Annotated in this window: 47 protein-coding genes and 1 pseudogene (1 of these 48 only partly in view); 18 read left to right on the top strand and 30 right to left on the bottom strand. The window is 66.8% G+C overall.

Features of this window, described 5'->3' with window-relative positions:
- Positions 1 to 67 precede the first annotated feature (67 nt).
- From B4M43_RS13335 to B4M43_RS13415, 17 genes are all read right to left on the bottom strand, one after another.
- Complete coding sequence (locus B4M43_RS13335; RefSeq protein ID WP_296267813.1) at positions 68 to 1,219, bottom strand: acyl-CoA dehydrogenase family protein; 1,152 nt, start codon at positions 1,217 to 1,219, stop codon at positions 68 to 70.
- Between the two features lie 13 nt (positions 1,220 to 1,232).
- Positions 1,233 to 2,303 carry an enoyl-CoA hydratase/isomerase family protein gene (locus B4M43_RS13340; protein ID WP_296267815.1) on the bottom strand — a complete coding sequence of 357 codons (1,071 nt, stop codon included), beginning with the start codon at positions 2,301 to 2,303 and terminating at the stop codon, positions 1,233 to 1,235.
- 202 nt (positions 2,304 to 2,505) lie between these two features.
- Positions 2,506 to 3,636 carry a GNAT family N-acetyltransferase gene (locus B4M43_RS13345; RefSeq protein ID WP_296267817.1) on the bottom strand — a complete coding sequence of 377 codons (1,131 nt, stop codon included), beginning with the start codon at positions 3,634 to 3,636 and terminating at the stop codon, positions 2,506 to 2,508.
- A gap of 3 nt (positions 3,637 to 3,639) precedes the next feature.
- Positions 3,640 to 4,326 carry an N-acetyltransferase gene (locus tag B4M43_RS13350; RefSeq protein WP_349681647.1) on the bottom strand — a complete coding sequence of 229 codons (687 nt, stop codon included), beginning with the start codon at positions 4,324 to 4,326 and terminating at the stop codon, positions 3,640 to 3,642.
- Positions 4,327 to 4,354: 28 nt separating this feature from the next.
- Complete coding sequence (locus B4M43_RS13355) at positions 4,355 to 6,286, bottom strand: hypothetical protein (RefSeq protein WP_296267818.1); 1,932 nt, start codon at positions 6,284 to 6,286, stop codon at positions 4,355 to 4,357.
- Positions 6,283 to 7,587 carry a lipopolysaccharide biosynthesis protein gene (locus B4M43_RS13360; protein ID WP_296267820.1) on the bottom strand — a complete coding sequence of 435 codons (1,305 nt, stop codon included), beginning with the start codon at positions 7,585 to 7,587 and terminating at the stop codon, positions 6,283 to 6,285. The genes B4M43_RS13355 and B4M43_RS13360 overlap by 4 nt, the downstream gene beginning before the upstream one ends.
- The gene (locus B4M43_RS13365; RefSeq protein WP_296267823.1) at positions 7,584 to 8,594 is read right to left on the bottom strand and encodes a polysaccharide deacetylase family protein; all 1,011 of its coding nucleotides are present in this window, start codon (positions 8,592 to 8,594) and stop codon (positions 7,584 to 7,586) included. The genes B4M43_RS13360 and B4M43_RS13365 overlap by 4 nt, the downstream gene beginning before the upstream one ends.
- A 9-nt stretch (positions 8,595 to 8,603) precedes the next feature.
- The gene (locus B4M43_RS13370; protein WP_296267825.1) at positions 8,604 to 9,740 is read right to left on the bottom strand and encodes a glycosyltransferase; all 1,137 of its coding nucleotides are present in this window, start codon (positions 9,738 to 9,740) and stop codon (positions 8,604 to 8,606) included.
- Positions 9,733 to 10,698 carry a glycosyltransferase family 2 protein gene (locus B4M43_RS13375; RefSeq protein WP_296267827.1) on the bottom strand — a complete coding sequence of 322 codons (966 nt, stop codon included), beginning with the start codon at positions 10,696 to 10,698 and terminating at the stop codon, positions 9,733 to 9,735. The genes B4M43_RS13370 and B4M43_RS13375 overlap by 8 nt, the downstream gene beginning before the upstream one ends.
- On the bottom strand, positions 10,695 to 12,062 hold the full coding sequence (locus tag B4M43_RS13380; protein WP_296267829.1) for an O-antigen ligase family protein: 1,368 nt from the start codon (positions 12,060 to 12,062) through the stop codon (positions 10,695 to 10,697). The genes B4M43_RS13375 and B4M43_RS13380 overlap by 4 nt, the downstream gene beginning before the upstream one ends.
- Positions 12,059 to 13,147, bottom strand: coding sequence for a glycosyltransferase family 4 protein (locus B4M43_RS13385; protein WP_296267831.1), 1,089 nt, complete (start codon positions 13,145 to 13,147; stop codon positions 12,059 to 12,061). The genes B4M43_RS13380 and B4M43_RS13385 overlap by 4 nt, the downstream gene beginning before the upstream one ends.
- On the bottom strand, positions 13,144 to 14,742 hold the full coding sequence (locus B4M43_RS13390) for a GumC family protein (protein ID WP_296267833.1): 1,599 nt from the start codon (positions 14,740 to 14,742) through the stop codon (positions 13,144 to 13,146). The genes B4M43_RS13385 and B4M43_RS13390 overlap by 4 nt, the downstream gene beginning before the upstream one ends.
- An 18-nt stretch (positions 14,743 to 14,760) precedes the next feature.
- Entirely contained in the window at positions 14,761 to 15,777 is a 1,017-nt protein-coding gene (locus B4M43_RS13395; RefSeq protein WP_296267835.1) for a polysaccharide biosynthesis/export family protein, read from the bottom strand.
- 21 nt (positions 15,778 to 15,798) lie between these two features.
- Positions 15,799 to 16,446, bottom strand: coding sequence for a CpsD/CapB family tyrosine-protein kinase (locus tag B4M43_RS13400; protein ID WP_296267837.1), 648 nt, complete (start codon positions 16,444 to 16,446; stop codon positions 15,799 to 15,801).
- Between the two features lies 1 nt (position 16,447).
- Entirely contained in the window at positions 16,448 to 17,194 is a 747-nt protein-coding gene (locus tag B4M43_RS13405) for a sugar transferase (protein WP_296267839.1), read from the bottom strand.
- Positions 17,191 to 18,285 (bottom strand): NAD-dependent epimerase, encoded by a 1,095-nt coding sequence (locus B4M43_RS13410; protein WP_296267841.1) that lies wholly within the window; start codon positions 18,283 to 18,285, stop codon positions 17,191 to 17,193. Before B4M43_RS13410 ends, B4M43_RS13405 begins: the two co-directional genes overlap by 4 nt.
- Complete coding sequence (locus B4M43_RS13415; RefSeq protein WP_296267843.1) at positions 18,282 to 19,634, bottom strand: UDP-glucose dehydrogenase family protein; 1,353 nt, start codon at positions 19,632 to 19,634, stop codon at positions 18,282 to 18,284. The genes B4M43_RS13410 and B4M43_RS13415 overlap by 4 nt, the downstream gene beginning before the upstream one ends.
- A gap of 381 nt (positions 19,635 to 20,015) precedes the next feature.
- Between B4M43_RS13415 and B4M43_RS13420 the strand changes: the two genes are divergently transcribed.
- The gene (locus tag B4M43_RS13420) at positions 20,016 to 21,698 is read left to right on the top strand and encodes a sulfatase-like hydrolase/transferase (RefSeq protein ID WP_296267845.1); all 1,683 of its coding nucleotides are present in this window, start codon (positions 20,016 to 20,018) and stop codon (positions 21,696 to 21,698) included.
- A gap of 56 nt (positions 21,699 to 21,754) precedes the next feature.
- On the opposite strand, the gene B4M43_RS13425 is transcribed toward B4M43_RS13420, so the two are convergent.
- Positions 21,755 to 22,513, bottom strand: coding sequence for a PIG-L deacetylase family protein (locus B4M43_RS13425; RefSeq protein ID WP_296267847.1), 759 nt, complete (start codon positions 22,511 to 22,513; stop codon positions 21,755 to 21,757).
- Between the two features lie 227 nt (positions 22,514 to 22,740).
- Between B4M43_RS13425 and B4M43_RS13430 the strand changes: the two genes are divergently transcribed.
- The gene (locus B4M43_RS13430; protein WP_296267849.1) at positions 22,741 to 23,820 is read left to right on the top strand and encodes a metal-dependent hydrolase; all 1,080 of its coding nucleotides are present in this window, start codon (positions 22,741 to 22,743) and stop codon (positions 23,818 to 23,820) included.
- 195 nt (positions 23,821 to 24,015) lie between these two features.
- On the opposite strand, the gene B4M43_RS13435 is transcribed toward B4M43_RS13430, so the two are convergent.
- From B4M43_RS13435 to B4M43_RS13450, 4 genes are all read right to left on the bottom strand, one after another.
- Positions 24,016 to 24,990: an endonuclease gene (locus B4M43_RS13435; protein WP_296267851.1), complete on the bottom strand. Its 975-nt coding sequence runs from the start codon at positions 24,988 to 24,990 to the stop codon at positions 24,016 to 24,018.
- Positions 24,991 to 25,097: 107 nt separating this feature from the next.
- Complete coding sequence (locus B4M43_RS13440; protein WP_296267854.1) at positions 25,098 to 26,228, bottom strand: HlyD family secretion protein; 1,131 nt, start codon at positions 26,226 to 26,228, stop codon at positions 25,098 to 25,100.
- Positions 26,225 to 27,874, bottom strand: a complete 1,650-nt coding sequence (locus tag B4M43_RS13445) for an MFS transporter (RefSeq protein WP_296267855.1) — start codon at positions 27,872 to 27,874, stop codon at positions 26,225 to 26,227. The genes B4M43_RS13440 and B4M43_RS13445 overlap by 4 nt, the downstream gene beginning before the upstream one ends.
- Before the next feature lie 285 nt (positions 27,875 to 28,159).
- Complete coding sequence (locus B4M43_RS13450) at positions 28,160 to 28,426, bottom strand: hypothetical protein (RefSeq protein ID WP_296267857.1); 267 nt, start codon at positions 28,424 to 28,426, stop codon at positions 28,160 to 28,162.
- A gap of 330 nt (positions 28,427 to 28,756) precedes the next feature.
- Between B4M43_RS13450 and B4M43_RS13455 the strand changes: the two genes are divergently transcribed.
- The 6 genes from B4M43_RS13455 (at position 28,757) to B4M43_RS13480 (ending at position 39,717) form a co-directional block, all read left to right on the top strand.
- Complete coding sequence (locus tag B4M43_RS13455) at positions 28,757 to 30,082, top strand: sigma-54-dependent transcriptional regulator (RefSeq protein WP_296267858.1); 1,326 nt, start codon at positions 28,757 to 28,759, stop codon at positions 30,080 to 30,082.
- Positions 30,083 to 30,155: 73 nt separating this feature from the next.
- Complete coding sequence (hisN, locus tag B4M43_RS13460) at positions 30,156 to 30,947, top strand: histidinol-phosphatase (RefSeq protein WP_296267860.1); 792 nt, start codon at positions 30,156 to 30,158, stop codon at positions 30,945 to 30,947.
- Positions 30,948 to 31,165: 218 nt separating this feature from the next.
- A complete protein-coding gene (locus B4M43_RS13465; protein WP_296267862.1) occupies positions 31,166 to 31,894 on the top strand; it encodes a hypothetical protein in 729 nt (242 codons plus the stop codon).
- A gap of 89 nt (positions 31,895 to 31,983) precedes the next feature.
- Positions 31,984 to 34,347: a DNA polymerase II gene (locus B4M43_RS13470; RefSeq protein WP_296267864.1), complete on the top strand. Its 2,364-nt coding sequence runs from the start codon at positions 31,984 to 31,986 to the stop codon at positions 34,345 to 34,347.
- Between the two features lie 72 nt (positions 34,348 to 34,419).
- On the top strand, positions 34,420 to 38,949 hold the full coding sequence (locus B4M43_RS13475) for an NEL-type E3 ubiquitin ligase domain-containing protein (RefSeq protein WP_296267866.1): 4,530 nt from the start codon (positions 34,420 to 34,422) through the stop codon (positions 38,947 to 38,949).
- A 207-nt stretch (positions 38,950 to 39,156) separates the two neighbouring features.
- Positions 39,157 to 39,717: a DUF4174 domain-containing protein gene (locus tag B4M43_RS13480; protein ID WP_296267867.1), complete on the top strand. Its 561-nt coding sequence runs from the start codon at positions 39,157 to 39,159 to the stop codon at positions 39,715 to 39,717.
- Between the two features lie 76 nt (positions 39,718 to 39,793).
- Here B4M43_RS13480 and B4M43_RS13485 read toward each other — a convergent pair whose 3' ends face one another.
- The 4 genes from B4M43_RS13485 to B4M43_RS13500 form a co-directional block, all read right to left on the bottom strand.
- Entirely contained in the window at positions 39,794 to 40,810 is a 1,017-nt protein-coding gene (locus B4M43_RS13485; protein WP_296267870.1) for an ABC transporter permease, read from the bottom strand.
- Entirely contained in the window at positions 40,810 to 41,871 is a 1,062-nt protein-coding gene (locus tag B4M43_RS13490; RefSeq protein ID WP_296267871.1) for a microcin C ABC transporter permease YejB, read from the bottom strand. The genes B4M43_RS13485 and B4M43_RS13490 overlap by 1 nt, the downstream gene beginning before the upstream one ends.
- Positions 41,868 to 43,679 carry an extracellular solute-binding protein gene (locus B4M43_RS13495; protein WP_296268399.1) on the bottom strand — a complete coding sequence of 604 codons (1,812 nt, stop codon included), beginning with the start codon at positions 43,677 to 43,679 and terminating at the stop codon, positions 41,868 to 41,870. The genes B4M43_RS13490 and B4M43_RS13495 overlap by 4 nt, the downstream gene beginning before the upstream one ends.
- 70 nt (positions 43,680 to 43,749) lie before the next feature.
- The gene (locus tag B4M43_RS13500; RefSeq protein WP_296267873.1) at positions 43,750 to 44,031 is read right to left on the bottom strand and encodes a peptidylprolyl isomerase; all 282 of its coding nucleotides are present in this window, start codon (positions 44,029 to 44,031) and stop codon (positions 43,750 to 43,752) included.
- A gap of 160 nt (positions 44,032 to 44,191) precedes the next feature.
- Here B4M43_RS13500 and B4M43_RS13505 point away from each other — a divergent pair, with 160 nt between their 5' ends.
- Positions 44,192 to 44,842, top strand: coding sequence for a hypothetical protein (locus B4M43_RS13505; protein ID WP_296267875.1), 651 nt, complete (start codon positions 44,192 to 44,194; stop codon positions 44,840 to 44,842).
- A 6-nt stretch (positions 44,843 to 44,848) separates the two neighbouring features.
- Here the strand turns inward: B4M43_RS13505 and B4M43_RS13510 are convergent, their stop codons facing one another.
- The gene (locus tag B4M43_RS13510; protein WP_296267876.1) at positions 44,849 to 45,934 is read right to left on the bottom strand and encodes a 3-deoxy-7-phosphoheptulonate synthase; all 1,086 of its coding nucleotides are present in this window, start codon (positions 45,932 to 45,934) and stop codon (positions 44,849 to 44,851) included.
- Between the two features lie 938 nt (positions 45,935 to 46,872).
- On the opposite strand from B4M43_RS13510, the gene B4M43_RS13515 reads away from it, so the two are divergent.
- Together B4M43_RS13515 and B4M43_RS13520 are read left to right on the top strand one after the other, a co-directional pair.
- Positions 46,873 to 47,436: a hypothetical protein gene (locus B4M43_RS13515; protein ID WP_296267878.1), complete on the top strand. Its 564-nt coding sequence runs from the start codon at positions 46,873 to 46,875 to the stop codon at positions 47,434 to 47,436.
- Entirely contained in the window at positions 47,433 to 48,041 is a 609-nt protein-coding gene (locus B4M43_RS13520) for a hypothetical protein (RefSeq protein WP_296267879.1), read from the top strand. Before B4M43_RS13515 ends, B4M43_RS13520 begins: the two co-directional genes overlap by 4 nt.
- A 16-nt stretch (positions 48,042 to 48,057) precedes the next feature.
- Here B4M43_RS13520 and B4M43_RS13525 read toward each other — a convergent pair whose 3' ends face one another.
- The 3 genes from B4M43_RS13525 to B4M43_RS13535 form a co-directional block, all read right to left on the bottom strand.
- Entirely contained in the window at positions 48,058 to 48,762 is a 705-nt protein-coding gene (locus B4M43_RS13525) for an anti-sigma factor (RefSeq protein WP_296267881.1), read from the bottom strand.
- Positions 48,759 to 49,307 (bottom strand): sigma-70 family RNA polymerase sigma factor, encoded by a 549-nt coding sequence (locus B4M43_RS13530; RefSeq protein ID WP_296267883.1) that lies wholly within the window; start codon positions 49,305 to 49,307, stop codon positions 48,759 to 48,761. Before B4M43_RS13530 ends, B4M43_RS13525 begins: the two co-directional genes overlap by 4 nt.
- 146 nt (positions 49,308 to 49,453) lie before the next feature.
- Positions 49,454 to 49,987, bottom strand: coding sequence for a DUF3455 domain-containing protein (locus B4M43_RS13535; RefSeq protein WP_296267884.1), 534 nt, complete (start codon positions 49,985 to 49,987; stop codon positions 49,454 to 49,456).
- Between the two features lie 213 nt (positions 49,988 to 50,200).
- Between B4M43_RS13535 and B4M43_RS13540 the strand changes: the two genes are divergently transcribed.
- From B4M43_RS13540 to B4M43_RS21155, 7 genes and pseudogenes are all read left to right on the top strand, one after another.
- Positions 50,201 to 51,454, top strand: coding sequence for an arsenic transporter (locus B4M43_RS13540; RefSeq protein WP_296267886.1), 1,254 nt, complete (start codon positions 50,201 to 50,203; stop codon positions 51,452 to 51,454).
- Between the two features lie 303 nt (positions 51,455 to 51,757).
- Positions 51,758 to 53,068: an MmgE/PrpD family protein gene (locus B4M43_RS13545; RefSeq protein ID WP_296267887.1), complete on the top strand. Its 1,311-nt coding sequence runs from the start codon at positions 51,758 to 51,760 to the stop codon at positions 53,066 to 53,068.
- 10 nt (positions 53,069 to 53,078) lie between these two features.
- A complete protein-coding gene (locus B4M43_RS13550) occupies positions 53,079 to 54,428 on the top strand; it encodes an LLM class flavin-dependent oxidoreductase (RefSeq protein ID WP_296267889.1) in 1,350 nt (449 codons plus the stop codon).
- 3 nt (positions 54,429 to 54,431) lie between these two features.
- Positions 54,432 to 55,334, top strand: a complete 903-nt coding sequence (locus tag B4M43_RS13555; protein ID WP_296267890.1) for an ABC transporter substrate-binding protein — start codon at positions 54,432 to 54,434, stop codon at positions 55,332 to 55,334.
- Entirely contained in the window at positions 55,331 to 56,233 is a 903-nt protein-coding gene (locus B4M43_RS13560; protein WP_296267892.1) for an amino acid ABC transporter permease, read from the top strand. Before B4M43_RS13555 ends, B4M43_RS13560 begins: the two co-directional genes overlap by 4 nt.
- Complete coding sequence (locus tag B4M43_RS13565; protein ID WP_296267893.1) at positions 56,230 to 56,991, top strand: amino acid ABC transporter ATP-binding protein; 762 nt, start codon at positions 56,230 to 56,232, stop codon at positions 56,989 to 56,991. The genes B4M43_RS13560 and B4M43_RS13565 overlap by 4 nt, the downstream gene beginning before the upstream one ends.
- Before the next feature lie 131 nt (positions 56,992 to 57,122).
- Positions 57,123 to 57,542, top strand: a pseudogene (locus B4M43_RS21155) (MCP four helix bundle domain-containing protein); its annotated part runs 351 nt beyond the window's last position; the annotation flags it as partial.

Below are 57,542 nucleotides of genomic sequence, written 5' to 3' on the forward strand. Positions count from 1 at the left end.
GGGCGTTCTTCTATGGGGTTCGCTTAGGGCGGCCGGGCCCCTCGCTCAGCCAGTCCATGCCGACGCGTCACAGCGCGTAATGCTTCAACTCCCGCGCAATCAGCAGCCGCTGGATCTCGCTCGACCCTTCATAAATCTGCGTGATGCGCGCATCGCGGTAATAGCGCTCGACCGGGTAGTCCTCCAGATAGCCATAGCCGCCATGCACCTGGATCGCCATCGAGCACACGCGCTCGGCCATTTCCGAAGCGAACAGCTTGGCTTGCGAGGCCTCGGACAAACAAGGCCTGCCGGCGCTGCGCAGGCGTGCGGCGTGGAGGATCAACAGGCGCGCGGCGTTGACCTGCACCTGCATGTCGGCCAGCAGGTTGGCGATGCTCTGGTGCTCGGCGATCGGCTTGCCGAACTGCACCCGCTCGCGGGCGTAGCCCAGCGCCGCCTCGAACGCCGCCCTGGCGATGCCCAGGGCCTGGGCGGCGATGCCGATGCGCCCGCCTTCGAGGTTGGAAAGGGCGATGGCCAGGCCTTTGCCGCGCTCGCCGAGCAGGTTCGCGGCCGGGATGCGGCAGTCGTTCAGGCTGACTGCGCAGGTGTCGCTGGCGCGGATGCCCATCTTGTGTTCGCTGCGCTCGACATGGAAGCCGGGCGTGTCTGTAGGTACCAGAAAGGCCGACAGGCCTTTCTTGCCCAGCGCCGGGTCGGTCACGGCAAAGACGATGGCCAGGCCCGCCCGACGCCCGTTGCTGACGAACTGTTTGGCGCCGTTGAGCACCCACTCGTCACCCACGCGCTCGGCCCGGGTGCGCAGGTTATGCGCTTCGGAGCCAGCCTGGGGCTCGGTCAGGCAGAAGCAGCCGATGACCTCGCCGCTCGCCAGGCGCGCCAGCCAGGTGGCTTGCTGCTCGGCGTTGCCATGGGCCAGCAGCGGGCCGCAGCCCACCGAGTTGTGGATGCTCATCAGGGCGCCGGTGGCGCCGTCGGCCACGGAGATTTCCTCCACCGCCAGGGCGTAGGCGACGTAGTCGGTGTAGCTGCCGCCTTGGGTGTCGGGCACCACCATGCCGAGCAGGCCCAGCTCGCCCATCTGGCGCACCACGCCGTCGTCGATCCAGGCGGCCTTTTCCCAGGCCTGGGCATGCGGGGCGATCTCGTTGCGGGCGAAATCGCGCGCCATGTCGCGGATCATCACCTGCTCTTCGTTCAGTTCGATGTCGTGCATGCGGAGCTCCGGGTCAAAGGCCTTCGAAGAATCGCGCCACCTGGGCGTCGGATACGGCTGCGGGGGTTGGCGGCTTCCAGCGCGGTTGTTTGTCCTTGTCGATCAGCAAAGCACGCACGCCCTCGATGATGTCGCCGTGCTCGAACCACTGCCGGTCGACGTGCAGCTCCTGGGCGAAGCACTGCTCCAGGGTCAGTTCGCGGCCGCGGCGCACTAGTTCCAAGGTCACCGCCATGGCCAGGGGCGAGCGGGTTTCCAGCAGATCGGCGGTGGCCAGCGCCCAGGCATGGCTGTCACCGAGGTTCACGGCGCGCAGTTGTTCGATGAACGCCGGCACATTGGCCTGCGCGAAGTAGTGGTCGATCGCCGGCCGCAGGGCCGCCAGCGGTGCCTCTTCCAGACGCTGCTGGCCGAGTTTGGCGAGTAGCCCTTGCAGGTCCTTGAGTGGGTAGCTGCCGAATTGCACACGGTCCAGGCCGGCGTCCAGCTCGGCCAGGGCGGCGCTGGGCAGGTACCAGTCGGCCAGCCCGCAGTACAGGGCGTCGGCCGCCTGGATCTGGTTGCCGGTGACGCCCAGGTACACGCCCAACTGGCCGGGCAGGCGCGAAAGGAAATAGCTGCCGCCCACATCGGGGAAGTAACCGATGCCCACTTCGGGCATGCCCAAACGGCTGCGTTCGGTGACGACGCGCAGGTCGCAGGCCTGCGCCAGGCCCATGCCGCCACCGAGGGTGAAGCCGTCCATCAGCACCATCAAGGGCTTGGGATAGCGGTGCAGGCACAGGTCGAGCGCATATTCCTCTTCGAAGAACACCTTGTGCAAGGTGCTGCCGGCCTTATAGCTGTCGTACAGCGAGCGGATGTCGCCGCCGGCGCAGAAGCCCTTGGGGCCTTCGCCACGCAGCACCACGGCCAGTACCTGATTGTCATGGCGCCAGGCGTCGAGCTGGCGCTGCAGGCTGCGCACCATTTCCAGGGTCAGCGCGTTGAGACCTTCGGGGCGGTTCAGGGTGAGGTGGCCGATGCGGTTGCGGACGCTCGCCAGCACCTGGGTGGCGGGTGGGGTTGGGGCCTGTGCGGTCATCGCGATCTCCTTGCGGGGTTGTCGTTGTCCAGGAAGCGCTGCGCTACGCGGGGTCGGCCGATGCTGGCATGGGCAAAAGGCCCGGACAATCGGCAAATCTGCAGCGCAGTGCTGCATTTTTGCCTTGGCTAGGCTCTTCCTGCGAGTGCGTGCGCGTCGTGCTTGTGACAGCGACGGCGGGTAGATGACCTATTGATTTACCCTAAGGCCCTGTACGGATCGGTAGAGTCGTGGGCGCAAGCCTGCGCTCACGGATCCGCAGCTTGAGCCACTGCCAACCGCGCACGGCGACGCCCAATGCAACCCCGCTCGGCCGCCAGCTGAAACAGCTCAAGCGCCAGTGCTCGATGAACCCGGTCTGCCGCTCATGCAGTTGATGGCTGGAATTGTCCAGGCTCACTCGCGAAGCATCGATCCACGCCCAGCCTTCGTCCAACCCCCAGTGGATCAGCGCTTCGAGCAACACCCGGCCACTGCCCAGGTCGCGGTGCTCGGGCAGGAAGGCCAGGTTGTAGTCATAGAAGCGCCCGCCTTCGAGCAAGCCTAGGCGATAGCTGATGCAGCGTCCGTCCAGTTCCAACAGCACCGCACAGACCTGGCCCTGCTCGGCCAGCGCGGTGAAGGCCTGGTACATCCACTGCCGGCGCTGTGCGCCGGAAAAGATGCCCACCGAGTCGTCGCCTTTCCAACTGGCATCTTCCACCGCACTGACCGCGTCGAGCAGCACGCCGATGTTCGCTGCATCGGCCAGCACGCGGCGCTCCACTGCGCCGCAGGCAGCGATGCGCTTGCGCGCCCGGCGCAGTTTGTAGCGCGGGTCGCCGCTGACTTCCTGGCGGTCGGCGGCGCTGATGCGGTGCACCGGCACGCGGCAGCTCAGGCGCCGTTCGAAGGCCGAGCTGTGACGGGTCCAACAGGTCAGCCAGGGCTCGTCGGCGGTCGCCGAGGACACTTCGCTCAGTTGCAGCAGCGCGTGCGGCAGGCGCCGACGAATGCAGCGCAGCACCTGGCCGGCGGCTTGCACCGGCAACTCGATCAGCAGCGCGATGCGGTCGCTCAGCGGGTAGCCCAGGTGGCGTACCACCGCCACGCGCAGCAGGCCGAACGCCTCGCGGCTGCGTACCAGCGGCAGGCACAGGCGTAGCTCGCCCTCCGCGTAGCCCAGCAGCACCGCCAGTTCCTGGCCCGGACCCAGCGCTTGGGCGGCGGCGCGCAGCCAGCCCAGGTGGTTGAACGGGGTGCTGCCGGCCACGCGCTGGCGCAGCGCCTCGTATTGGATGGCAGGAAAATTCGCCTCGCTCAGCGAGTGGTACCAGCGCAGTTCCACGGTCATGGCTCAGGCCGCCTTCGCCGGCGGCGTGACCACGGCCTTGCGCAACCCGTCCAGGCGCGAGCCTTGATAACGGCTCTGCCGGTAAAACTTGTAGCCGAACAGGTGGTACACGTGTTGGATGCGCCCTTGCTCGTGGTAGCCCATGCGCAAGTGCAGGCGCAACGCCGGGACATTGTGCAGCGCGCACACGTCGACCACTTTCACGCAGCCCTGGGCGCGCATCACCTGCCACAGGCACAGCTGCGCCTCGGTGGAAATCGGCGTGCCCCAGTAACGGCGTATCGACTCGCCGCCGAACTGGAAGAACTCGCCAGGTCCTACCGGGAACCAGCAGCCGAAGTGGTGGCGGTCGTGGTAGTCGCGGGTGCTGCCCCAGACGAAGGCGCAGGCGTCGCCGTCCTCGTCCAGCCACATCAGCCCCACATGGCCCTCGGCGGCCAGTTCGCGCATGGTCTGCACGCGGTCGCCGAAGTGCCGGGCGAAGGCCGGTGCGTTGTGCACCGTGATGCGCTGCATGTGCAAGGCCGGCGCAGCCTTGGTGCTGTGCGGGGGCACGGGCGTCACCAGGTCGCGTTCCATCCACAGCAGTTGCTCGTGGCGATAGACGAAGCGCCGCACGATGCCATTGACGGCGCCGCGCAGGCCTTTGCGCCGGACGTACTGCTCAAGGGTGCTCAATGCAGAGATCATGGTGCCTCCAGGGCGGGGTGGGGTCGGGTCAGCGACGATTGATCCAGGTCAGCGCGAACAGCGTGCGCCCGGCGAGGGCGAGCCGCGCTTGCCCGTCCGTGCAGATGAAAGGCGCGTCGCGCGGCTGCTGGTTGGGGCCGAACAGCTGCAAGGTGGCGCCGTGGCAAGCCTTGCCCAGGCCGTCGACGCGCAGGTGCTGAGTACGGCCGGCCTTGTTGACGCCGAACAGGCTGCGCCGATCGCCGTCGGCCATGGCCAGGGCGTCCACTTCGAAGCCGTCGTTGTCCAACGCCAGCACGTGCGGCAACCAGTGCCGCTGCATGAATTGGTGCGCCAGGGCCACGGGCTTTGCAGTGAAGCGGCCACGGCCTTCGTCGACTGCGACCATGCCCTTGGGCCAGGCAGCCTCGTCGCCCAGGTGGAACCAGTTGAGCATGTCCAGCAGGCCGTCGGCCGAGGCGTTGATGGCCACCGACGCCCACCACAGGCCGGCGAAATCGGTGTTCTGCTCATAGGGACTGAGGTTCGAGCCGCTGGAAATGTTGGTCTGGTCGAGCAGCAGGGCCTTGCGCGGCCGGCCTTGGGCGTCCAGACCGACCAGCTCGGCAGCCTGACGCACGTGGGTGCGGTAGATCCGCGTGGCCAGCAGATCGCGCACCATCCACTGGTGCCAGGCCAGCGCGTCGATCTGCTCGCCATGACTGGCCAGCAGACGGCGCGCCCAGTCCAGGCCGATGCGCGCGGCGCTGTCGTCGTGCAGCGGGCCGTTGACCAGGTTGGAGCTGGCCGGCATGGCGATGCGCACCCCGGCCTCGCGCGCACCGGGATAGCGCCGTACTTGTGCGGCCAGGGTTTCGAAGTCACGGGCGTAGCGGGCGTAGTCGGGGTAGTTGAGGTTCGGTTCGTCGGCGAAGGCCACATAGTGCAGCGCTTTGCCGCCCAGTTCGACGCTGGTGGCGAGCCAGGCGTCGAGCCCCTCGCGAGTGTCGCGATCCGGATCGAGTACGGCGCGCCGCCCGCTGCCGGCCAGCAGGGTGATGTCTTGGGCGATGGGGTAGCGGTCCAGGTAAAAACGGCGCATCGGGCGCTCGTAGCCGGGCTGGCGGCGCAGCACGTCGACGAAGCTGTACCAACCGGTCGCCTGCGGTTGCACGACGTCGATGGCGGGATAGCTGGCCTCGGGCGGCAACTGGTAGGGCACGTTCACGCCCAGACTCGCGCTGCGCCCGAGTACCTTGCGGCCCACGCGCAACGCCACCTGGCCGTCGGCCAGGGCCAGCGGGCCGAGGTGGTCGGCGCGCTGGGCGAACAGGTTGGCGCTGCCGTCCAGCCAGAACGCCGCCTTGCCGCGGCCGATCAGGCGTAAGCGGTAAGTGCGCGCTTGCTTGGCCACGGGCAGGGCCAGGCGGTCGAATTGCCAGTAGGCGCGGTAGGGTTTGAGCGGCAGTTCCTGACCCTGCCCGTCGTCCAGCCGTTCGACGCGCAAGGCCCGTACCCCGCCGTGGAACTTGCCGGCCAGGCTTGCGTGTTCGCCGGCCTCGACGCGGAAATACAGCACGGTGTTGGCGGGGGCCTGCACGCTGAAGTGCACCTTGGCCGGCGCGAACTGGGCGCGGGTGCTCGCATTGAGCGTGACGCGATAGCGCCGGAAGCTGTAGCCCGGTACTTCCAACTGATAGGCGTGCTCGCTGGCGGCCAGCGGCCAGCGCTGCTCGCCGGAGGTTTGCGTGCGCTCGATGTGGCGCTCGCCTTGCAGGTGTCCGTGGCCGTCGAGCAGGTAGAGGTATTCCTCGGCGGCATCGGCCTGCCAAGCCGGGCGCCAGTCGATGTCCAGGGTGTCGTTGCCAGACGGTTGCAGGTACAGGCTGCCGTCGCGCAGGTCGCTCCAGGTCAGCGGCTCGGCCTGGCCTGGCCCGGCCAGGATGAGGACGGCCAAGGCCAACAATGCGCGCGGGCTCATGCCGGGCTCCGTTGCAGCATCCGCCGCAAGGGCGCGAAGTCGCTGGGCAGCACGATCAGCGTGCGCCACGGCGAGACGCCGCTGAGCCGGCAATACAGCGCCAGCATCATCACCGCCACGGCCAGATAAGCCACCGACGAGGCCAACGCCGCGCCGAGAATCCCCAGAGCCGGAATCAGCAGCAGGTTCAACGCCAGATTCAGCGCAGCGCCGATGCCCATGATCCACGACACCGCCCCTGGGCGGTTCTTGCCCAGCAGGTCGAGGCGCAGGATGCTCACATGGCTGACGCCGAGCAGCCCCGGCAGCAGGCCGAGCAGCGCAGGGTAGGCCGGCTGGTAGGCGCTGCCGAACAAGGTGACGATCAACCATTCGCCGACCAGCGCCATGCCCAGGCAGGCCAGCAGCATGCTGGTGCAGGTCAGGCGCAGGGCCAGCGGGGTCAGCCGGCCCATCTCGGTTTCCTGGCGCAGCAGGCGTTTCATCAGCGGTGTGGTGACCGCTTCGGGGACGATGAACAGCAGTTCGGCCGCCGCAGTGGCCATGGCGTACAGCCCCAGCGGGGCGCTGCCGAGCAATGCGCCGATCAACAGGAAGTCGCCGCGCTGCATGGTCTGGCGAAACAGCACGTCGGGATGGCTCTTGGCACTGTAGGCCAGCAGCTCGCGTTGGCCGCTGCGGTCCCAGCGCAGGCCGATGGGATGGGCACGCCCCAGCCAATACAGGCCAAGCGCGACGAACAGGCCCAAACCACCGAGCCAACTGAGCACCGCCGCTTCCAGAGCGGCGTCGCGCCACCACCACAGCAAACCGCCGAACAGCAGCAACGGCATCAGCGATTCGAGCAGGCGCAGGGCGTTGTAGGTGCCGGTGGCGCCGGAAGCGTTGTGCAGGGTCAACAGGGCGGTCTTGAGCACCGACAGCGGTACCGCCAGCAGCAACAGCCAAACCAGCAGCCCGAGTTGCTCGGTGGCTTCCAGTCGGTCGCCCAGCGCTTGCGCCAGGACGATGCAGAGCAAGGTCAGCAAGGTCGCCAGCAAGCAGCCGAACAGCAGCGCCTGGGTCAGCAGCAGGCCCATGCTGCGTTGCTTGGCCGCTTGGTAGCCCAGGGCGGTGTTCAGGCCGCCGCAGCCGAGCGCGGCGATCAGGTCGGGCAGGGTGTTGAGCAGGGCGAACAGGCCACGCTCGCTGGGGCCGAGGATGCGTGCCAGGAGAATGTTGCGCGCCAGGCGCAGCACCAGCATGGCAAGGTTGGTGCCCAGGCTCAGCACCAAGTGGCGTAGATAACCCTTGCCCTTCATCGACGCGCTCCCAGGCACATGCGCCACGCCAGCAGCGAGGGGTGGCGTGCGCTGCGTTGGCTGACGCCGATGCGCGGCAGCGCTAAAGGGTCGTCCTTGGCCTGGTGGATCGCCTGGCGGGTGCTTAGGGCGAACGCATAGTCGTGCGCTGCCAGGCGCTGACGCACCCGTGCGTCGTGGTCGCCGTTGGGGTAGCAGTACACCGGCAGCGGATGCGCGCAGCCTTGTCGCAGCGCCGCACGGCTGCGCGCCAGTTCCGCGTCGAGGCTGGCATCGTCCAACTCGGGTAGCAACGCATGGCTGGCGCCATGGGGGCCGAAGCTGACCAGCCCCGACGCCTCCAGCTGGCGCACCTGCGGCCAGTCCAGTGCCTGCGGCAGCGATTCGGCCGGGCAGGTGTCGGTGAGCTGGTGCAGTACCGGGGACGGCAGCGCCTTGAGGCTTTGCAGATAATCCGCCACGGCCTGGCTGCGCAGCGCCTGCGTAGGCGCGGCGAATACCGCCGCGGGGACCGGGCAGCCTTGCTCGCCCAAGCGCTTGCGCAAGGCCATGCAGGGTGCCTGACCGTGGCTGCCCCACAGCGTTTCGCCCAGGCTCTCCCACCAGAAGCGCTGGCGGCTGCCGATGTAGTCGGTGGACAGGAAAATGCTCGCCGGCACCCGATGCTGATTCAACAGTGGAAAGGCATGCAGGGCATTGTCGCGCCAGCCGTCGTCGAAGGTCAGCGCGACCCGCGGGCGCTGTCCGGCCGGCGGCGGTTGCACAGGGTCGAGCAGGCTCATCAGCGGCACGCAGTCGAAGTGCTGGCGCAGCCAGCGCAACAGCCGGTCGAAGGCCTGCGGCCCGAGGCACAGCTCGTTGCGGTGCGGCAGCTCGGCGCTGGCGTCGTCGGCCAGCACCCGGTGCAGCATCAGGATCACCCCGCCGCCACGCAGTTGCAGGCGGCCCGCCGGGGAGTTCAGGTACAGCCAACCGCTGGCGCGTTTGAGGTGGGTCTTGATCGGCATGGCGAGTCCTCAGCGGGTCTGGTCGGGCGCCCATTGGGCGTAGCTGCGTCCACGCAGGAAGTGCCACAGGCCCAGGCTCATGCCCGCCGCCGTAACCAGCACGAAGGCGGCCAGGCGGAAAGGTCTGGGCAGGCGCTGGCCTCGGTCGAGCAGCCCAGCCAGGGCTACGGCGTAGGCCAGCACCTGGGCGAGCAGCGCCAGGCGGTAGAAGCTGCCGGCGTCGAGCAGCAGCAGGTTGCTCAGCAGCAACGGCAGCAACAGCACCGGCGCCAGGCGCCGGATCAGCTTGTGGCTGATCAGGGCGACGGCGTACAGGCCGTGTCGGAAAGGGTCGAGCAGTCGGCGGCGGGCCTTGAGGCTGATCAGCCCGCCGACGGTGACGCGCTGACGGCGGCTGAACTGGCGTCCGGCGCCTTCGGTGCCGTAGTCGACGGCGCGCGCTTGGTCCACATAGGCCACCTGCATGCCTGCCACCGGCGCGCAGGTGCTGATGAAGAAATCGTCGTTGACCCGCGCTGGGATCGGTTGGTACAGCGCGCGTCGCAGGGCCTGCAAGGCGCCATCGGCCGACACGCAGCAGCCGGCGCGCTGTTCGAGACGGCGCAGCCAGGCTTCCTGGCGGCGGTACAACGCCTCGCCGTAGCTCAGGCCCTTGCCGCTCAGCGGGATGACCATGTTGCCGCCCGTGGCGCCCACCTGCGGGTCGGCGAAGGGCGCCAGGAGCGCGGCGAAGGTGCCGTCGAGCCACTGCACGTCGGCGTCGGTGAACACCAGCACCTCGCCGTGGCAGTGCGCCACCGCCGTGTTGAGGGTGTCGTTCTTGCCTTGCCGAGGCAGGTCGAGCACCAGGATGCGCGGGTCGTCGAGGCTGCTGGCCAAGGCCACCGTGCCGTCGCTGCAGCCGTCGCTGGCCACCACCACTTGCAGGCTGGCGAGCTCCACGCGCTGCGCCAGCAGGTTGCGCAGCTTGGCTTTTATGTGCCGCGCCTCGTTGTGCGCGGCGATCACCACGCTGACGTGCAGGGGGATAGGCGCCGGCAGCACTGGGCGTCGGCAGAACGGCCCGACCAGCACCAGCAATAAGGGATAGCCCAGCCAGGCGAAGGCGGGCAAGGCCAGGCAGGTCCAGAAGATCGCTTCAGCCACGGGCGGGCCTCCTTGGGTAGCGGTTGCACAGGCTCAGCAGCACGGCGCTGGCGGCCACGCGCAGGCGCAGCCAGTGCAGGCCGCACAATTGCAGGGTGAACAGCAGGTCGCGCTGGCGCAGGCTCTGGCGGATGCCGAGCGCTGCAGCCGGTAGCGCGCCGACGGCCAGCAGCGCCAGGGTCAGCGCTGGGTGGCCGGCCAGCAACGCCAGCAGCGCCGCGAGGTCGCAGGCACCGGCAGCCAGCGCCAGCAGCGGAAAGCGCCACAGGCGCAGGCTCGGCGCATGCTGGCGCAGCAACTGCAAATGCCCGCCCTGGCGCCATAGCTCTTTGCCTAGCCATTCGCCCCAGCGGCCCTCGAAGCCCCAGTGCAGCACGGCCGGCGCACGCACGCTGGTCAAGCGCGCGCCGGCCTGGGTCAGGCGCCAGGTGAAGTCCTTGTCTTCGCCGGTGCTCAAGCGTTCGTCGAAACCGCCGACCCGCTCGAACCAGCAGCGCGGCATCAACAGGTTCTGCGTGGTCAGCCAGTGCACCCGCGCGTGCGCCGCGCCGCTGCGCCAGGTGCGGCGCTGCCAGGCCTGGGCATACCAGGGGGCCGTCGACGGCGTGTCGCAGGCCAGGGCGAAGACGTCGCCGCGCTGCTCGTGGTGCAGGTTCAAGAGCTGTACCAGCCAGTGCGCCGGCACTTCCACGTCGGCGTCGAGAAACGCCAGCCACTCGCCCTGGCTGTTGGCCGCGCCGTGGTTGCGCAGCGCGCCGATGCTCAGACCCGGCAGCGCCAGCACCCGGGCGCCCAAGGCGTGGGCCAGGGCCGGGCCTTGGTCGCGCGAGCCGTTGTCGACCACGACCAGCTCACAGGCCAGCCCCGCCTGGTTGGCCGCCTCGCGGGCGGCGGCCAGGGTGCGGGCGATATGCCGCGCCTCGTCGAACATGGGAATGACGATGCTGATACGGTTCATGCGCTGCGCTCCTTGCAGGCGTGTTCGGCTTCGCTGCGCAGCACGCTGGACAGCGCCAGCATGATCCACAGGTATTTATGGTTCGGCGCACTGAGAAACAGCAGGAACAGCCCGAGGGCGAGCATGCTCATGCTCAGGTGGGTCAGCAGGTCGGCGCGTTGCCGCTGCCCGGCCTCCAGCCATAGCCGACGGGCCCGCCACAGGTTGTGCCAGGCCAGGACGATCATGGCGCAGAACAGCAGCCCGGCCGGGATGCCGGTTTCGCTGAACAGCTCCAGGTAGGTGTTGTGCGCCTGGCGGTAGAGGTTGCTCGCCTTGGCGTTGGGCGCGAAGCCGTTGGCGAAGCCCGTGGTGGCGTAGTGCAGGGGAAAGGTGCCGGGCCCGGCGCCGAGCAGCGGGTCGCTGCGGATCATCTCGCCACCGACCACGATGTACGAGGCGCGGCGGCCCAGGGATTCGTCGCGGTTGCCGCTGGCGCCTGCGCCGAGCAGCACCAGCGACTCGATGCGCTGCACGTAGCTGGCCGGCAGCAACGCCGCCGCCGCGGGCAGCAGCAGGGCCAGCCCCAGCACGACGAAGCCCAGATGGCGCGGGCGGATGTGCGCCAGCCAGGCGCGGTAGTGCACCAGGGCGATCGCCAGGCTGCTCAGCAGCACCACCAGCCCCGAGCGCGAGTCGGTCTTGGTCATGCCGGCCAACAGCAGCGCCAGGCAGCCCAGCCACAGCAGCCGTTGCAGCCAGCCGCGGCTGTGCAGCAGGGCCCACAACGCCAGCGGCACGGCCACGGCGATCAGCAGGGCGAACACGTTGGCGTCGTCCAGCAGGCCACGGGCGCGGCCCTGTTCCTGGAACCTGGCCGAGAGCACCGCCATCGCGCAGGTGACCGCCACGCTGAGGCTGACCACCTTGCACAACATGCCCAGGTGGAGGTCGCGGCCGACCAGCAGGGTGATGGCGAACAATACGAAGCCTACCGCCATGGTGCGCAGGTGGCCGAGCGACAGGCCGACATTGTCGCTCAGCAGCAGGCTCAGCAGGTAGAACCCGAGAAACGGCAGCAGCAGGCGCCATTGGTTGCTGCGCAGGCGTTCGGCCGGCAGCTGGCCGAGCAGCAGCTGCACCACCAGCACCAGCGCCAGGGACGCGCCGATCAGCTTGGCGCCGGTCAACTCGCTGTCCTTGAACAGCCCTTCGAACGGCACGAGGGCGACGATCGCCAGCAGGCCCCAGGCCGGTTTGCGGTACAGCGCCAAGAGGCCTGCCAGGCCCAGCACCGTGCCCGGCGCCAGGTACGGCCAGGGGCTGGCCAGCAGGCCCAAGCTGAGCAGCGCCAACAGGCCGATCAGCGACAGCGGCAGGATCATGGGCAGGCCTCCAGGGATGCGTGCCGGTACACCCGCGCCCAATGCTGGGCCAGGCTCGGCAAATGGTGGTGCTGGCGCTGGCGTTGCCAGGCGCGGGCGCTCAGTTCGGCGGCCTGGGCCGGGTCCAGCAGCAGGGCTTCGAGGTGCTCGACCAGTTGCGCCACCGCCAGCGGCGGGGCCAACAGGCCACTCACGCCATGCTCGATCACATCGGGTATGCCGCCCACGGCGAAGGCCACCACCGGCACCCGTTGCTGCATCGCTTCGAGCAGGACCATCGGCGTGCCCTCGGTCCGCGAGCTGATCACCAGCGCGTCCAGACGGCCCATCCAGGGCGCCATGTCGGCCTGAAAGCCGACCAGGCGGATGCGTGCGCCCAAACCCGAGGCGTCGATGCGCGCCTGCAAGGTCGCCCGCTGCGGGCCGTCGCCGATCATCACTGCGCACAACTTGGGCCGGCGCCGGCACAGCGGGATCAGGGCGTCGAGAAACAGGTCGGGGCCTTTCTCCAGGCTCAGGCGGCCGACGTAGCCCACCTGCCAGCCCGCGCCGCTGCGCGCCCGCACGGCGCTAACTGTGGCTTCGGGCAGCCCGTTGGGAATGACCGCCAACTTGCCCGCCGCCACGCCGGCCGCTTGCAGCAGGCGGGCGATGCTGCCCGCCACGCAGACCACCTGGCCGACCGCAGCCGTACGGCACAGCCGCATGGACAGCCAGGTGTACAGCCGCTGTTTGCGGCTGCTCGGGGTGAACCCGTGCTGGGTACTGACCAGCGCCAGGCGCCACAGCATCGCCGCCAGCCAGGCCGTCAGCAGGCCGCGGAAATTGTGGCTGTTGAGCAGCGGCCGCTGCCCGCGAAGCTGGCCGACGAACGCCAATGCCGCGAGCAACCTCGGACGGTTGGCGCAGGCCACGCCGGCAGCGCGGAAGCGCGCGAGCAGCGGTTCCGGCGCCCCGAGGAACAGCACCTGGTGCCGCCCCGGCGTGTTCAGGCAGTGGTCCAGCAGCATGCGCTCGGCGCCATAGAAGCCGCCGCTGCCCAACAGGTGCAGCACCGGGCGTGCGGGAGCGCCGGTGCCGTTCAATTGCGCACCCAATGGGCCAGGCGCGGCAACGACCAGCGCCGATGCGGGTTGCCCAATACCGGGGCGTGGTCGTTGAGCACCAGCAGCACCGGCAGGTCGAGTTGCTGGGTGATCTGCGCCGGGTGCTTGAAGCGGCGGTCGAAGAACTCGCGCAGGTACACCAGCGCCACGGCCAGCAGCAGCCCGGTCAGCAGGCCGAACGGAATGATCAGGCCCGGCCGCGGGAAGGCCGGCTCGGTCGGTTCGTACGGTGCGCTGAGGATGCGCGCGTTGGACTGCTCGGCACTGAGCTGGCGTTCGCCGCGGGCTTCCTCGAAGCGCTGGGTGTAGGTGAAGAAGGCCTTGTGCAGCGCGTCGATCTCGGTGTCGAGCTGGCGCGACTGGCTCTGGGTCTGCTGCAACTGATGCACCCGCGCTTTGTAGTCGGCGATGCGCTGGGTCTTCTGCTCGATCACCCCCTGCACTACGGCCAGGTCCTTTTCCCGCTCCTGGATGCGGTTGGCCACCACCTTGAGGAACTGCTGGCGCGACTTGGCGATCTGCTCGCGTTGCACCAGCATCTGCTCGCTGCCGGGCTGGAACACCGACAGGTCGTTGTTGTAGGCCAGCAACTGGTTGCTCAACTGCTGGCCCAGCTGGCGCACCTCGCGGTCCTCGAAGGCCACGTTTTCATTGTCGTTGGTGGTGGTGAAGGTGAAGGGGAAGGCGTAGTCGCGCACGTTGGCGTTGCGCGCGGCGGCCAGGCTGGTCTTGAGGTAGGCCAGCCACTGGCTGCCCTGCAACAGGCGGTCGCGGTACTGGTTGAGCGCCTGCTCCTCGGTGTTGATGGCATTCAAGCGGAAGGTGATCTCTTCGCGCGGGTCGGACGAGCCGATGCCCTGCAGCATCGCCAGACGCCTCTGCTCCAGGTCGCTGATGCGCGTTTGGTAGTGCAGCTTCTTCTGCTCGTAGAAGGTTTCCGGCAGCTCGTTCGATTGCAGGTCCTGGCGGTTGCGCAGGTAGTTGTCGAGCAGGCGCTGGACCAGCAGGGTGCCCAGTTGCGGGTCGGGGGTGGCGTAGCTCACCGACACCACGTTGGAGCCGGGCAGGGTCTCGACCGTGAGGTACTTGATGGCGTCCTCGGTGAGGTTGTCCAGCTCGGTGTCGCGCACCGGGTCGACCTCCAGGCCCATCCAGGTCCGCAGCGGGTTGACCAGGCGCTCGCGCAACGGGTTGACCACGCCCACGCGCAGCGGCGTCAGCACGAAGCGTTGCAGCAAGGTCGGCGGCACGTCATAGCGGCCCTCGGCGCGCAACTGGGCGATGGTCTCGCGGATCAGCGCCGGCGAGCGCAGGATGGTGCTTTCGGTCTCCATGTCCGACAGGGTCGGCGGCACGAACTTGTCGCTCTCTTGCAACAACGCGCTGTTGCCGTCGCTTTGCGAGAGTTTCTTCGACTGCACGATGACTTCGGCGTTGATTTCGAACGTCTGCTTGAGCACCAGTGGCAGCAACAGCGCCACCACGGCGAAGCCCAGGAACACCCGCTTGACCGTGCGCCGGTTGGCGAACAGCACCCGCAAGCATTCATGCACATAGTTTTCTTTGCGGTTCATGTCCATGCCCCTGGTTGGTCAGTCTTCGTTCTTGTTGTCGACGCGGTAGCCGAAGCTGAACCCCACGCCCTGGAACAGCACCACATCGGCCAGCTGCCGGGCCAGGTCGCCGGCGCTGGCGAGCTTGGTCTTGGGCACGTAGAGCATGTCGTCGGGTTGCAGGTAGGCCACCTGCGCGGCGCTGGCGTCCAGGGCCTTGTCGATGTCGTAGGGCATGGCCTGCACCTGGTTGCCGGTGCGGCGCAGGATCATCACCGAGTCGAGCCGGGCCTTGAGGTTGGGGCCGCGGGCCAGGGTCAGGGCCTCGAGCACCGAGATCGGCCGGCGAATCGGATAGGCGCCCGGTTGCGCCACCTCGCCGAGCACGAAGATCTCGTTGGCGGCGGTGGACTTGAGCATCACATCGACGCTCATGCGCCCCGGCAGGTCGGCGTAGCGCTTGTTCAGGTAGGCCTGCAACTGCGAGACGGTCATGCCTTGCAGCGCCACCGCACCGATCTCCGGAAAGCTCGCCTGGCCGTCGGTGCCCACGGTGATCTCGCGGCTCAGGCCCGTGGCCGGATGGTTGAGCGTGCTCTTGAGGTTCTGCTCGCTGCTGTTGGCACTGAGCACCTGCACCGACAGTTGGTCGCGGTTGGGCTGGAACAGGCTCTTGTTGCGGTAGGCCTGCTGGATGGTGCGGCGGGCTTGCTCGGCCGTCTGCCCGGCGATGTTGACCGAGGTGTTGGCACGCGGCAGCTCGATGCTGCCGTCGGGCAGCACCAGCTGGTTGCCGTTGAGCGAGGCGGCCGAAAGGTAACTCAGGCTGACGTTGTCGCCGGGCTGGATGCGGTAGGCGCCGGCGCCTGTGGTGCTGACGTGGAAGATCACGTCGAGCACGTCCTGCGGACGCAGCACCTGCTCGCGGCGCGGCAGTTCGCTGTCCTGGGCGTTGGCCGGGGCGGCGGTGAGGATCTGCACCGGCATCTGCCGGGGTTGCTGGCTGGCGCACCCGGCAAGGGTCAGCAGGCACAGGACAAGCGTTGGATAATTCATGGCGAACTCCTGGGTGCGGGCCTAGAGATGGTCGTACAGCCACTTGGGCATGTAGTACTTGCGCTTGTTGAACACGCTGCCGATCACCGTGGCGCCGGCCTGGACCAGGCGCTGCACGGTGGCCTGGGCCACTTCCAGGCGGGTCTGCTCGGCGGTGACCACCAGGATCACGCCATCGACCAGGCTGCCGAGCACCAGGCTGTCGGCACTGGCGTACACCGCCTGGCCGTCGACCACCACGAACCGGTAGCGCTGGCCGAGCTGGGCCAGGAGCGCGCGCAGCCGCTCGGGGTCCAGACGCTGGCGGCCGCGGCGGTAGGTGCCCGCCGGTAGCAGGTCGAATGGCTGGTCGGGCAGGTGCAGCAGGCTTTCCTGCACGAGCGGCGGGGCGTCGGGGTCGAACAGCAGGTCGCTGAAGCCGCGCAGTTTGCCGGCGCCCAATTGGTGGCTTAGGTTGTTGCCGTTCGGGCTGCTGTCGACCAGCAGCACCTCGCCCGCGCTCATCAGCGCCAGTTGGCTGGCCAGGGCCAGGGCGCTGGTGCTGGTGCCGCTGCCGGTGTTGGCAGCGGTCAGCAGCAGGGTGCGCTGACCGAGGTCGAGCACCGTGGCGGCCAGGTTGGTTTCGCTGGGGGTGGCGATGCTCAGGCTGCGCGATGTGGAACCGTCCATCTCAATGTGCTCCGTGGCCAGTGAAGACGATGAAGGGAGTCTTGAGCAGGATCTTCAGGTCCAGCATCAGGCTCTGTTGGTTGATGTAGTGCAGGTCGAGCGCGACGCGCTGGTCGAAGTCGATGTCGCTGCGCCCGGAGATCTGCCAGAGGCCGGTCATCCCGGGGTATACCGACAGCCGCGCGAGGTGGCTGGCGTGGTAGCGCTGGGCGCCGAACGACGTGGGCCGGGGGCCGACCAGGCGCATATCGCCCAGCACCACGTTGATCAGGTTGGGCAGCTCGTCCAGGCTGCTGCGCCGCAGCCAGCCGCCCACCGAGGTGATGCGCGGGTCCTGGTCGAGCTTGAAGTCGATGGAATCGGCGCCGTGCTTGTTGAGGTGGCGCAGCGATTCCTTCAAGGCTTCGGCGTCGGCGACCATGGTGCGGAACTTGAACATGCCGAAGCTGCGTCCGCGGTAGCCGGTGCGGCGTTGCACGAAGAACACCGGGCCTGCGCTGGAGCGCTTGACCAGCACCGCCAGCACCAGCAGCAGTGGCGCCAGCACGGCCAACAGCAGGGCCGCGGCCAGGCACGACCACACCCGGTTGGTGCGCGACAACGTCCAGGGCCGCCCGCCCGGGCGCCCACGCAGCCAGCCGCGGCCCTGCTTGTGGATCGCCGCGTCGATGCGCTGGCGGTGTTCGGGGTCCAGGCGCTTGTCTTGCCCCAGAGACGCCGCGGCGATGTCGCTCGATAGGTCGGTCATGACACTCTCCGTCGATCCGCCTGCTCGCGCGCAGGGCTGTGCGGCGACGGGCTGTGCGAGTAATGGCTCTTGAACCAGGCGACGAAGCGTCCCAGCCCTTGGTCCAGGGAAATCTGCGGGGTGAAACCGGTGACGTGGGCCAGGTCGCTGGCATCGGCGCAGGTGCTCAACACATCGCCCGGCTGCAGCGGCAGGAGCTCGATGTGCGCCGTGCACTGCAGGTGCTTTTCCAGCAGCGCTACGTAGTCGAGCAATTGCACCGGACGCTGCCCACCGATGTTGTACAGCCGCCACGGCGCGTGGCTGCTGGCGGGGTCGGCCGCATGGGCGTTCCAGTTAGGATTGGCTTGCGGGGGCTTGGGCATCAGCTGCACCAGGCTTTCGACGATGTCGTCGATGTAGGTGAAGTCGCGCTCGTGGCGGCCTTCGTTGAACAGTTGGATCGGCCGGCCTTCGCTGATGGCGCGGGCGAACAGCATCGGCGACATGTCCGGGCGGCCCCAGGGGCCGTACACGGTGAAAAAGCGCAGGCCGCTGCAGGGCACGCCGTACAGGTGGCTGTAGCTATGGGCCATGGCTTCGTTGGCTTTCTTGGTGGCGGCGTACAACGACAGCGGGTGGTCGACGCCGTCCTGCACCCGGTAGGGGGTGCGCTGGTTGGCCCCGTAGACCGAGCTGGACGAGGCGTACAGCAAGTGCTTGACCGGCACCCGTCGGCAGCCTTCGAGGACGTTGAGAAAGCCCGCCAAGTTGCTGTCGAGGTAGGCGTGCGGATTTTGCAGCGAATAACGCACACCGGCCTGGGCCGCCAGGTGGATCACTACGTCCGGGCGCTGGCTGGCGAACAGGCTGGCCATGCCGTCGCGGTCGGCAAGGTTTAGGCTGTCGAGGGTCAGCCGGCCGATGGACTCGCCGTTGACCACCTTGCTGCTGGCGTCGCGGCGCACCCATTGCACGCGGGCGTGCTTGAGGGCCGGGTCGTAGTAGTCGTTGAAGTTGTCGATGCCGTGTACGTCGTGCCCGTCGGTCAACAGCCGCAGGCAGGTATGGGCACCGATGAAACCGGCCACGCCGGTCACCAGCACTTTCATGACGCGTTCGCCCGGGCTGGCACGTGGCGCAGGCCAATGCCGCTGTAGCGCAGGCCGTGGCCGGCCACCTGCGCCGGATCGTAGAGGTTGCGCCCGTCGACGATCAGGCGTGCGCGCAGTTTGCTGGCGAGCAGGGCGAAGTCGACCACGCGGAAGTGCTTCCATTCGGTGCAGATCACCAGGGCATCGGCGTCCTGCAAGGTGTCGTCGCGGGTCGCGCACAGGTGCAGGTCCTGGCGATAGCCGTACAGCCGTCGGCATTCGTCCATGGCCTGGGGGTCGTAGGCGCGCACGCTGGCGCCCTCGGCCCACAGGGCCTCGATCAGGTAGCGGCTGGGCGCTTCGCGCATGTCGTCGGTGTTGGGCTTGAAGGCCAGGCCCCACACGGCGATCGACGCGCCCTCGAGCGGTCGGCCGAGCTGCTGGGTGAGCTTGGCGAAGAGCAGGCGGCGCTGCTGGTCGTTGACGTCGCTGACGCTTTGCAACAGGTGCAGAGGCATGCCATTGGCATGCGCGCTGTGCAGCAGCGCGCGGATGTCCTTGGGGAAGCACGAGCCGCCGAAACCGCAGCCAGGGTAGATGAAGTGGTAGCCGATGCGCGGGTCGGCACCGATGCCGCGGCGCACCGCTTCGATGTCGGCGCCCAGGCATTCGCTGAGGTTGGCCAGCTCGTTCATGAAGCTGATGCGGGTGGCGAGCATGGCGTTGGCGGCGTACTTGGTCAGCTCGGCGCTGCGGTTGTCCATGAACATGAGCTTTTCGCGGCTGCGGCTGAACGGCGCGTACAGCTCGCCGAGCCGTTCGCCGACCTGCGGGTCGTCGCTGCCCACCACGATCCGGTCCGGGCGCATGCAGTCGGCCAGCGCGCTGCCTTCCTTGAGGAACTCGGGGTTGGAGACCACGCTGACGCGCAGCGCCTCCTTGCCCAGGCGCTGCAACTCTTCCAGTGCCAGCGCGCGTACCTGGTCGGCGGTGCCCACCGGTACGGTGGACTTGATGATCAGCGTGCGGTCGGCCTGCATCAGGGCCGCGATCTGCCGGGTCACGTCGAGCACGTGGCTGAGGTCGGCCGAGCCGTCTTCGTCGGGTGGGGTGCCGACGGCGATGAACAGCAGCTCGGCATGGGCCACCGCGTCGCTGGCCTGGGTGCTGAACGACAGGCGCCCGGCGCGCAGGTTGTCGTCCAGCAGATCCGACAGCCCCGGCTCGCTGATGGGCGGTACGCCGTGGCGCAGCTGTTCGATCTTGTGCGCATCGACATCCACGCACAGCACGCGATGACCTACGTCGGCCAACGCCACGGCCTGGATCAGGCCCACATAACCAGTACCAAAAACGCTTACATCCATGCCGGCGCGCCTCAAGGGGTGAGTGAGGGTGGTGAAACGATGTGAGAGGGGTATAGCGCAGCGTGGAGAAAATGCGTCAAAGCAATGGCGTGTATCGCTGAATTTACAGCACCTAACGAGACGGCACTTGGCCATCAATCCCTTTTATATCCGTTACTTAGCGCGACAATTCAATGTCACAAATTTTTTATGATTCTGATGAACGGTGTAAGTGCTTGATAACGTTTATTTACTGCTCATAGATTCTGTCGAAGTGGGATCCATTTTTCGCCAGAAAATGGCTTGCTAGGATCGACGTAAATTTGACGTTAACCCCCTTGTGGTTTGCGCAAGGGGTGCTACGGTTTCAGTCAAATCCCCCTGATCGGAGTACCTCGGATCATGCGTGCTTGGTTCAAACTGCTGTTGGTCGTGGTGTATTTGGCGTCGTATCACGGCTATTACCGCGAGCGGCTCGAAGCCCTCGGTCTGGGCCTGCCCTTGGTGATGTTTCTCACGCTGTTCGGCGTACTGGCGGGCGCCTTGTTGCTCAGTGCCTGGACCCGCCCTGCGCTGGTGCGTTGGTGCCTGGCCCTGGCATTCGCCCTGAGCGCGGCGATGTTCGATGCCTATACGCAGATCACCCAGGGTTACCTGACCTACAGCGCGTTCGTGTCGATGGCGTATGCCGGCGGCTTCGTCGACGAGGCGCTACGGCAGTACGGCGCGGTCATCGGCCTGGCAGCGGCCAAGGCCTCGTTGCTGCTGCTCGGTCTCGGCCTGCGCCCGCCTGCCGCGCCGCGCCTGGCGCACGGGTTGCCGGTGGCGGCGCCGCTGCTGGCGCTGCTGTTGCTGATCGGGGTGTTGTTCGTGCGCGCCGGGGAGGGCGCAAGGGGCTTGCCGGTGATGTACACACCGTTGGCGTACCTGACCCTGTTCGGTTACGAAAGCCTGCACGACAGCGTAGGGCCACGTCAGCCCGTCAGCCTCGCTCGGCCCGGTGCGGTGGCGGCGCGGCATATCGTCCTGGTGATCGACGAAAGCATCGCCGGCAATTATCTGGACATCAACACGCCGGGCGGTATCGACAGCCATCTGGGCGGACGCCTGCCGGGCGCCGAGCTGTTCAACTTCGGCTACGCCGCCTCGGCGGCCAATTGCAGCGCCGACACCAACGTCACCTTGCGCTATGGCGGCACGCGCGCCGACTACCTGCGCATCAACGCCACCCAACCGTCGATCTGGCAATATGCCAAGGCCGCAGGGCTGCGCACGGTCTACCTCGACGGGCAGCGCACCGGCGGCGCGTTGCAGAACCTGATGACCCGCGACGAGCAGCGCGACATCGACCAGTTCGTGCAGTTCGACGATACGCCGGTGCAGCAGCGCGACATGGCCGCCGTGGCGCAACTGGTGCAGCTGCTGCACAGCCCCACACCGCAACTGATCGTGCTGAACAAGATCGGCGCGCATTTTCCCGTACACGACAAATACCCGGACGCCTTCATGCGCTACATCCCGGCGCTGCCGCGCGGGCGCTTCCTGGACGTCGCCGACACGGGCGAGCGGGCCGGTTTTGCGGGCGGCACGCAGGATTGGCAGCGCTACCGCAACGCCTACCGCAACACCCTGCTGTGGAATGTCGGGGAGTTTTTCCGGCGCCTCCTGAGCCAAGCCGATCTAAGCGACGCAGTGCTGATCTACACCTCCGACCACGGCCAGGACCTGCACCAGCGAGGCAACCCTGGGCTCAATACCCATTGCGGCAGCGATCCGCAGGCCGAGGAAGGCCTGGTGCCGCTGCTGGTGCTGCAAGGTCAGGGCTTGCGCACGCTCGACTGGCAGGCGCATTTGGCGCAGAACCGCAATGGATCGAGCCACTACAATATCTTTCCGACCTTGCTGTTGCTGATGGGCTACGAGCGGCAGGCGGTCATCGCGCAATATGGGCAGCCCCTGGACGAGGCGACCCACGACCCCTTCACCTTCAACGCCCGTTATAACGCGCGCCTGGGCGCCAAGCCGGATTTTCGCTTCATCGATGTGAAGGGGCTGGCCGAGCCGGATGCTGCACAGGACCGATGAGTTCGAGTGGCAGGCGTTGCGACACACAAGCGATGCGCAGGGCGCACCGGCAGGGTCTAAACAAACACCAGTTCGAACGGCTGCAACAGGCAGTCGAGCAACGTGGAAGGCACCACCGGAGGGCGGCCTTCGTCGCTGTTCAATTGACTGACATGGGCGTGAATCGCCTGACGTTTGCGCGCCAGGCGGGCCTCGTCGATTTGCAGGCGCCGCGCGCGCTCCCAGGGTAGGCGCGCGTCGTCCGGGCCTGCCCAGTGCCAGGCCCAGACCGGCACTTCGACCAGTTGCGCACCGCGCGCTTGCGCCGCTTGTGCGCCGGCGCGACCCACCGCTTCATGGTCGGTGTGGCCGTCGCCGCGCCAAGTCACCATCAGCACGTCGTCGGGCTTGAGTAGTTGGCTGAGGTGGTTGACCAGATACGCCTCGTCGCGCTGGACACCGCCGTCCTTGAGGTTCAAACGGCGCCAGTCGAGGCGGTTGAGGTCCAGGTTCAGCGCTTGCAGGGCGTGGCGGCTCTCCAGCGGGCGCTGATGGCGCAGACGGCGCTCGCTCCATTGGCTGGAATCGGGATGGCTGCCTTCGCCGTCGGTAGCCGAGATCAGCACCAGATCGTCTTCGCGACCATGAAAGCCGGCCAGCAGGCCGCCGGCCATGAGGATTTCGTCGTCCGGATGCGGCGCGACCAGCACCAGGCGGCGGCCCGGCGGGCACAGCTGCTGCGGGTCGGTCCAGGCCGCGCGGGCCAGGTGCGCGCAATGTTGCCACTGCTGCCACGGCGTACCGCCGCTGGCTTGGATCAGATCTTCATCGTGCATGGGGCAGGGCTCCTGGGCAGGCGAGGCGGCGGCGAACCTCAACTCGCATAGGGGCGCGAGCGTGCAGCCAGCCTAGGGTGTCGTGCTTGAGAGGTCGCCACGCGCGCCGGAGTTCAACCCCAGCGCACGACCTGCCATTTGCGCAGGACCGTCGATCGTGTGGAATTTTGCCCATCGCGCCCGATCCCAGTAGCGTCTCTGCCGATCTCTCGAGGAACTGCCGCTCCATGGATTCGATCACCCAAGCCCTGTTGGGCGCTGCATTGCAAGGCTCACTACTGGGCCGCATCCAGGGCCGCCGCGCGTTGGCCTATGGCGCGGCCCTGGCCACGGTGCCGGATCTGGATGTATTCGTGCATTACGCCGATCCGGTCTCGCAGATGACCTTCCACCGAGGCTTTTCCCATTCGCTGTTCATGTTGACCGGCCTTGCCGTCGTACTCACCGCCGTGGTGATGGCGTTGGCCCGCTGGCGCTGGCTGGACCACGGTTACCGCTGGCCTCGGCTGTTGCTGACGTTCTGGCTGGTGCTGGTCACCCATCCGCTGCTCGATGCTTTCACCGTGTACGGCACGCAACTGCTCTGGCCGCTACAGGTGACGCCGCAGAGCTGGGCAGGGGTGTTCATCGTCGATCCGGTGTACAGCGTGCCGTTGCTGCTGACGGTGCTGTACGCCGCCGTGGTCGGGCTCGGTGAGCGGGCGCGGCGCCTGCTCGCCGCAGCGTTGGTGTTCGGTGCGCTGTACCTGGGCTTCGGAGTTGGCGCACGCCTGCTCACCGAGCAGCGCTTCGCCGCCGCGCTGGACGCGCAAGGCATCGCCCACGAGCGCGTGCGCGCCGTGCCGATGGCGTTCAACACCTTCATCTGGCGCGTGCTGGCGACCACCCCCGACGGGCATTACTACGAAGGCGTCAGCAGCCTGTTCGACCGCGCACCGCCCGAGATGCAGCGTCAGCCTCTGCACCTGGAGGCGGCGCAACCGTTGGCCGGTGTGGCGCTGCACGAGCGCCTGCGCTGGTTCACCGACGACTGGCTGCGCTACGACGTGATCGGCGACGCGCTGGTGGTCAGCGACCTGCGCATGGGTACGCCGAGCGATTACAACTTCCGTTTCGTCATGGCTCGGCGCGATGCCCAAGGGCAGTGGCAGGCGGTGCAGCCATCGCGCTGGCGCGGTAGCCATGCCGGCGGCTTGGTCGACCGGCAGATGCTGGCGCTGATGTGGCGGCGGATCTTCAGCCAAACGCCGCCTTTGCCGCTGGCGGCATGGCAGGCGCTTAGCGTTGAGGGCGATGCCGCGCGTTGAGCGCCAAGGAAGGTGTGGGAGGACGGTCGATCGCAGATTGCCTGCGTCCAACGGCACGATGTCCGCTGACGGCGTACACCGTGAAACCCGTGTGCGCCTGGAACCTGGCGGCGACCGTGGCCTGCTGGCAATGCCTTGCCTTGGAAGGCGGGATGCGGCGCGCATGCCTTGAACCACGGCAGCGCGCTTTGCACCTTAGCGGCAGTTGCCGGCCTTCTTGTAACCCTGCGCCTGGGCCTGGGCTTCGGACTCGAAGCTGACGCGGTTCTTCGCCGCCACTTTGTCGTAGCTCGGGCAGCCGCTGGGCAGGTGGTAGAGGTGGCTGTTGCTGTTGCCGACGATGCTGCCGTGGCTGGCCTGGGCTTTGGCCACAGGCGCGGTCGAAGGCTTGCTGGCAGCGGCGGAGCCAGCGGGCAGCGCACTCACCAAGCCGTCGCCTACCGGCCGATAGCCCTGGGTCCACTGCCGTGCGCCGCTGACGAACGGGTTGCCGTGGCCCATGATCGCGGCGATGCGGCGGTCACGCTCCTTTTCCCAGGCATTGACCGGGAACTGTTTATCCCAGGCCATCAGCAGACGCTGTTGCTGATTGGACATGTTCAGCTTGTAGCGATCGAACATGTAGAACGTGGTACGCGCCACCAGGCCCTTGACCTCGTCGCGGGGCTCGGCGGTGCGCTCCTTGAAGTCGATGCGGGTCTTGCACTGGCCGTACTGGGGCGCCACGCCCGAGGTCATGCCGTAGTTGAAGTTGCTGCGGTCGCCGTTCACCTCGCCGACGGCGGGGTAGAGGTTGAACAGGTTGGCTTCCATGGCGCGGAACACCGGATCGTTGTCGACGCATTGCTTGCGCCCACCGTTTTGCCAGCACTGGCGCTGGTGGCCGAAGGTCCAGGCCGGCACGATGTGTTCCCACTCGGTGCGTTCGGCGCGGTTGGCCTGCTTACGTGTGGCGTAACCGCAGGAGGCGGCGTCGATGCGCCCGCCGGACTTGCCCACCCACTCCCACTTGCAGCCGCAATACAGCTCGCCCATGGCGCTTTTGGCCTGGTCGAGGTAGACCTTCTGCTTGGCCACTACCTTGGCTTCGGTGAAGGTATCCGGAGGGCTTGCGAAAGTGGGAAAAGCGACGGCGAATGTAAGGCTTAACGCAGATAACAGCTTGATCATGGTCGAAAAGGGGTCAGAAAAAGGAGGGCGCGCATTATAGACATGCCTGGGCGCTACAACCCATCTTGGAAACATTCCCGTCCAAGCGCTCCATCTGCCGTACGCACCTACTGCGCAGTGTCGATGCTCACCACCACCGACATCCCTGGGCGCAAGCGCTGCGCGTCCGCCTGGTCGGGATCGACCTTGATGCGCACCGGAATGCGCTGGGCGATCTTGACGAAGTTGCCAGTGGCGTTGTCGGCCTGCAACAAGGCGAACTCCGAGCCAGTAGCCGGGGCGATCTGCTCGATGTGGCCGTACAGCTTGCGGTGGTTGAGCGCATCGACCGTAAAGCTCGCCGCCTGGCCCACGCGCACGTCGGCCATCTGCGTCTCTTTCATGTTGGCGATCACCCACAAGGTGTCGGGCACCAGTGCCATGAGTTGGGCGCCCGAGTTCACATAGGCGCCCAGGCGCGTGCCGATCTGCCCGAGCTGCCCGTCGCGCGGGGCCACTACCCGGGTGTTGTCCAGATCGATGCGCGCCAGTTCCACGCTGGCCTTGGCGTTTTCCACTGCGGCTTCCAGGGAGGCGCGGTTGACGATCACCGATTGCAGGTCTTCGCGGGCGATGGCCAGCGCCGCCTTGGCCTGGGCCAGGCTGGCCTGTGCGGCGGCCGCGGCGGCACGGGTGATGTCGAACTCACGGCGCGATACCGAGCCGTCGCTGACCAGCGCCTGGTTGCGGCGCAGGTCGGCCTTGGCCTTGTCGCCCTGGGCCGCGGCGTCGGCGATGGCGGCCTGACGCTGGGCGATGGTGGCTTCGGCGCTGCGGCGCTGTTGCAGGTTGTTGGCCAGCGCAGCCTCCTGTTGCCGCTGTTGGGCGATGGCCTGGGCCAGACGCTGGCGGTAGATGCGGTCGTCCAGGCGCACCAGCAGGTCGCCGGCCTTGACGAACTGGAAGTCGTGCACCGGCACTTCGACGATGTAACCGGCTAGCTGTGGGCCGATGGTCGTGACCTGGCCTTTGACCAAGGCGTTCTCGGTGCTCTCGATGGGGCTGCTGAACGGCGGCAGGCGCCAGGCATACAGCACCAGCAGCACGCCGGCCAAGGCGATGCCGGCGAACACCAGGGCCGACAGCAGGCGCACCCGCCGACCGCGCGAAGGGCTGGCCGCTTCGCTGGGCGGCGCCTTGCCTTCCGGGGTCTCGGCCAGGGCGGTGGTGGTGGTCGACGGCGTTTCTTCCTGGGTCATTGGCTCGTGGCACCGGCAGTGGAAGGGGGGGAAGGGGCGCGGCGGGTCGAGTACCAGACCCACAGGCTGCGCAGGCTGATCCACAGGAGGGTCAGGATCGCGACCCCGCCGATCAGCATGAACACATCGTTATAGGCCAGCACGTTGGCTTCGCGGGTGGCGGCGTTGGCCAGCAAGCGCGTGCCGACTTCGGTGCGCAACGCCGGGTCGGCGAACTGCCCGGCATAGCTGGCACCGCCGCTCTGCACCCGCGCGGCCACCAACGGGTCGAAGGCGCTCAGGCGCTCGGTGATCTGGCTGGAATGGAATTTCTCCCGCCAGATCTGGAAGGTGCCCAACAGCGCCGCACCGATCAGGCCGCCCAAGTTGTTACAGATCCCGAACAGCACCGAGAAACTCACCAGGTTGCGCGGGTTGGCGCGTACGTGGCTGATGCCCAGCACCATGCACGGGCCGAGGAAGAAGGTGCCGCCGAAGGCCAGCAGGAACTGGCTGAAATACATCTGCGCCGGGCGTGTGAGGTTGTTCGAGGTGCTGTCCATGAACGAACCGACGGCCATGGCCGCCACCGAGATGGACAGCGGCAAGATCAGGTGCGCAGGGTTGATGGTCAGGGCGCTGGTCGCCAGCCCCGCCACCGCGCCGAGCAGCATGATCGCGTACAGCGAGCGCATCTGCTCGCTGCCCATGTTCAGCGCTTGCAGAAAGCCCACCGCACCGGTGGATTGCTCGGAGCTGACCATGCGGATCAGGATCACGCACAGTCCCAGGCGAATGACCGCCGCGCTGCCCAGCCAGCGGGTCATCAGCAACGGATTGCGGCGGTTGTGCTCGATGGCCAGGCCCGCGCAGATCAGCGCGATGGACGCGGCCAGGGCGGCGCCGACCCAAGGCGTTTCCAGCCACCACTCGATACGTCCCAGCGACAGCGCCGCGCAGAGCAGGGCAGTGCCACCGGCCATCAGCGAAAAGGTGAGAAAATCCAGCGGCTCGAAGGTCTTGAAACGGTCGCCGGGCGGCAGTTTGAGCATCAGCACACAGCCCAGCGCGGTAATCGCCAGGCCCAGCTCGAACAGGTACAGACCGCGCCATTCGGCGATCTGCAGCAAGTCTTCGGAGAACACCCGCGCCAGCGGCAGGGCCAACTGCGAGGCCCCCAGGCCCAAGACCATGGCGCGTAGGCGCCATTTGGCCGGGAACGCCTGGATCATGTAGTACAGCCCCAGCGAACTGAGCGCCGCACCGACCATGCCGTGCGCCGCGCGTACGGCGATGGCGGAATTGAGGTCGTTGACGAACAGGTGGGCGAAGGTCACTAGCGCGTACAGCACCAGAAACACCTCGGTGAAGGCGCGCAAGCCGAATTCCTGACGGAATTTCACCAGCAGCAGGTTCATCGACACGTTTGTCATCACGTAGGCGGCCGGCAGCCAGGCCATCTCGGCGCTGGTCGCACCCAGCGCGCCTTGCAGGAACACCAGGTTGGCAGTCACCAGTGCGTTGCCCAGCCCACCGGTGATCGCCACCAGCAGCCCGACCAGGCCATAGGCCAGGCGTTTGCTCGGCGCATGCAAAGGCGTTGAAGGCGAGCCGGGCAGCACCGGGCGTTCGTGCTCTTGCCACTGGCGGGGGGCGTACTTGTCCATGGCGGGTCTGCGCGGTGTGTGAGGCGTGGGCTGAAGTCTAATGGACTGACGGGCGGGGGAAAAATTCTGTCACAGGCGGTTGGTAGTCTGCGGCAAACACTTTGCGAGCGGAGGAAGAGGCCTGGTTATCGAACATCACTGACGCTCGAATCAGCGCGGTGCGCTGTCATGAAACGCAGTGCGCAGTCGATGAGTTCGAGGTTGGATGACTCGTAATGCGCCGTCTCGCATGCAGCGGCGTGCAAAGAAACGGCGCACTCGGACAACGGATCTTCAGAACAGCCGTTACTTGGGCATCGACCAAGGCTGCAAGTCGTAACCCTTGCTGTTGAGCTCGGCACGCACTTCTTCGATCAGTCGGCCCCATTGCGCGAGGTCGGAATAGGTGCGCGACGACACTTGCTTGCTGCCGATGCGCGTGTTGGTCCGGTCGATGACCGCCAGGCTCAGCTCTCCAGTCCCGTTAGGCGCATCCCAGGCTACACACTGGAAAGGCTCGAAAGCGTGGTCGGCGATCAGCAGTGCTTCGTTGACACGGAGCGGGGCGTTCATGGGTAGCTCTCTCTTGGTTCCTGTACTGCGAATAGGTGTCCGCTCGGTAGTTCGAATCGGCTGCTACTGGGCGGGGTTACGAGTACTGATGCGCGCCGCCAGCCACGGAGTCACACCTTTTTCAAAAAACTTTTCGACGCAGGCGCCGGGGTATTTTCAATGCGCGCCCGTGTGACGCGGACGGGTTTGGAAAATTCCCCGATCGCAGATTCGGCGGGCACTTGGCAGACCAACGGTCGTAGGACATCGTCAATTAATTGCTACTTTTATTCAGGCGTCGCAACTGATTGTTTCCGTTGGAAAACCGTAAACCGACGCCAAGGGATGGTCATGCCGGACACCGCGTCACTGCATCGCTTGCTCATTGTCGATCCGTGCGATGACTGCCACCGACTGCTGCCAGATTTGCTCGACGCGGGTTGGGATGTCAGTACGTCGGTCCTGGACCAAGCGCGCGAACGACCTTGCGATGTGGGCGTATTGCGCCTGCGCGCCGCGCACCTGCGCGATCCCGTCGCGGTCAAAGAACTGATCAAGCGCAGCGATACGGAATGGATCGCTGTGCTCAGCACTGAAGAACTGCGTCTGCACAACGTGGGCGATTTTGTCTGCGAATGGTTCTTCGACTTTCATACCCTGCCGTTTGACGTGGCCCGCGTGCTGGTCACGCTGGGCCGCGCCTACGGCATGGCGCGTCTGCGCGGCAAAAGCGCACCTTCGCTTGAACTGCCCGATGACCAACTGCTCGGCGATAGTCGGCCGATTCGTGAACTGCGCAGGTTGCTGGGCAAGCTGGCGTCCGCCGACGCACCCGTGCTGATCCGTGGCGAAAGTGGCACCGGCAAGGCGCTGGTGGCCAAGACCTTGCACCGTCAATCGCAACGCCGCAATGGGCCGTTCGTGGCGGTCAACTGCGCGGCCATTCCCGAGCACCTGCTGCAAGCCGAGTTGTTCGGGCAGGTGCAGGGCGCCGCAGCCGACGCCCACCCGCGCCATGTCGGGCGCATCGAAGCGGCACAAGGTGGCACGCTGTTTCTCGACGCCATCGGCGACCTGCCGCTGGGCTTGCAGGCCAGCCTGCTGCGCGTCCTCCAGGAAAGGCACTTCGAACCGCTCGGCGGCAGCCCGCCGCGCGCCGTGGATGTGCGGCTGTTGACGGCCACCGACAGCGGTCTCGCACAGGCGGTCGAACGCGGAAGTTTCCGTGAAGACCTCTATCGACAGCTCAACGCACTGCACGTCGAGATCGCGCCGCTGCGTGCCCGGCACGGCGACCTGGCCCTGCTGGCCGAGCATTTCGCGCGGTTCTACGGCCTGGAAACCGGGCGCTGCCCGCGCTCGTTCAGCGACAGCGCCTTGGCGGCCATGGCCCGACACGATTGGCCGGGCAACGTGCGCGAGTTGGCCCACCGTGTGCGACGCGGGCTGGTGCTGGCCGAGGGGCGGCAGATCGAAGCCCAGGACTTGGGCCTTGAGGCCAGCGCACAGGATGCGCGACCGCTCGGCACCCTGGAGGACTACAAACACCGCGCCGAGCGTCAGGCGCTGCGCGATGTGCTCGATCGCCACAGCAACAACTTCAGCCTGGCCGCACGGGTGCTGGGCGTGTCGCGTCCGACCTTCTACCGCCTGTTGCGCAAGCACCGGATCCGCTGACCCGCATGCGGCTGCGTGGGGCAGGGACGTGGGGTATGATGCGTGCCCCTTCCCGCAGCGAGGCTCTACCGCCATGCCCTTGAACGCCGAACAGTTGAGCGAATTCCGCGCCTTCGCCGAAACGCTGGCCGATGCCGCCGCCGACGCGATCCAGCCGTACTTCCGGGCGGGCCTGGCAGTAGAGGACAAAGGCGGGCGGCTGTACGACCCGGTCACCGTGGCCGACAAGGCCGCCGAAGAGGCCATGCGCGCGCTGATCCAGGCGCAGTACCCGAGCCACGGCATTCTCGGCGAGGAGCACGGCGTGGCCCAGGGCAGCAGCCCGCTGACCTGGGTGCTCGACCCCATCGACGGCACCCGCGCCTTCATCACCGGCCTGCCGCTGTGGGGCACGCTGATCGCCTTGAACGACGGCAAGCGTCCGGTACTGGGGGTGATGAACCAACCCTTCACCGGCGAGCGCTTCATCGGCACCGGCGACAGCGCCTGGCTCGGTGAACGTCGCCTGCGCACCCGGGCCTGCGCGAATCTGGGCGCCGCCTCGCTGATGTGCACCACCCCCGAGATGTTCGAAGGGGCCCAGCAAAAGGCGGCCTTCGAACGGGTGGCCGGCAGGGCCCGGATGCTGCGCTACGGCGGCGACTGCTATGCCTATTGCATGCTGGCCAGCGGCTTCGTCGACGTGATCGTCGAGGCGAGCCTGCAGCCTTACGACGTTCAGGCGTTGATGCCCATCATCGAAGGCGCCGGTGGCGTCATGACCGCCTGGGACGGCGGCTCGGCACAGAACGGTGGCTGTGTGGTGGCCTGTGGCGATCCGGCCTTGCACGCGCAGGTGCTGGCGCTGTTGCAGGGTGCGAAGTGACGACGGCCTCCCGCCTGCCGACCTGAGCCCCGACAGCCTCCAGGACCGGCCGACACCCAGGCTTCACGTCGGCAGGTCGGGCCCGGCAATCGACCGCGCAACGGTGCCTTGGCCCATACGCCAGGCACGGGCACCGCACTTTTCCCCTCTCCCGGGTTCTATGTCTGGCCAGGCCGCACCGAGCCCCGGTGCCGCCACCCGATATCGACTAGGTCCCGATGCCCGTTCGCAACCCCCTGTCAGCGTCCTGTTTACTGTTGAGCCTGCTCGCCAGCCTGAGCGGCTGTGCCCGCGACCAGGGCCGCGACATCCTCCATCAACTGAGTGACGGCAAACCCAGCGAGCTGTTCCAGACCAGCGTCGACCGCATGGCCACGCTGTCGATGCGCGACAACCTCGACAGCCTCTACCTGCTGATGAACAAGCTCTACCAACGCAACCCCAACCAGTGGAAACAATCCGGCTACCTCGACGCCGCCACCGCCGAGCGACAGATCCGTCTGGCCATCGAGCAGCGCCAACCCCTGCCGCAACTGGGCCAACGCCGCGATTTGGCGGCCCTGAGCTATGCCCTGGCCCCCGAGTTTCGTGGCGACCGCGTCGGCGCGTTCATCTATGCCATCGGCAGCATGCTGATCACCGCCCACGGCGGGCGTACCGAGTTCTTCGTCACCGACACCATCGACCCGCTATTCGTCAACAACGCCGCGCGTAACATCGAGAAGGCCACCTGGATGCTCGGTCAGCGGCAAGACGCCCAAGGCGTGCTGCTGCTGTTTTCCAACGAGATTTCCGAAGCCGGCAGCAACCTCAGTTTCGCCGTGGAGTTCGGCAAGATCGTCGCACGCCTCGACCTGCTGGCGCAGATGCTCGACGAGCGCTACCGGCGTATCGGCCTGAACTACGCGCAGAGCCTGCTGCTGATGAACTTCCTGCCGGTGCAGTGAGGAAGGGGTAGACTGACGGCAGTTCCTTGGCGGCCTGTAGGCACAGGCCTTGGTCGCCCCAGTTGAAACCCTTCCACAGAGGTCCCCCTTTGGCGTTACAGCAGGGCTTTCTCCTGACCCGGCACTGGTACGACACCGCGCAAGGCACGGTGCTCGAGTTCTGGCTGGCCACCGACCAAGGTCCGCGCTGCGTGCGCCTGGCGCCGCAGCCTTCGGTGGCATTCGTCGCAGAAAGCGACCGCGCGCAGGCGCAGGCGCTGATCGCCGGCGAAGCGGGTGTGGAACTGCGTCCCCTGGCCCTGCGCGACTTCGACCAGCGCCCGGTGCTGGGCCTGTACTGCACCCAATATCGCCAGTTACTGCACCTGGAAAAACGCCTGCGCGTCGCAGGCATCGAGGTGTTCGAGGCCGACATCAAGCCCCCGGACCGCTACCTGATGGAGCGCTTCATCACCGCCGGCGTGTCTTTCACCGGCCAGCCCGACGCCCAGGGTGTGCTGTGCGACGCGCAGCTCAAACCGGCCCCCGACTACCGTCCGGCACTGCGCCTTGCGTCGCTGGACATCGAAACCACCGAGCGCGGCGAGTTGTACAGCATCGCCGTCGAGGGTTGCGGCCAGCGCCAGGTGTACATGCTCGGCCCGGCCAATGGGCCGGACGAGCCGCAGGATTTCGACCTGACCTACTGCGCGACCCGCGCCGAGCTGATCACCTCGCTCAATCACTGGCTGGCGCGTCACGACCCGGACGCGATCATCGGCTGGAACGTGGTGCAGTTCGACCTACGCGTGTTGCAGACCCAGGCCGACAAGCACCAGGTGAAACTCCACCTGGGCCGCGACGGCCAGCCGATGACCCTGCGCGAAAACGACAGCCGCAGCCACTTTTTCGCCGCTGCGGCCGGGCGCCTGTTGATCGACGGCATCGAAGGCCTGCGCTCGGCAACCTGGAATTTCCCCTCCTTCAGCCTGGAAAACGTTTCCCAGACCCTGCTCGGCGAGGGCAAGGCGATCGCCACCCCCTATTCGCGCATGGGCGAGATCAACCGCATGTTCGCCGAGGACAAACCGGCGCTGGCGCGCTACAACCTCAAGGACTGCGAGCTGGTCACACGGATCTTCGCCCACACCGGCCTGTTGGCGTTTCTGCTGGAGCGCGCCAGTGTCACGGGCCTGGCGGCCGACCGCAGCGGCGGATCGGTGGCGGCGTTTTCCCATTTGTACCTGCCCTTGATGCACCGCCAGGGTTTCGTCGCGCCGAACACCAGCGGTCGCGCCGAGCAGAACAGCCCGGGCGGTTTCGTCATGGATTCGCGGCCAGGCTTGTACGCCTCGGTGCTGGTGCTGGATTACAAGAGCCTGTACCCGTCGATCATCCGCACCTTCCTCATCGATCCGGTGGGGTTGGTGCAAGGGCTGCAGCAGCCGGACGACGCGCATTCGGTCGAAGGCTTCTGCGGTGCGCGCTTCTCGCGGACGCAGCACTGCCTGCCGGCGATCGTCGAGCGCGTGTGGCGGGGCAGGGAGCAGGCCAAGCGCGACGGCAACGCGCCGTTGTCGCAGGCGCTGAAGATCATCATGAACGCCTTCTACGGCGTGCTCGGTACCAACGGCTGCCGCTTCTTCGATACGCGCCTGACTTCGTCGATCACCTTGCGCGGGCACCAGATCATGCGCCAGACCCGCGCGCTGATCGAAGCCCGTGGCTATGAGGTGATCTATGGCGACACCGACTCCACCTTCGTCTGGCTCAAAGGCGCACACAGCCAAGACGCCGCCGCGGCTATCGGCCGCTCGCTGGTGGGCGAGGTCAACCAGTGGTGGCGCCAGCACCTGGCCGACAACTTGCATTTGGACAGTGCCCTGGAGTTGCAGTTCGAGACCCACTACCAGCGCTTTCTGATGCCCACCATCCGCGGCGCCGACGAAGGCAGCAAGAAACGCTATGCCGGGCTGGTGCAGCGCGAAGACGGTGAATTCCAGGTGATCTACAAGGGTCTGGAGTCGGTGCGCAGCGACTGGTCGCCGCTGGCCCAGCAATTCCAGCAAGGGCTCTACGGGCGCATCTTTCGCGACGAGCCCTACCACGACTACGTGCGCGACTACGTGCGCAGCACCCTGGCCGGCGAGCTGGACGCACAGTTGGTGTACCGCAAGCGCTTGCGCCGCCCGCTCGACGACTACCAGCGCAACGTCCCGCCCCACGTGCGTGCGGCACGCCTGGCCGATGCCGCCAGCGCCGCCCTGGGGCGGGCGCGGCACTACCACAAGGGCGGGCGCTGGATCAGCTACGTGATGACCGTGGCCGGCCCCGAGCCATTGGAAACCCTACGATCGGCGCCGGACTACGACCACTACCTGGACCGCCAGTTGAAGCCTGTGGCCGACGCCATCCTGCCCTTTGTGGATGACGACTTCGCCGCCTTGATCGGCCGGCAGATGCCGCTGTTCTGAGCGACATAAGCACCGCAATCGGTCCGAACGCCGCCGTTAACCTGCTGCCTTTTCCCAGAAGAGGGCAGGAGCATGCCGACCACTACGTCATCGACCATCAGCCAGGCGGCGCGCTATCAGGACGAGCTGATCCAGAGCGCGCTTCCGGCATGGCTGCGCAAAGCCAACGCGGCGCAACTTGAACAGCTGCGCGAAGCCAGCGTGCTGAGCCTGTACTGGCGCGAACGCTGGCAGCAGATACTGGGCCAGTTGCAGGGCGTCGATGCGTTCTGCCAACCGCGCCTGCAACATGCGCTGCGCGCGCAATGGCCGCAGATCGACGTAGCCTCGACGCTCTGGCGCAAGGGCGAACGCGAGCCAGTGATTACCTCCCAGCCTATCGGCTATCCGGTCACTACCGCGGTGTACCGCACTCAGCCCTTGCTGGAAGCGGCGTTGACCAACTTCACTGCCGAGCAGGCCGAACCGGGTGGCATGCTCGTTGGCAATCGCCTGCAAGGCCCGCCCGAAGCCGAGTCGCAGCTGCCGGACGCCGCAGCCTTCGCCGGCTTTTGCCGCACGCTGGACCTCGGCGGCCAGTACCAACGGCATCTGCACGAGGTGCTGGAAACCGCACCGGGCGAAGGGCCCGACCCGCGTTCGGTACTGGCCAGGCATCTGCGCTATGCCTTGCTGGTGGAAGTCCATCGAGCCTGGATCGAAGGGCATGTGGACGGGTTTGCGCACCGTCTGCTGAGCGATGTGTGCAACCTCTATATGCCCCTGGCCGGTGGCGACCCACTGCTGCAGGTCGGAAAGCTGCGCCTGCTGGGCCATACCCTGGAGCGCATCGTCGTGGTGGATGGCCAGAATTTCCCGGGGTATGCCGACGGCAGCTCGATACACGGCGTATGGGTGTACATCCCTGGCGACCCGCACGGTGCACTACGAGGCTATGCAAGCCTGCGGCACTTCGCCAACGACCTGGGCATGCGTCTTCGCACGCCCCAGTACCAGCGCTTCTTCGCCCGCTTCGTAGGGCGGCGGGACAGTCAGCGTTTCTTCTCGGCAGTCATCGAGGGCTATGCGGGGGTCGGCGACCTGGCCAACATCCGCCTCGACGAACGCGTACTGGCCTGCACCACACCCGTATTCGATGCGCTGGCCGAGGCGCAGATCGAGCAGATCAAGGACGATGCCCGCATGATCGCCATGCCCGTGGCCGACATCGACCTGGACGTACAGCGCGAGCACGATCAGCGTCTGGCCGCCGAGGGGTGGACCCTGCTGAACCTGGCCGGGCTGTTCATTCCGGCGTTGGGCGTGGCGCTGCTGGCGGTGACGGCGTGGGAGCTGCTCGATCAGACCTACCTGGGCATCGCGGCTTGGCAGCAGGGCGAGCACAGCGAAGCCATGCACCATCTGCTCGACGTGGCGGCGCAGGTCGCGACACTGGCGGTGGTGGGCGGCGCGGGCACAGTGGCGGCCAAGGCCTGGTCCCGGTCGCAATGGGTCGACAGCCTGTTGCCGCAGACTTTGGGCGACGGCCGCGTACGCCTGGGCGTGTCGCGCATCGACGCGCTACGCACGCCGTTGCCGGCCCAGGCGGTGCGTGACGAGCAAGGGCTGTACCAGCTTGGCGAGCAGCGCTGGGTGGAACTCGACGGCGAGCATTACCCCGTGAGCCGGGCCGACGAGGACCAGCCGTGGGCTCTGCACACCGCGGACGGCGTGGTCCATCCGCTCAGCGACAACGGCGCCAGCGCCTGGCGGCTATGGCACGAAACCCCTGGTCGATGGGCCGAGCCGCGTTACCTTTTCCGCCGGTTGTCGCTGACCTCGACCGCCCTTGACGACGAGGCCATAGACCTCGTACTGCACGCCACCGATACCGACGCCGACACGCTGCGAGCGCTGCACGTGCGGGGGCAAACGATCGATGCGCTGCTGCTGGACAGTCTCGAACGGGTCGCGCTGGACACCCGCCTGCGTACCTTGATCAAACAGTTGCGCGGGGGCGAGGCCGTCGGGGATACGGGTCTGCTCGCCCAGGTGCGGGCCTTGCCCGAAGCTGCCGTGTTGAACGACCAGGCCTTGGCCGAGCATCTGTGGCAAGCGCGGCGGGAGGTCTTCGACCGCGTCCTGCGCGCCCAGCAGGCGCCTGCATCCGCCGCTGCCCAGGTGCTGTCGCGCGACTTTCCCGGTTTGACTCGGCGTGCGGCCCAAGCCTTGGTCGATGCCGGCAGCGTCGCCGAGCGCGAGCTGCTCGACAGCGGCCGCGTACCCCTGAGGATGGCCCTTGCCGCCCGGCGCAGCCTGCGCCGGATACGGGTGGCCAAGGCCTACGAAAGTCTTTGGATAGACGCGCCACAAGGCCTCGACCTCGCACGCCTGACCCTGGCGCTGAGCCAGCGTCTGCCAGGCGTTTCCGAGCGGTTCGCCTGGCGCCTGTTCGAGCATGGACGCGCTGGCGCACCCGTGTGGAGCAGCGCACCGGCGCCCGAGGCGCGCCAGCTCGACCTGGTGCTCACCGAAAGCGGCTTCGAGCTGTTCGATGGGCAAGGCGCCCAACTGTCAGCCGCGCCAGGCGAATTGTTCGAAACCCTCGCCACGGGCTTCGACGATGCCGAGCGGCAGACGCTGGGTGTCGCCGAGCCGTTCGCGCACAACTGGCGGGTGCTGGTCGCACGCCAGGCGATGACGGACCGCGAGTCACTGCCGCGCCTGTTGGGCCAGCGCCCGGAAGAAGGTTGGTTCCGCCTGCCGAAGCGCCTGGCCGATGGTCGTGTGGGCTACCCGCTCAGCGGTCGTGGCCAACGCGCCGTGCCAGCGAGCTTGGGCGCGCGGGTGCGCAGGTACTATCCGCTGATGAACGACCAGCAGGTCGAGGTCTGGGCCCAGCAGATCCGCGACAGCGGGCAACAAGTCGAGCAGGTGCTCACGCAGTTGGGTATTCAAGCACGATCGCTGGAGAGGTCGCTACGCCGCTGGGTGAGGGGAGGGACCGGCATACTGGTCCGCAACGACCGCAACCGCTTCGCCGACCATCTGCTGGCCGCCTGGCGCCGCCTGACCCCCCATCTGTTTCCCGGCGTCCAGCAGACCCAGGGTTTTCACCTGCGCTTGCGCGGCATCTATTTGCCGATGCTGCCGCGCTTGCCGGCGGAGGTCAGCTTCGCGCACGTTCACACCCTGTCGTTGCAACAGGTGGGGCTGCACGACGTCGGTCCCGACTTTCTCGCGCGTTTTCCGCAGCTGCGCGTACTGGAACTCGACGGCAACATCCTGCGTCGGGTGCCGCGCGATCTGAACCTGCTTACCGAGCTGCGCGAATTGTCGCTCGACAGCAACGAGATCAACCTCGACGACGAGCAGGTCGAGCAGTTGGCCGGCATGCGGCACCTGCAACTGCTCAGTCTGGCGAGCAATCCGCTGCGCAGAAGCTTCTCGGTACGCGACATGCCCAATCTGCGCTACCTGAATCTGTCGCATACCGAACAGACCCGTCTGCCGCCCGGGCTGCTGGGGCGGATGAACATGACCGTCGCGGACTTGCGCCACAACCGTATCCGCACGCTGCCCGATGCCTATTTCAGCGCACCGCAATGGGTGAACCAAGGCGTCCTGCTCGACGACAATCCGTTGGACGCAGCGACCATGGCTCGCTTCGACAGCTGGAACGGCGGGGGTGCGGCCGCAGCTCCCACGGTAACTGCACCCACGGCGTCTGCCGAGGCTGAGGCGGCTGCGGCCGCCGTACGCGATGCCTGGTTGCTGCAGCTGCCTGAGCAGCCACAACTGGAGCGCGCGGCGCTGTGGGAAGAACTGCGCACGCGCGATGGCGCCGAAGGGCTGTTCGATCTATTGGACCGCCTGCGGCAGAGCGCCGACTTCCATCGTCTCGAGGCTGGGTTGGGCACGCGGGTATGGGCAGTGCTCGACGCGCTGCACGCCCATGCCGATCTCGCCGAGGAAGTGTTCGCACTGGCCAACTTGCCGTTGACTTGCCAGGACAGCGCGGCGCTGTCCTTCAGTGGCCTGGAGCTGCACTTGTTGGTGTGGCGCGCCTTGCGTGAGGCGCACGCCAGCGCAAGGTCGCAGGAGCAGGCGTTGATCCGCCTGGGCCGCCAATTGTGGCGCCTCGATGAGGTCGAACGCATCGCGTTGCGCGACCTCGAAGCGCGACGTGCCGACGGCGCCAACCCAGACCAGATCGAGGTGGTGCTGGCGTATCGGGTGGGCTTGCGCGAGGCGCTGGACCTGCCCGCGCAACCCCATGACATGCTGTTCGCTGCGGTTTCCGGCGTCGATCCGGTGCGTTTGGAGGAAGCCCGGGTGGCGGTGTTGACGGGCGAACAGCAGGATGTGCGAGTGCAGGCCCTGGCACAACGGGACTTTTGGCGCACCTGGCTGGAGCGTCACTACGCCGATCGCTTCGAGGCCATGGACGCGCCGTTCCAGGCGCGCCTGGCGGCGTTGATGGAGCAAGTCGAAGCTGGCGCGAGCGTCGAGGGCGAGTACCTCAGCCGGATGAATGCCGTGCGCGACGAGCGCGAGGCAAGCCGCACGGCATTGATCCTGAGCCTCACCGAGGAGATCCTTGAAGCTCACGCCGCCCAGTGAGCCGGACCTGGCAAGGTCCGGGGTCTTTACGCATAAGACCTTGGACTATGCTGCTGGTTAATGTGGGAAATTTCTTATTTCTTGTAGTCCTGATCCAAAGCCGGAGGTTACCCTCTCTGTCATCCGTGGTCACTGCGGATGATTCAACTCGCTGATCCGGACTGCCCGCGCGGTTCGTCGTTACCCGAATCAACAAGGAGATGCCCCATGCTCGTCAGGTCCCTGACCCTCGCCACCTTGCTCTGCGCCGCCGGCCCGCTGTTGGCTGCCGACAGCGATGCGCCCTTGGCCAAGGAGTTGGGCAAGGCACGGCCCTTGGTGGTGATCGCCCCCAGCTCGGCCGACCCGACCCTGCGCGGCCTGAGCCAGGCTAGCAAGGACCCGGCTAACGAAGCGGGCTTCAAGGAACGCAACCTGGTGCTCTACAGCGTGGCCAACATGATGGGCATGCGCGAGGACAAACACCTCGAACAGCAGGCCACCATGGCGCTGATCCGCGAGCTGAAACTGGGCGCCGGCAAAGGCACGCGGGTGATTCTGATCGGCAAGGACGGTGAGCAGCATGTGCTCAGGGACGGCGAAAGCGCCGAGCCGCTCGACGCGCAGGCAGTGTTCAAGGCCGTGGACGAGCTGCCGGCCAGCGAGAAAGCCGTTACCGCGCCGGAACCGGTGGCTGCTGCGCCAGCCGCGGGCAAGCCTGCCGGCAAGGACGGCAAACCTGGCAAACCCGTCAAGCCTTCCGCCCCACCCAAGCCGCTCGAAGATTGACTCGATCGGTTGTCTATTTGACCCAGCCGGGCTTTCAGAAGCGTTCAAGTGCCGCTTACGAAGGTCCCGCCTGCGCTCAACGCCTCGGATCGAACGCTTCGCGCAATGCTTCACCGATGAACACCAGCAACGCCAGAATCAGCGCCAAGGCGAAGAAGGCCGTGAGCCCCAGCCACGGCGCTTCCAGGTGCTGCTTGCCCTGGGCCACCAGCTCGCCCAGCGAAGCGCTGCCGGCGGGCATACCGAAGCCCAGGAAGTCCAAGGCCGTCAACGTGGTGATGGCACCGGTCAGCATGAACGGCACGAAGGTCAGCGTGGCGCTCAGGGCATTGGGCAGGATGTGCCGCCACATCACCTGAAGGTCCGACAGCCCCAGCGCACGGGCCGCCTTGACGTACTCCAGGTTGCGCCCGCGAAGGAACTCGGCGCGCACCACGTCCACCAGGCCCAGCCAGGAAAACAGCGCCATGATGCCCAGCAGCCACCAGAAGTTCGGCTCTACGAAGCCGCTAAGGATGATCAGCAGGTACAGCACCGGCAACCCCGACCAGACCTCCAGCAGGCGCTGACCGAGCAAGTCGACCCAGCCGCCGTGGTAGCCCTGCAAGGCACCGGCGGCGATGCCGACCACCACACTGATGGCGGTGAGGGCGAAGGCGAACAGCAAGGACACCCGCGTGCCGTACAGCACCCGCGCCAGCACGTCGCGGCCTTGGTCGTCGGTGCCGAGCCAGTTGTCGGCGCTGGGCGGGCTGGGGGTCGGGACTTGCAGGTCGTAGTTGGGCGTGTCGGCGCCGAAGGGAATCGGCGCGAACAGCATCCAGCCGCCTTGGTCGGCGATCAACTGGCGCACGTACTGGCTGCGGTAATCGGGCTGGAACGGCAACTCGCCACCGAACTGCCGCTCGCTGTAGCGCTTGAGGGCAGGCGCATACAGCTCGCCGTGGTAGCCCAGCAGCAGCGGCTTGTCGTTGGCCACCAGTTCGGCGCCGAGGCTGAGCAGCAATAGGCCGCCGAACAGCCACAACGACCACCAGCCGCGGCGATGGCTGCGAAAGCGTCGCAGGCGCCGGCGCGTCATGGGCGACACCATCAGTGCGCCCTCGCGTCGAAGTCGATGCGCGGGTCCAGCACCGTGTAGGCCAGGTCACCGATCAGCCGAATCAACAGGCCGGCGAGGGTGAAGATGAACAGGCTGCCGAACACCACCGGATAATCGCGTGACACCGCCGCATCGAAGCTCATACGGCCGATGCCGTCGAGCGAGAAGATCACTTCGATCAGCAGGGAGCCGGCGAAGAACACTGTGATCAGCGCCTGGGGCAGGCCGGCCACCACCAGCAGCATGGCGTTGCGCAGCACATGGCCGTACAGCACCCGTCGTTCGCTGAGGCCCTTGGCCCGCGCCGTGACCACATACTGGCGGGCGATTTCGTCGAGCACGGCGTTCTTGGTCAGCAGGGTCAGGGTCGCAAAGCCACCGATGACCAAGGCTGCCACCGGCAGCACCAGGTGCCAGAAATAATCCGCAACCTTGCCCAGCAGGCTGAGCTGGTCGAAGTCTTCCGACACCAGCCCGCGCACCGGAAACCAGTTGAGCGACGTGCCGCCGGCGAACAGCACGATCAAGAGCAGGGCGAACAGGAACGAGGGCAGGGCATAGCCGACCACGATCAGCAGGCTGCTCCAGGCATCGAAGCGGCTGCCATGGCGCACCGCCTTGCGAATCCCCAGCGGAATCGACACCAGGTAGGTGATGAGCGTTGCCCACAGGCCGAGCGAAAAGGTCACCGGCAGCTTGTCGAGGATGAGGTCGGTGACCTTGGCGCCGCGAAAGAAGCTCTCGCCGAAATCCAGGCGGGCGTATTGGGTGAGCATCAGCCACAGACGCTCGAGCGCCGTCTTATCGAAGCCGTACTGGCGCTTGATGTCGTCCAGCAGCTTGGGGTCCAGCCCACGGCTGGCGCGCGATTCGCCGCGCAGCACGTCGGCGTCGGCGCCTGCCGTACCGCCAGCGCCCACCCCTTGCAAACGCGCCACGGCCTGCTCGACAGGGCCGCCGGGCGCAGCCTGGATGATGGCGAAGTTCACCAGCAGAATCGCCAGCAGGGTCGGAACGATCAGCAGCAGGCGCCGCAACAGGTAAGCGGTCATGGACGGTTCTCGCGGCGCTCGGCCATTTGCGCGTTGGTCAAGGGCGTTCGGCTGACTTCCCACCAGGCGTCCAGCCCTTCGTCGTACAAGGCCGGATGCTCGGGCTGGCCGAAGCGGTTCCACCACACCGTCGAGCTACCCGGCGGGTAGTAGTTGGGAATCCAGTAGTAGTTCCACTGCAACACCCGGTCCAGCGCATGGGCGTGGCGCAGCATGTCGGCTTCGCTGCTGGCGCGCACCAGGCCTTGCAGCAGCCGGTCCACCGCGGGGTCGCGCAGCACCATGAGGTTGTTCGAGCCGGGGTCGGTGGCGGCGGCCGAGCCGAAATAGTTGAGCAGGTCAGCGCCGGGCGACAGGCTGACCGGGTAGCCGGACACCACCATGTCGTAATCGCGGGCCATCAGCCGATTGACGTACTGCGCGGGGTCGACGTTGCGGATCTCGAGGGTCACGCCGATTTGCGCCAGGTTGCGCTTCCACGGTAGCAGCATGCGTTCCAGGCCCGCTTGGCCGTTGAGGAAGGTGAAGCGCAAGGGTTCGCCCCGGGCATCCACCAAGTGGTCGCCCTCGACCCGCCAGCCGGCGCTCTGCAACAGCGCCAGGGCCTGCAGCTGCTGCGGCCGTACCAGGCCGCTGCCGTCGCTGACCGGCGCCACGAACACACGCTCGAACACCTCGTCCGGCACGTGCCCGCGCAAGGGTTCGAGCAGTTGCCGCTCGGCGGCATCGGGCAACGCCCGGGCCGCCAGGGGCGTGTTGGAGAACACGCTCTGCTGGCGGATGTACAGCTGGCGCATCATCTGCCGGTTGCTCCACTCGAAATCCCACAGCAGCGCCAGCGCCTGGCGGGTGCGACGGTCTTGGAACACCGGTTTGCTCAGGTTGAACAGAAAGCCTTGGGCCACTTGCGGCTTGCCCGGACCCAGGTGCGCGCGTTGCAGGCGCCCGTCATCGAGTTGCGCACCTTGGTAGCCGACGGTATAGGCGGTGGCGGAGAACTCGCGGTTGTAGTCGTAACCGCCGCCCTTGAGCACCTGTCGGGCTACTTCGGTGTCGCTGAAGTACTCCACGCGCAGTTGGTCGAAGTTGTAGCGCCCGCGATTGACCGGCAGGTCCTTGGCCCACCACTGCGCGTCGCGCTCGAAGGTGATGCTGCGGCCATTGTCGACCTTGCCGATGCGGTAGGGCCCGCTGCCCACCGGTGCGCCGAAGCCGGCGCCGTTGGCGAAGTCGCGCTGCTGCCAGTCGTGCTCGGGCAGCACCGGCAGGCTGGCCACGTCCAGGGGCAGGGTGCGGCCGTGGCCGGGGGCGAAGTCGAAGCGCACGTGGTGCGCGTCTTCCACCGTCACCTGGGTGACGTCGGCGAACTGTGTGCGGTAGGTCAGACTACCCTGGCGCGTCAGCACTTCGAAGGAGAAGCGCACGTCTTCGGCGCGCACCGGCCGGCCATCGGCGAAGGTCGCGCGTGGGTCGAGCTCGACGCGCAGCCAGGCGTCCTCCGGGCCGCGCTCCAGGGTGCGGGCGATCAGGCCGTAAACGGTGTAGGGCTCGTCTTGCGAGCGTACGGCGAGGGGCGCGTACAGCCAGCCGTCGACTTCGCTGACGCCGGTGCCTTTATCGATATACGGAAGAATATGATCGAATTGCCCAAGGTTCAGCGCAGAGCGTCGCAGGCTGCCGCCCTTGGGCGCATCCGCATTGACGTAGTCGAAGTGGCTGAAATGGGCGGGGTAACGCGGCGCTTGGCCGTAGACGGTGAGGGCGTGGCTGGGGGCTGCGAGGGCGGGCAGGGCGGCCGCGCCGAGCAGGCAGGCCGCAAGCCAGAGCTTGCAGCGCTGCCAGGCCAGCCGCTGGAAAGGGCGACGAGCCAATTCAGGCTCAGTCCTGGCGGCTGGTGACTTCCAGCAGGTGGTAGCCGAACTGGGTCTTGACCGGGCCTTGCACGACGTTGATCGGCGCGCTGAAGACCACGGTGTCGAATTCCTTGACCATCTGGCCCGGGCCGAACGAGCCCAGGTCACCGCCTTGGCGGCTGGAAGGACAGCTGGAGTTGTCTTTGGCGACCTGGGCGAAGTCGGCGCCGCCTTCGATCTGTGCTTTCAATTCGTTGCACTTGGCTTCGTCGGAAACCAGGATGTGGCGGGCAGTGGCTTTGGCCATGGGAAGTACTCCTTTGAATAAAGCGCCAGCCTAACTCAGTGCGTGGGATATGTCTTCCCGATAGGTAAGTCGATTCAGCAAGCGTCGAACCAGCGCCCGCCGTGCAGCCTGCGCATCGCGCGTATACTGCGCGGCGGTCAACGGTAGGGAGCCTGCGTGTATGTGGAACAAATGGTCGAAAACCGCCCTGTTGCTTTCGCCCTTGCTGGCAGTGGCTGGCCTGGTGGCGTGGCATTTGGGTTGGTTCCAGGAAGAGCAGGTGCTGCGCGGCTATCAATTGGCTGTCGAGGTGGATGGCCAACGCTACGCCACATTCGGCTTGCTGGCGGGCGAAACCGCCATCAGCGAGCGCACCGGACACTTCTTCTGCCAGATCGACGACCTTGACGAGTTGGTTCAGTTGGCTCAGGGCGACGTCCAACTCAAACCTGGCGGCGACAACCCGTACCTGCAAGGCTCGGTGCGTTACCTGGCGGCCCAGCGCTACGTACGCCGCACTAAGCACTATCGCAACGCGGCGCAGAGCGACGCCCGCTACCAGGTGCTGGATGCGCAGGGGCAGATGGTGTATCGCTTCATCCCGGACAGCGACGACCCCTATGCGCGGACCCTGGTCAATGTCGGCATGGTGCGCTCCTCGGGTGGGCGCGGCAGCTCGGTAGTCGAAGACGAATACCTGGACGCCACACGCCTGCTGCGCGAGAAATTCGGCGTGCGGCTCACGTTCGTCAAGGACGAGGAGGCCAAGCTGGTCACGTTGTCGTTCAAGCCTGTGGCCCAGGCGCAGGCGCCGGAGTCGCCGACGCCCTGATCGGCCTCACAGCCGCTGCGCCGCCTCGCGCAGCAAGCGCTCCGTCGCGTCCCAGCCCAGGCAACCGTCGGTGATCGACACGCCGTACTGCAAAGCCCCTTTGCCCAGCGACTGCGCGCCTTCGAACAGATGGCCTTCGAGCATCATGCCCACCACCGAGCGGTCGCCGTCCAGACGCTGGCGCAACACCGCCTCGAACACCGCAGGCTGGCGCGTCGGGTCCTTGCCGCTGTTGGCGTGGCTGCAATCGACCACGATCCGCGGCATCAAGCCCGCTTTGTCCAAACCCTGGCGCGCCTGCGTCAAGTGTTCGGCGCTGTAGTTCGGGCCGCTGTGGCCACCGCGCAGCACCAGGTGGGTATCGGGGTTGCCGAGGGTCTCGACGATGGCCGGATGGCCCTGCGCGTCGATGCCGAAGTGGCGGTGCGGATGGGCGGCGCTGCGCATGGCGTCGCAGGCGATGGCCACGCCGCCGTCGGTGCCGTTCTTGAAGCCCACGGGCAAGCCCAGACCGCTGACCAGTTCGCGGTGGATCTGCGACTCGGTGGTCCGCGCGCCGATGGCGGCCCAGCTCAGCAGGTCGTCGAAGTAACCGGCGGCCAAGGGTTGCAGCACCTCGTTGGCCAGCGGCAGGCCACGGTGCAACAGGCCCAGCATCAACTCGCGCGACAGCGTCAGGCCCGCCTGCATGTCGTCGCTGCCGTCCAGATGCGGATCGTAGGCCAGGCCTTTCCAACCCACGGTGGTGCGTGGTTTTTCCACGTAGGCGCGCATCACCAGCAGCAGTTTGTCGTCGACCTCGGCGGCCAGCGCTTGCAAGCGCTCGGCGTATTCCAGCGCCGCGCGCGGGTCGTGCAGCGAGCACGGACCGAGGATCACCAGCAGGCGCTCGTCGCGGCCGTCGAGAATGGCGCGGATGGCGTCGCGGTGCCGGTCGACTTGCATGGCGAGGTCATGGGGCAGGGGCAGTTGCTGCTTGAGCTGGTGCGTACTGGGCAGGCGGCGGCTGAGGACGCTGTTGGCGGCCTGGGCCTGGGCAGGTTGTTGGGCCTGCGAGGGGGACTGGGTCAGGGCAAGGGTGGCACGGGGCATGATGATTTTCCTGAAGCGCGCGGCGGGATCTGGCCCGCGACGTCGGCGCTAGTGGTGTGTTCGACAGGTTGTTCGCAATGTTCGACGCGGGGTCGTGCCACCTGGGACGGACCGATCGGAGGCGGCAGGCTGGCCCGAACGGGATTGGCTAAATCGCCAGGCGAGGGTGCAAGGGCGGTAATAGTCGACGTGGTGCATGGTGGTGTCCTTGAATGGATCGAAATGTGCGGGCCTGAAAACGCAAAACCCCCGGGCGGGGGGCCGACCGGGGGTTTGAGTATTCTCATGTTCGGCGGCCCCTCGAGAGTGGGCGCCGTGGTGGGTATCAGCGGCGCCTAGTGGCTAAACCAATACCCGAAGTAATAGCTGGTGACCGACACGCAACCAGACACCGCCGGACGCTGAAGGCGACCGCTGGCAAGGCTCTGGATGTGAAGGGGTGTGTGCATGTCGTACTCCGTGGATGGTCTCGAGCTTACTGCACCGGTGGGTGGCGATTCAATGGCTGTACCAGGATTTTTCTCACAAATACCGTTGACGTAAATGCAGGTTGAAATCGATTTGGCCTGTATGCGAAAGGAGCTTATTCGGCGTTAGGGACTGTCGGCATGCGTTGGAAATCCGGCAATTTGTTCTGCGGCACTGGGAAGGGCTCGGGGTGCAGGAGCGCTTATCGCTTGCCCTCTGGCGGCCCAACCAGGGAGCGCGCGAAGTGCCGCAAATTTTTTTGCTTGCCATGGTTTTGCGACATCCTCTTCACGGCATTTTCACCTATGGCTAGGCATAGTGAAGCCACATCCGTGAAACACTTAGCCCGCCCTCCCCAGCGGGCTTTTCTTTGCCTGGCGTTTACGATCAGGGCTGATTCTCCACTGCCTACGTTGCGCCAAGCGAAACGACTCACATAGCATGCTCAGGATTTTCTACAGGGAACTACAGTGGACGTCCTCAGCACCTATCTCCCCGTCCTGGCCCCAATCGCCATGGCCCTGGGCCTGTATGGCCTGATCCGTTGCATCGGCCGGGTACGGCGCCTGATTTTCCCCACGCTCAGCGTCCGGTTCCCGGCCAGTGCCCAGCCGCTGACCGTCGACATTCCGCAGCCTGGCCGTTATGTGATCAGCGTGGTCATTCCGCCCATGACCTTTCTCACGGGCGTAGCGCACTTCTCCGCCAAATTCCGAGTCGTGGCCTTGCCAGACGGCGCTGCTCTGGACTACCGGTCCTATGGCCGCTCCCTGATGCACCTATTCCAGGTGGATAGGACCGACATGTCGGGAAGGAAGTCGATGCCGCTCGGCGCGTTCGACTGTACGGCGCCCGGTGAAGTCGCCATCACCTGCCTGAACCCGGAGAGCATCCGCACCGATTACACGCTGGAAGTGTCCCCGTACGTGCCGCCGTTGAAGCTGCTCGCTGTGGTTCTGCTGACGATCGCCTCGGCGGGTATGACCATCGGCGGGTTCGTGCTTTCGATCCTGGCATGGAGCGGAAGTCTTTGAGTGTCGTCTCTTCAGCGGCGCCTTCGAACCCACATCGGATGGGCCAGGCATTACACCTGATCGACCTGGAGGCCTATTCCAGATCCTCTCGATGGGTCGGGCATTTCGATGCGAAACAGGGTTCGAACCGCAGGGCGGCGGCGCAGGCCGCCAATGAGCGCTTGCTCGATTACCTGGCGCGCCATCCTCAGCCCCTCACGGTGATTACCTCGCTGGTCACGCGGCATACCGAGAAGCAGTTGCGGGGGCTTGGATACAAGGCCGGCGAAGCCCGCAACCTTTACGCACAAGCCGTCAACCGTGGGGGGCTTATCACTTGCCTGGGCTCATCCCCAGCATGCGCAGAGACGGGCCTGCGCCACGTCCCGGTACCCGACCATGGGCTGGAAGGGCTGCTGACGGTGACTTATTCGATCATGGCGATGAATGTGTTGCATGGCGGTTTTCAAGGGCATTTCTTCGTCGCCTTCGAACACAGTGGGCTGGTGGTCTACCCCCATGACGATTGCGGTTACGGGGTTTTCGAAGGCCACGATCACGCCGCGAGCCAGACGTTTCTAGCCGGCGTGGATGCCGAACGTTTCGACCTGTTCGTGAACAGGTAAGGCTCCGGCGCCCCGGTCAAATCACCTTCACCGCCCGCCCGATGAATTGGATCGGCCCGGTCGGCCGCCCGGTCGGCGAGCCGCCGGCCTGTTCCAGCGTCAGTTCGAACAGCTGGTCGGCCTCCAGCGGCGGCAAGCGCTCCACCGGCACCTGGGCCCGCTCGCCCGGCTGCACCAGGCCCAACGACACCGGCGCCTTCCACCGGTCCACCTTGGTCCAGAACTGCAGCACCTTGCCAGCGGGTACCTGCACCGTTTCCAGTGGAATCAGCTGCAGGGCGCGCGTGTTGCTGGCCTGTACCACCCAACCGGCCGCGCGGTCGCTGGGCGCTGCGAGCACCACCACATAGGTGGTCGGTGCAGGCGACGAAAACCACAGCATCACCGCCAGCAGCGCGCTGGTGAAGGCGCCCGCACCGGCCAGGCCTTGCCACAGCACCAGACGCTGCCACCAGCGCGGTGTCTGGGCGGGCGGGGCAAAGCCATCGACGCTGCGGGCGATCCGTTCCCAGACCGCGGCCCTGGGCGTGACGGGTGGGGCGAGGGCGTCCAGCGCCTGCAGGCGCGTCTGCCAGGCTTCGACCGCCTCGCGCAGGGGCTGGTCATGGTCGAGGCGGCTGGCCACCACTGCGCGCTGCGCGCCGGGCAGGGTGCCCAGCACGTATTCGCCCGCCAGCTGGTCGAGGTCGTCCGGACGTTCGGAGTCGGTTTCACGGTTCATCCCATGCACTCCCGCAGCGCGCTCAGGCTGCGTTTGATCCAGGCCTTGACGGTACCCAGCGGGGCATCCATCAACTGGGCGATCTGACGGTGGCTGCACCCTTCGACATAGGCATGCAACACACAGGCACGGCGCACCGGGTCGAGCGCGTCCAGGCAGTGGTAGATGCGCCCCGAGGCGAGGTGCGTGTCGAGCGTCTGCCAGTGCTCGGCGTCCGTGCGCAAGCTGTCGAGCTGGTCGGTGTCCAGCGGGGTGTCGCGCTGCCCGTCGCGCACGTGGTTCAACGCCAAGTGGCGAACCACGCTGTAGATCCAGCCGCGCGCCGAACCACGGCTGGCGTCAAAGCTGCCGGCGCGGGTCCAGATGCGTACGAAGCCGTCGTGCAGGACGTCTTCGGCGCTGGCGGTGTCGCGCGTGATGCGCCGGGCCACGCCCAGCAGACGCGCGCCTTCGTGGTCGTACAGGGCCTGCAGGGCGCGGCGTTCGCCACGGGCGCAGGCCTGCAGGCAATGCTGGAAATCGAAAGGGGCGGCGGGCTCGCTCAAGGTAGGTTCGGTCCTGGTCGTCGCGGGCAGTCGTGGAAACGGTTGCTGCTCAGGGTAGACCAGCGCTGGCGATCTGCCTGCCCGGCCGACGCGGACAGGCATTCGCTCGGCACGTCAGAGGGGTGCGTGCAACTCTGTGCGGCCGGTCACTGGTCTGCCCAGAAGAGGTAGTCGGCCTGGTACTCGACCACCTGCTTTTCGCCCTTGTTCTGCGCCGTGCAGGCACTGGCCGGTGCGACACCGCCGCGGGTCGCCAGGCGTTGCACGTAGCGCACCGGCTGCATGGCGCCCTTGCCCTCGGCCGGGTTGGCCTTGACCAGCTGATAGGGAATGTCGCCTGTGCCGGCTGGGGCGATGGCCACCTGGGTGCCGGTGATGCTCGAGCCGTCGTTGGCCTTCCAGGTGGCGGGTGGGCCGAAGTATTCGCCGACCGGGTTGCCGCTACGGTCCTTGAGGGCGGCCTTGGGGCCCGCGAAGAACCACTCGGTCTGGCCGGGGGCGCCGGCCTTGTCGCGGCATTCGTAGGTGATGTCGCCGACCCCGGTGGTCTTGAGCACCATGGCGTGTCCGGGCGGCACGGCGACGGCCGCCGGCACCGAGGTCTGGGCCTGGGCGGCGGGTAGGGCGATGCCCAGCGACAGGCCGCCAACGAGCAGCAGGGATGCAGGTTTGAAGGTCATGGTGAATCTCCTTGAGGGGCGACCGGCAGCTCATCCACCGGCGCTTGGGCATGCGCCTGAGCACGCTGCCTGTAGGGGATACCCGCCAGGATGAAATCTGGATGCAGGCACGGAGAAAAAAACCTTCGCCCACGGTCAGAGCCTGTGCTTCGACCTGCCGCGCCTTGCGCTGGCGGGCCACCTTTTCCCCTTGGCCTTCTCCGAGCCTCGCCCATGCCCGCAATCGACCCCGCCGTCGCCATCTGGACCCTTTCCGCCGTTGCCACCGCTGCCGTCATCCTGCGCCCCTGGCGCGTACCGGAATGGGTCTGGGCGGTGGGCGGTGCCGTACTGCTGACGCTGTTGGGGCTGATCCCGCTGAAGACGACCCTGGCGGCCGTGGCCGAGGGCCGCGATGTGTACCTGTTCCTGGTCGGCATGATGGTGCTCGCCGAGCTGTCGCGGCAGCAGGGCCTGTTCGATTGGCTGGCGATGTACGCGGTGCGCCATGCCAAGGGCTCGGGCCAGCGCTTGTTCGACCTGGTGTTTCTGGTCGGCACGCTGGTGACCGTGCTGCTGTCCAACGACGCCACCGCCGTGGTGCTGACGCCTGCGGTGTACGCCGCGTGCCGTGCGGCCAAGGCGGAGCCGCTGCCGTACCTGTTCATCTGCGCCTTCATCGCCAACGCCGCGAGTTTCGTCCTGCCGATCTCCAACCCAGCCAACCTGGTGGTGTTCGGCGCGCAGATGCCACCGTTGCTCGACTGGCTGCGCCTGTTCGGCCTGCCGTCGCTGGCGGCCATCGCCTTGACCTATCTGGTGTTGCGCCTGGCCGTGCGGCGTCAGGTGGTGCGGCCCCTGGCCACGCGCATCGAGGTGCAGCCCCTGTCCCGCGGTGGCCGCTTGAGCGCCATCGGTATCGGTGCCACGGCGCTGGTGCTGCTGTTGGCATCGGCCATGGGCTGGGAGCTCGGCCTGCCGACCTTCTGCGCAGGGCTGGCCACCGCCACGTTGATCCATGTGCTCGAACGGCGCTCGCCGATGCCGGTGCTCAAGCACGTGGCCTGGGGCGTGCTGCCGCTGGTGGCGGGGCTGTTCGTGCTGGTCGAGGCGGTGGCGCAGACGGGTGTCGTCGAGCGCCTGGCCCTGGCCTTGCAAACCCTGGCGCAGCATTCCCAAGCACAGGCCAGTTGGACCGCCGGCGTGCTGGCGGCCATCGCCGGCAACCTGATGAACAACCTGCCGACCGGGCTGATCGCCGGGTCCATGGGCCAGTTGGCGGAGTTGCCCAGCCGGACCACCGCCGCGTTGCTGATCGGGGTGGACCTCGGCCCGAACCTGTCGATCACAGGTTCTCTGGCCACCTTGCTGTGGCTGGTGGCGATCCGTCGCGAAGGCGAGCAGGTCAGCGCCTGGGGCTTCATGCGCCTGGGCCTGCTGGTGATGCCGCCGGCACTGGTCGCGGCGTTGCTGCTGTTGCAGCTGTAAGTTGCAGGCCTGGTAGGGCTTACAGGGGCAAGACCCGCCCACGTCGGTGGAACCCCGCCAGCGACGCCAGGCTCATAGTCTTCGTGGGCCGGCTGCCCGCCAGACGTGCGTCGCATGCGGGAGCTGGTAGCCCAGAGCCACCCTACGCACCGTACAGCGCAGGAGCCAATGCCATAGCCATAGAACGACATGGAATAATCGATAACTTTTGGTTATTGGTAAAAGTATTTATAGAACAGGAAACTTTGGCCCCCATTCATTTAGTTGATGCATGTCAAAGCCTTGCATTCAAAGGTGTGCCTCTTGAGTATTTCCCTGAGCGGGCAGTTGGCTGACGCGCTTTTACACACCCGACCACGGGACGAACAACGCCAGCAAGCGCGCGAGGGTGTGGTCGATTACTTTGCCTGCTTGCTGCCGGTGCAGCTGGGTCTGCTCGACGACGCCGGCCTCGAACCGGTGCGCCGGGCGTTCCCGGCACAGCCGGGCAGCGACAACCACGCGCTGCAATTGGGCTACATGAGCCATGCGCTGGACTTCGACGATTATCACGCCACCTTCCGCGGACACCCGAGCACGGTGGTGCTCTCGACGCTGCTAGCGCTTGCCCAGTCGTTGCCGCGCCTGGACCGCGACGCCTTCCTCGACGCCTATGTCATCGGCGTGGAGCTGTGCGGGCGTCTGGGCAAGGCCATAGGCACCCGCCACTACGCCGCCGGCCTGCACAGCACTGCGACCCTTGGCGTGATCGCCGCCACGGGCGCGGCCTGCCGGCTGCTGCAACTGAGCGTCGAGCACACACAGGTCGCCCTGGGCTTGGCCGCTACGCAAGCGGCGGGGCTGCGCGCCCAGTTCGGCAGCGCCGGTAAGGCCCTGCACGCAGGGTTCGCCGCGCGTCAGGCCGTCGATAGCGTACGCCTGGCCCAGAGCGGCTTCGCGGCGCAGACCGATACCGTGCTGGAGGCCTTTCTGGACATTCTCGGCCTGGGCGCGGCGCGGCCCGACGACCTTCTGGCCGAATGGGGCGTACCCTGGCGGATCAGCACGCCGGGCCTGGAGTTCAAGCGCTATCCCACCTGCGGCGGTACCCACAGTGCCATCGAAGCGGCATTCGCGTTGCGCGCCGTCGAAGGTTTCTCGCTCGACGCCATCGATGCCATCGAGGTCGGCTTCCCGCCCGGTGCCGACACGGCGCCGTCGATCCGCCAGGCGCAAACCGGCGTACAGGGCCGTTTCAGCCTTGAATATGTGATCGCCGACGCCTTGCGCAACGGCGTCATCGCCCTGGAGCGCTACGGCGAGCAGCCGGTGGAGCCGGCCATCGCCACACTGGCCGGCAAAGTACGACGCGTGCCCGACCTCAGCGCACCGGCCGACGAACTCGATCCCGACCTGCGCTTCCATCGCGTCACGCTGCACCTCGACGATGGTCGTACCTTGAGCCACTGCGTGACCCGCAAACAGACGGCTGCCGCGCCCACCGACGTTGTGGCCAAGCTGCGCAGCAACCTGCACGCCTTGCCCGCCGAGCGCCTCGATGCACTGTGCGCCGACCTCCAGTTGGCCGACGATGCCGCGTTGCATCGCCTGGTCGCCCTCATTCGCTGCCATTAAGGATTTCTCCATGTCCCTGCAACAGACGCCACCCCGTCAACTGCGCCTGGGCCTATTCGTGCAAGCCCTCGGCCATCACGTCGGCGGCTGGCGCGCCGACGGCGCCCAAGGCTCGCCCACCGACGTGCAATGGTTCAGCTGGATCGCCAAGACCGCCGAACAGGGCAAGTTCGACATGTTCTTCGTCGGTGACGCCCTGGCCACCAGCGTGCACCGTCTGCCGTCGACCATGTCGCGTCTGGAACCGCTGACCCTGCTCTCGGCCCTGGCCGTGCAGACCCAGCACATCGGCCTGGCCGCCACCGCTTCGACCACCTTCGACGAGCCGTTCCACCTGGCCCGTGCCCTGTGCTCGGTCGACCACATCAGCGGCGGCCGCATGGCCTGGAACGTGGTGACCTCGTTCTCCGCCGATGCCGCGCGCAACTTCAGCCGCGAAGACCTGCCATCCCATGCCGACCGCTATGAAGTGGCCCGCGAGTTCCTCGACGTGGCCTTCAAGCTGTGGGACGGCTGGGAGGAGGGCGCCATCGTCCGCGACAAGGCCAGCGGCCGCTACAGCGACGAGAGCAAGATCCACGCGGCCAACCACAAGGGCAAGCACTTCCAGGTGCAGGGCCCGTTGAACATCGCGCGCTCGCCCCAAGGCCGCCCAGTGATCATCGAGGCCGGCTCCTCGCCGGCCGGGCAGCAGTTGGCCGCGCAGACCGCCGAGGTGGTGTTCACCGCCGCCGCTTCGCTGGAAGAAGGCCAAGCTTTCTACCGCAGCCAGAAGCAGTTCGTCCGCGAAGCCGGGCGCAACCCCGACCACCTGCTGATCCTGCCGGGGGTCATGCCCATCGTCGGCCGCACCCGCGAACAGGCCCAGGCGGTGTGGGACCAGCTCAACGAGCTGGTGGACATCGACAACGGTATCGAGCAGCTGTCGGCCCGCTTCGGCACCGACATGCGCGCCTACCCGCTGGACGGCCCGGTACCGGAAATCAAGCCCACCGAAGGTAGTCAGAGCCGGGTCAAGCTGCTCACCGAGCTGGCCGCACGGGAAAACCTCACCCTGCGTCAGCTGGCTGCCGTGGCCGCCGGCTCCCGGGGCCACCGGGTGATCGTCGGCACCGCCGAAGACATCGCCGACGACTTCCAGACCTGGCTCGAACAGGGCGGCGCCGACGGTTTCAACATCATGCCGGCCGTGTTGCCCGAACAGTTGCAGCTGTTCGTCGAGCTGGTGATTCCCGAGCTGCAACGCCGCGGATTGTTCCGCACCGAATACCAATACGCCACCCTGCGTGAAAACCTGGGCCTGCCCAGCGTCACCGACAACTTCGCCGCCGTCGCCCCGACGGCCGCCGACAAGGAATGAGCCATGAATAAACCTGCACTGATCAGCGCCGTCGCCGCGCTGCTGGCCGTTCCCGGCGCCTTCGCCGCGCCCGCTCCCGGCAGCGTGCCGTTCGACGCCACCGCCAAGCCCGCAGCGGATGCAAAACTGCACGCCAGCTTGCCCGAAGCGATCCAGAAACGCGGCTACATCGTCGCTGGCACCAACCCCAACACGCCGCCGACCACCTTCTACCAGGCCGACAACAAGACCCTCGCCGGCCGTGAGATCGACATCATCAGCGCCGTGGCCGACCGCCTGGGCGTGCAACTGCAACTCAAGGACACCGGCGGCTTCGACAACATCATTCCGGGGCTCAAGTCCGGCCGTTACGACGCTGCCCTGGCGAACATCGACGCCAACGCCAAGCGTCTGGAGCAGGTGGACTTCGTCGGCTATTACAACGCCTCCAAGCTGGCGCTGATCGGCCGTGCCGACGCCAACCTCGGGCCGTTCGACAGCCTCGACGCCCTGTGCGGCCAGACGGTCGGCGCCGGTGCCGGCACCTCCCAGGTGACGCGCCTGCAACAGGCCAGCGAGGCCTGTGTGGCCGCTGGCAAGAAAGCCATCAACGTACCGATCTTCCCGGACCGCCCAGCCGGCGTGCAGGCCGTGATCAGCAGCCGCGTACCGATGTTCTTCGGCCCGTACGAGGGCCTGCGCTACCAGGCCAGCCACGTCAAGGCGCTGGCCATGGCCGGCGAGATCACCATCGAAGACACCATCGTGTCCATCGCACTGCCCAAGCAGTCGCCGCTGGGTAAACCGATCCAGGCCGCGCTCAACTCGCTGATCGCCGACGGCACCTACCAGCAGATCCTCGACAAGTGGGAAATCGGCTTCGGTGCGGTCAAGTCGGCCGGCCTCAACGAAGAAAACATCCAATGAAGCCAGGGTTCGACGCCGACGGCGCCGGCCTGCGCATCGTCGCCAATCGCCATTGGGGGCGTTGGGCCAGTGCCGCGGTGGTGATCGCGGTGCTGGGCCTGGTGCTGCATTCGATGCTCGACAACCCCCGCTTCGAGTGGGACGTGGTGGCCGCCAACCTCACCGAAGCGTCGATCCTCGACGGTGTGCTGATGACCATCAAGCTCACCCTGATTTCGGTGGTGTTTGGTTTTGCCGGCGGAACGCTGTTGGCCCTGATGCGCCTGTCGTCCAACCCGGTGCTGGTGGCGGTGAGCTGGGGCTATACCTGGTTCTTCCGTGCGGTGCCGATGTTGGTGCAGTTGTTCCTCTGGTACAACATCGCTGCCCTCTACCCACGCCTGGCGCTGAGCCTGCCGTGGGTAGGCGAGGTGTGGAGTGCGGCCACCAACGAGGTCATCAGCCCGTTCAGCGCAGCGGTGTTGGCCTTGGTGATCCACCAGTCGGCCTATGCCGCCGAGATCATTCGCGCCGGTATCCAGAGCGTGGGCGTTGGGCAACTGGAGGCGGCCAAGGCACTGGGGTATCGCCCCGGGCAGATCTTCCGCCAGACCGTCCTGCCCCAGGCCATGCGCACCATCCTGCCACCGGCCGGTAACGAGGTGATCGGCCAGCTGAAAACCACGGCCGTGGTCTCGGTGATCGCCTTGCAGGACGTGCTGTACTCGGCGCAGATCATCTACCAGCGCACCTATGAAGTGATTCCGCTGCTGCTGGTGGCCACTGCCTGGTACCTGTTGATGACCTCCGTGCTGTCGGTGCTGCAACACTTCATCGAAGTGCGTTTCAGCCGCGGCAACACCCAGAGCCGGCGCAACTGGCTGGGCCGTAGCGTCACCCGCCAGGAGTCCGAAGCATGAGCGAGTCGATTCACCTGCGCGGGGTGCGCAAACAGTTTTCCGGCAACACGGTGCTCAAGGACATCGACCTCGACATCGCGGCCGGTTCGGTGACGGTGATCCTCGGGCCTTCGGGCTCGGGCAAATCGACCCTGCTGCGCTGCATCAACCATCTGGAGAAGCTCGACGGCGGCACTATCCACGTCGGGGAGACCTTGATCGGCTACATGCGCAAAGGGCACACGTTGCACGAACTGCCGGAAAAGCGCGTGGCTGCGCAGCGCCAACGCATCGGCATGGTGTTCCAGCAGTTCAACCTGTTCCCGCACCGCACGGTGTTGCAGAACATCGTCGATGCGCCGCTGCGCATCCTCGGGCAAAAACGCAGCGATGTGCAGGCGCGGGCCATGGCCTTGCTGGAACAGGTGGGCCTGGCCCACCGCGCCGATGCCTGGCCGCGCGAGCTTTCCGGCGGGCAGCAGCAGCGCGTGGCGATCGCCCGTGCCCTGGCCATGCAGCCGCAGGTGTTGCTGTTCGACGAGCCGACCTCGGCGCTGGACCCGGAACTGGTGGGCGAAGTGCTGCAGGTGATGAAGCAGCTGGCGCACTCGGGCATCACCATGGTGGTGGTGACCCATGAGATCGGTTTTGCCCGCGAAGTGGCGGACAACATCGTGTTCATGGACCAGGGAAAGATCGTCGAGCAGGGCGACGCCCGTTCGTTGCTGGATGACCCGCAGCACCCGCGCTTTCGCGAGTTCCTCGCCAGCGTGCTGTAGGGACGGCCGGCCCCGCCTAAGGAGCCGGTCATTTCTCACGATTGCGCTCAAGAGTCCACGGGCCTTACCGATAACCGGATAGGCCCTTTTTCTTGTCGCATGGAACGCGATCCCCGTCGGATACCCTTTCCATGTCGATACGCAGTTTGAACATCGCCCCTCGCGCCCTGTTGGGCTTTGCCTTCGTCGGTCTGCTGATGCTGGGGCTGGGGATCTTCTCTCTGGTGCAGATGGGCGAGATCCGCCAGGCCGGGCTCAGAATCGAATCGGTCAGCATCCCCAGCATCAAGGCGCTCAACGAACTGACCAGCGTCAACCAGCGCCTGCGTACCCTCGGCTACACCCTGCTCAGCAACCGCGACCCGCAGGCGCAGGCCGACACCCTGGCGCGCATGGACGAGCGCCACGCCCAGGCCGACAAGGCCCAGCAGGCCTACCAGGCCTTGGTGGAGGCGCCGAACGAACAGGTGATCTTCGACCATTTTGGCAAGCTGCTGGGTGAGTACCGGCAACTGGAAAGCCGTGCCCGCGACCTCAGCCGCAACGATCGT

Source organism: Pseudomonas sp. UBA6562, from assembly GCF_002434265.1.
Classification (GTDB): domain Bacteria; phylum Pseudomonadota; class Gammaproteobacteria; order Pseudomonadales; family Pseudomonadaceae; genus Aquipseudomonas.

Coding starts and splice junctions, on each gene's coding strand:
- B4M43_RS13335 (WP_296267813.1), bottom strand. CDS start 1,219: ATGCACGACATCGAACTGAACGAAGAGCAGGTGATGATCCGCGACATG.
- B4M43_RS13340 (WP_296267815.1), bottom strand. CDS start 2,303: ATGACCGCACAGGCCCCAACCCCACCCGCCACCCAGGTGCTGGCGAGC.
- B4M43_RS13345 (WP_296267817.1), bottom strand. CDS start 3,636: ATGACCGTGGAACTGCGCTGGTACCACTCGCTGAGCGAGGCGAATTTT.
- B4M43_RS13350 (WP_349681647.1), bottom strand. CDS start 4,326: ATGATCTCTGCATTGAGCACCCTTGAGCAGTACGTCCGGCGCAAAGGC.
- B4M43_RS13355 (WP_296267818.1), bottom strand. CDS start 6,286: ATGAGCCCGCGCGCATTGTTGGCCTTGGCCGTCCTCATCCTGGCCGGG.
- B4M43_RS13360 (WP_296267820.1), bottom strand. CDS start 7,587: ATGAAGGGCAAGGGTTATCTACGCCACTTGGTGCTGAGCCTGGGCACC.
- B4M43_RS13365 (WP_296267823.1), bottom strand. CDS start 8,594: ATGCCGATCAAGACCCACCTCAAACGCGCCAGCGGTTGGCTGTACCTG.
- B4M43_RS13375 (WP_296267827.1), bottom strand. CDS start 10,698: ATGAACCGTATCAGCATCGTCATTCCCATGTTCGACGAGGCGCGGCAT.
- B4M43_RS13380 (WP_296267829.1), bottom strand. CDS start 12,062: ATGATCCTGCCGCTGTCGCTGATCGGCCTGTTGGCGCTGCTCAGCTTG.
- B4M43_RS13390 (WP_296267833.1), bottom strand. CDS start 14,742: ATGAACCGCAAAGAAAACTATGTGCATGAATGCTTGCGGGTGCTGTTC.
- B4M43_RS13395 (WP_296267835.1), bottom strand. CDS start 15,777: ATGAATTATCCAACGCTTGTCCTGTGCCTGCTGACCCTTGCCGGGTGC.
- B4M43_RS13400 (WP_296267837.1), bottom strand. CDS start 16,446: ATGGACGGTTCCACATCGCGCAGCCTGAGCATCGCCACCCCCAGCGAA.
- B4M43_RS13405 (WP_296267839.1), bottom strand. CDS start 17,194: ATGACCGACCTATCGAGCGACATCGCCGCGGCGTCTCTGGGGCAAGAC.
- B4M43_RS13410 (WP_296267841.1), bottom strand. CDS start 18,285: ATGAAAGTGCTGGTGACCGGCGTGGCCGGTTTCATCGGTGCCCATACC.
- B4M43_RS13415 (WP_296267843.1), bottom strand. CDS start 19,634: ATGGATGTAAGCGTTTTTGGTACTGGTTATGTGGGCCTGATCCAGGCC.
- B4M43_RS13420 (WP_296267845.1), top strand. CDS start 20,016: ATGCGTGCTTGGTTCAAACTGCTGTTGGTCGTGGTGTATTTGGCGTCG.
- B4M43_RS13425 (WP_296267847.1), bottom strand. CDS start 22,513: ATGCACGATGAAGATCTGATCCAAGCCAGCGGCGGTACGCCGTGGCAG.
- B4M43_RS13430 (WP_296267849.1), top strand. CDS start 22,741: ATGGATTCGATCACCCAAGCCCTGTTGGGCGCTGCATTGCAAGGCTCA.
- B4M43_RS13435 (WP_296267851.1), bottom strand. CDS start 24,990: ATGATCAAGCTGTTATCTGCGTTAAGCCTTACATTCGCCGTCGCTTTT.
- B4M43_RS13440 (WP_296267854.1), bottom strand. CDS start 26,228: ATGACCCAGGAAGAAACGCCGTCGACCACCACCACCGCCCTGGCCGAG.
- B4M43_RS13445 (WP_296267855.1), bottom strand. CDS start 27,874: ATGGACAAGTACGCCCCCCGCCAGTGGCAAGAGCACGAACGCCCGGTG.
- B4M43_RS13450 (WP_296267857.1), bottom strand. CDS start 28,426: ATGAACGCCCCGCTCCGTGTCAACGAAGCACTGCTGATCGCCGACCAC.
- B4M43_RS13455 (WP_296267858.1), top strand. CDS start 28,757: ATGCCGGACACCGCGTCACTGCATCGCTTGCTCATTGTCGATCCGTGC.
- hisN (WP_296267860.1), top strand. CDS start 30,156: ATGCCCTTGAACGCCGAACAGTTGAGCGAATTCCGCGCCTTCGCCGAA.
- B4M43_RS13465 (WP_296267862.1), top strand. CDS start 31,166: ATGCCCGTTCGCAACCCCCTGTCAGCGTCCTGTTTACTGTTGAGCCTG.
- B4M43_RS13475 (WP_296267866.1), top strand. CDS start 34,420: ATGCCGACCACTACGTCATCGACCATCAGCCAGGCGGCGCGCTATCAG.
- B4M43_RS13480 (WP_296267867.1), top strand. CDS start 39,157: ATGCTCGTCAGGTCCCTGACCCTCGCCACCTTGCTCTGCGCCGCCGGC.
- B4M43_RS13485 (WP_296267870.1), bottom strand. CDS start 40,810: ATGGTGTCGCCCATGACGCGCCGGCGCCTGCGACGCTTTCGCAGCCAT.
- B4M43_RS13490 (WP_296267871.1), bottom strand. CDS start 41,871: ATGACCGCTTACCTGTTGCGGCGCCTGCTGCTGATCGTTCCGACCCTG.
- B4M43_RS13500 (WP_296267873.1), bottom strand. CDS start 44,031: ATGGCCAAAGCCACTGCCCGCCACATCCTGGTTTCCGACGAAGCCAAG.
- B4M43_RS13505 (WP_296267875.1), top strand. CDS start 44,192: ATGTGGAACAAATGGTCGAAAACCGCCCTGTTGCTTTCGCCCTTGCTG.
- B4M43_RS13510 (WP_296267876.1), bottom strand. CDS start 45,934: ATGCCCCGTGCCACCCTTGCCCTGACCCAGTCCCCCTCGCAGGCCCAA.
- B4M43_RS13525 (WP_296267881.1), bottom strand. CDS start 48,762: ATGAACCGTGAAACCGACTCCGAACGTCCGGACGACCTCGACCAGCTG.
- B4M43_RS13535 (WP_296267884.1), bottom strand. CDS start 49,987: ATGACCTTCAAACCTGCATCCCTGCTGCTCGTTGGCGGCCTGTCGCTG.
- B4M43_RS13540 (WP_296267886.1), top strand. CDS start 50,201: ATGCCCGCAATCGACCCCGCCGTCGCCATCTGGACCCTTTCCGCCGTT.
- B4M43_RS13550 (WP_296267889.1), top strand. CDS start 53,079: ATGTCCCTGCAACAGACGCCACCCCGTCAACTGCGCCTGGGCCTATTC.
- B4M43_RS13555 (WP_296267890.1), top strand. CDS start 54,432: ATGAATAAACCTGCACTGATCAGCGCCGTCGCCGCGCTGCTGGCCGTT.
- B4M43_RS13560 (WP_296267892.1), top strand. CDS start 55,331: ATGAAGCCAGGGTTCGACGCCGACGGCGCCGGCCTGCGCATCGTCGCC.
- B4M43_RS13565 (WP_296267893.1), top strand. CDS start 56,230: ATGAGCGAGTCGATTCACCTGCGCGGGGTGCGCAAACAGTTTTCCGGC.